The organism is Bacillus sp. AY18-3 (assembly GCF_008042305.1).
In the GTDB taxonomy this organism is placed as follows: domain Bacteria; phylum Bacillota; class Bacilli; order Bacillales; family Bacillaceae_G; genus Bacillus_A; species Bacillus_A wiedmannii.
On sequence record NZ_QKQR01000013.1, the window covers coordinates 172463 to 230133 of the forward strand.

A 57671-nucleotide genomic window follows, 5' to 3' on the forward strand; every position below is an offset into this window, starting at 1 on the left:
AACATACCAAATGTATTACTTGACGCACTCATTACTTCAGATGCTTCTGCTAATAGAGCCTCTTCCGCTTCAGATAATACGTGCGGGCGTTGACGTGTAATTTCTTCTAATGCATGTTCATATACACTTAAGTCTCTATTTTCTGTCAAGAATGTTTGCAGTGTATCTTCTGAAATCGATAAAATCTCAGGCACAATATATGCTGTGCTACTAGATACTTGTGAATATAAATTTGTTGCGCGGTCATTTAATGCTTGATACACAGAGTTTGTTGTATCTTGATCGTAACGCATATGCGCATATGTATATAGCTTACCTAATCGCATTGAAATTTCGTCTTCATATTGCAATGCTTCAAGTAAATTGTTCGCAGAGTCACCAAGTTTCCCTTTAAATTCAGTTAACTTCGGTAATAGCTCTTTAATGGCTTGGAATTCTTTTTCCCATTCTGCATCTGTTTGGAAAATATCTTCTAGTCGCCACGTACTTGATTCTTCAATCTCTTTGCGATCTGGTAATGTTTTTGCTGTGTTTTGTTCAGACATCCTTTAAGCCCTCCTTTAAATATCTCTACTTACATACAATTCGATTTTTCTTATGTAATTCCTTCACGATCAGTCTTTATTATATCCCCTTTTCCTTCTCTCATGTTGTACTTTGCCTCAAATAAAGATAAGGCATACGTTAAGCAAATTTCATCATATTTTATAACTTCCTCCTCTGTTTTTAACATAACTACTTCTCTTTTTTTCCGGTACTTATAAGTCCCTACTTTCTGCAATACACCTACATAACATAAAAATGTTATGTATTCAGCAACTGCTACTTTCCATATATGCCGTGAAAAGTACGGGAGCATGCGCCTTTTCGTATACGTTTTCACATAACTACATACATATTGAAGGGAAATACATTCCCCTACCGTAAGCTCACCTATACATTTTATATATAGAAAAGCTTGCCATATAAATGGATTTGTTTGAAAAGCAAATGAGGACGGGAGTGGCACACCGATTTCAGAAGGAAAATTTGCTGGGGTACATTTACATTGATATAAAAGGCGTAATAGTGACTTATGATTGTAATTCCAAATCGGCAGAGCATTTTGCCGAAAATAGCTCTTTCGCTTTTTCCATTCCTCACCTAATATTTCTTTTCGGAAAGAGACGGGAGAAAAGAGCATTTCAAAAGTAGTCGTTTCAGTTGGTAAATAGATAATATGTGAGAAAGAGACGCTTGTAGAAAATGAAGTGAGAAACGCGCATTTCATAAATGATTTTTGTTTCGAACAGAAGAAAATAAGAAATGGCTGAGGATAAGATTGTAAGGAGAAAGCCATAAGTGAGGAGAATTTCATCCAATATGCTGATTGCCTTTTCAATTGATTTCCACCAATGATCCAAATGACCTGTATACCCGCTCGCCAATACGAATAGGTTCGTTTGTACAGCTGCTCTATAGAGAGATTGGCGCATTGGTATTCAATCGCAATTGTTCTCCCTGCTCTCTCTATGAAAATATCTGGTCGTTGCTGAATTTCTGGAAGATAGTGCTCTATATACACAGGAAAGTTTTGACGTTTGAACCACCTATATAACAATTCTTTACCGTGCATATGATACATAGATTCTGCTTCATAAAAGGCAAGACACGCGTCCATTTTCTTATGAGCAAAATGCCAACTTTTTTGTTTCCCTAATTTCATTTGCACTTCCTTCCCGCAAGCTATGCAAAAGAAGCTTTCCTTTTTACGCATACGATGTAAAAGCTCTTCATCATGATGATAGAGTAGATGGATTTTTTCTCCGTTTTCTCTTTTGGCGATAAACATCGGAATCACACCCTTTCAGCTCCTTATATTCTACAATTTATTACAAATTCCTTTTAAAAAAGAGATGTCCCAATTTCGGACATCTCTTTTTATAATAAAGGTGATAATAATCGATACGTCGATTCAACAATTCGTCTATGAAGACGCCTTTTATGAAAACGATCGACATGAATTTCACTTGATTCTTCTATATCCTCTTTATAATCTTGAACAAGTTTTCGAATGCTGTCTGTATCATATAAAAAGGCATTTACTTCAAAGTTCAAATGAAAACTTCTCATATCCATATTAGCAGTCCCAATTGAAGCTAAATCAGAATCGACAATGACAACTTTACTATGAAGAAAGCCTTTTTCGTATTCATATATCTTTACCCCTGCATCTAAAAGCTCTGGGAAGTACGATCTCGATGCGTAAAAGACGGTGCGCTTATCAGGCTTACTCGGCATTAACAAACGGACATCAATACCAGCAAGTGCAGCTACCTTTAATGCGGATAAAATATCATCATCTGGAATGAAATACGGCGTCGCAATCCAAATTGATTTCCGTGCAGATGAAATCATGGCAAAGTATAAATGTTTAATTGTTTCCCATTTATTATCTGGTCCACCTGCAACGAGCTGTACGCCTCCCCAATGATCACCCTCAACTGCTTTCGCTTGTAAATATTCAGGGGCCAACACAGCCTCACCAGTCATATAAAACCAATCTTGAAGGAAAATAAGTTGCAAGCTTTGAACAGCTTCACCACGCAAATATAAATGCGTGTCTCGCCAAAAACCGAAATATTTATCCTTCCCTAAATATTCATCACCAATATTTAATCCACCGACAAATCCTTCATTTCCATCAATAATAACGATTTTCCGGTGGTTTCGATAATTAATCTTATCGTTTAAAATCGGAAAGCGCACAGGGAAAAACGGAATCATTTCTACTCCTGCATCATTCAATTCTTCAATATATGAATTCGATAATCTAAAACTTCCAACCGCATCATATAAAAAACGAACGACAACACCTTCTTTTGATTTCTGTATTAAAATATCTTTAATTTCTGTTCCAAGCTTATCATCACGCACAATGTAATATTCCATATGAATGTGGTGTTTCGCTCGTTTTAATCCATCTAAAATAGCCTGAAACGTTTCATCTCCATTTGTTAATGTTCTCGTTTCAGTTTGAAATGAAATATTTAAAGCGCCTAAGCGGTCCGCTAAACGAAATAACAGCTCTTGGTGCTTATGATTGCGCAAAATCCGTTCTTCGTAATCTTCATGCCCTTTATATTGTAAAAATGCTTGTTCATCGAGCAACGCCTTCTTTTGGAACATTCTCTTCCTCCGAAAGTTCTGTCCAAATAATAAATAAGCGAAGAATCCAAATACCGGAAAAATGCCTAACACAATGAGCCATGTAAGTGTTTTAGACGGATGACGGTTCTCTAAGAAAATAACGCAGCCAATTAAAAATGCAGATACCGTAAATAAAATACTAATAATACCTAAAATCGAAACATCTTTTATACCAATTACATCCGAATAAAATGCTACATCAATAAACATACGTAACGAAACAAATAACGCGAACAATAGTAAAACAAAGAAAATCAACTTTAACGTATTTTTCATCTCTTACCTCCTTACTAAGAAAGCTTTCCTATTCTTCATATAAAAAGCCGATTTCATACTACAGAAATCGGCCTACGTTTTAGCAGGAAAATTATTGCGAATTGTTTCAAGCGCATGCTCTTTCACAATTTGTTTCCCATACTCACTTACACGATGAATTGTTAAAGTTGATTCTTCTCCGTATTCTAAAACAATACTTAAAATACGATCAATTTCTTCTTCATCATGTAGCACTTCATCGAATTCCACATATACATAATAGCGGTTCTCAAATGAATACAGCTCATCTTTTATATCTTCAAAGATAAGACGGTGGCTTAATGAAATGACATCTTCAAAATCATTAAATTTAATTAAAAATCCAAACGTACCATCTTCGTTAAAGTTTGTTCCTGCTTGTTCCTCTACCTCTTCCACTAATTCTTGCTGGAATAATGATTCAATGCCTTCATCTAGAGGAATGTCTATAATTTTATCTACACCTATTGGTAGTTCTAGCTTTTGTCCATCCTTTGAAAGCTCTGCTTTCGTTACAAGTACTTCAATCCCTTTATCGACTGCTTGCACTTGAATCCATAACGGTCCATCAATAAAGAAATCATCATGATCACGAGCTTCGTCCATCATCTCCCAAAAGAGCTCTTCACTTCGTTCGCGGTCATACCAAATTTCTTCACGATTAAACCCTCTATCCTCTATATCAATGTACGTAATAAAAAATTTCATCGTATGGTCATTAATTCTTTCAATATCCAAAATACAACTCTCCCTTCCTGCTTAGAATTGTTATGAAGGGATTCCCCACTCATATGACAAATCAATAGATTCTTGTACTCTCATTTTATGATAAGATTCTCCAGAATGGAAATAAAATCGATTTATTTTACAAAAATAGTTATATGCCTATCTTTATTCGACCATCTACACAAATATATCATTATAGCGATTTCTCACTCATGAAAAATTTGGACATACATTTCCACCCTCCCCCGTACACTGTAATAAAGTGAAACTTTTATTAGAGAAGGTGATTTAGTCTCTCTCTTCACCACATACATACAGTTCGCTTATTAAAACATTATAAATGGAGGCAGACGAATGGACTTAGAGTTTTTAACATCTGTACTAATGATTGTCGGTATCGATGTTGTATTAGGTGGTGACAACGCAATCGTCATCGCACTAGCTAGCCGAAATTTACCTGAATCGAAACGAAATAAAGCCATTTTGATTGGTACTCTTTTAGCAATCGTTCTAAGAATTATCCTTACTATACTAGCTGTCTATTTACTCGACATTCCATTTCTACAACTTATCGGGGGCGTTTTACTTACATTAATTGCAGTAAATTTACTAACTGATAATAGCAACGATCTTTCTGCTATTCAGGGGAAAACAACTTTATTTCAAGCTGTGCGTACAATTGTATTCGCAGATCTCGTTATGGGGTTTGACAACGTTATTGCCATTGCAGGTGCAGCTCACGGAAGATTTTTACTCGTAATAATCGGCTTACTCATTTCTATCCCGATTATTATTTGGGGCAGCAAACTTATTTTAATACTTATGGAACGCTTTCCATTCCTCATTTATTGCGGAGCAGCGATTCTCGCCTATACAGCAGGAAAAATGGTTACACATGAAGACAGGCTTGCAACGTTCTTTCATAATAATCCAAATTTCACCACAAACATGCCTTTCTTATTCATTTTCACTGTTCTATGCATCGGTATTATCGTGCAACAAGTTCGATTACGAAATGTGAAACATTAAAAAAAACCTTCTACTATATAATAGGTAGAAGGTTTTCATATTATTATAATTAATTTACAAGACGCTGTGCTTCACGTAATTGAAACGTTCTTACTGTACGTGGTAAGAAACGGCGGATTTCGTCTTCATTGTAACCTACTTGAAGGCGCTTCTCGTCAATCATAATTGGACGACGTAAAATCCCTGGATAGTCACGAATCATCTTATATAAATCTTGAAGTGGTAAAGACTCTAAGTTTACATTTAATTCTTGGAAAACTTTCGAACGAGTAGAAATAATCTCATCCGTTCCGCTTTCTGTCATACGTAAAATCTCTTTAATTTCCTCAATCGTTAATGGATCTGAGAAAATATTACGTTCTGTATAAGGAATATGATTTTCCTCTAGCCATAATTTCGCCTTTCTACAAGACGTACAGCTTGGAGAACTATATAATGTTACCATACAAAGCTCACTCTCCTTAAAGAGTACAAATTCTGTACTAATTACAGTTTAAATTTCTAAATTCAGCAATTTTTTACGATACCTTGTCTTATAACAAAGTGCAAAAAATCTCATTTCATGTAAGCAACAACTTTGAGCAAACAACAATTACTTTTAATAAGTAACTTCTATAATCATTATACAATAGATTTTGCAAGAAATATACAGTAAATTTCCTTCTAATTGAGAAAACTCTTCCGTGTATTCCACTGCTATGTAACATGATCACACTCACTTCAGCTGTAATTTAACAATAACCTTCAACCCTCTTAATACTGGCTTGTCATAGATTTTTCATGTGATATACAGTTATTTCCCCATAATCTTCTCTATGAAAAAGAGAACGTTTTCTTACCTTTTCTTCATAAATCAATTAAGAAATGTAAGACTATACAAGTGAGAATCCAAAGGAACATTTGTTCTCATTTTAACAAACATCCTCATCCATGTCTATACGATTTCTAAAATAAATCAATAATTTTTCTGACATTTCTTTCTTTTTTATCTTTTATCTCATACAATAAACATACAGACAGGCAAAGGGGGAATTTGCAAATGATTGCTTTTTTTATTGATTTTGTCACTGTTGCTGCCCTCATCATCGGAATCACAGCATTGATTGGTGTCATTACAAATAGCATTGGTGAAAAACTCTTTGGCGGTAAAGAAAAGATGAAGTTTGTTAATAAAAGTTTGGATGTACAATCCGGCTGGAACCAAGTTGGCGGGAAAGGTATTTATAAGAAACGTACGTATTAAAAAAAAAGCAGGCAATCACCTGCTTTTTTCTTATTTCTCTACTGACGCCCATTTAAAGCTTAAATCACCGCCATATTTATGGTTGTACATATTTTTAATTGATTCTCTTTGTATATATGCTCTACCACGTTGATATACTGGAACAATCGCAGCGTCATCAAGTAACATTTTCTCTGCTTCTAGTAAGTTTTTCCAACGGGCATTTACATCACTTCCATCTTTCTTCGCTTTCATGATAATTTCATCATATTTCGGATTAGAGTATTTCATTTTATTTTGCGATCCGTCCGTCACAAACATATCAAGGTATGTAACTGGATCTGGGAAGTCTGCACTCCATCCAGAGAATGACATGACAAAATCGCCTGCATCTTCTAGTTTTAGTTTTTGCGCAAATGGTTGTTGTTTAATTTTCACTGTTAAACCTGGTAAATTCTTTTCTAACTCACCTTTTAAATATTCACCTGTTTTCTTCGATAATTCAACATCTTCATTTAATAGCTCTAATTCAATTTCATTTTTACCAAGCTCTTTTTTACCAGCTTCCCAATATTTCTTCGCTTCTTTCACGTTTGGTTTTACAATATCTCCATTTACAGCACGGAAGTCTTTTTTATCCGGCCCTTTAATGAAATTATCAGGAATTAATCCTGTCGCTGGCTTAGAACCGTTATTTAATAATGTATCAACGAACGGTTTACGTTCAAAAGCAAGTGAAATTGCTTTACGAATATTTTTATTTGCTAACGCTGGATCTTTTTGATTTAAACGAAGGAAGAATACAGATGTATCTTCTACTGTTTGGAAATCTGGTTTTCCTTTATATTTATCGATGAACTCCGCTAATAACGTCGCTCGATCGACTGCGTTTGTTTCATATAAATTAATTGGTGTAGACGTATCTTTAACAATATTAAAGTTTACTTCCTCAATCTTCACTTCTTTATTGTCCCAATATGACGCGCTCTTTGTCATTTTAAAGCTACGTTCATGTTGCCAATCACTTAATGTAAATGGTCCGTTATAAAGTGTTGTATTCGCTTCCAAACCAAACTTCGTACCTTGTTCTTTTACAAACTTTTCATTCACAGGATAGAAGATTGGATATACCATTAAATCTACAAGGTATGGAATTGAATTGTCTAATTCCACTTCTAATGTATGATCATCAATCGCTTTTACACCTAATTGATCCGGACTCATCTCTTTTTTATTAATTTTCTCTGCATTTTTTATATCATACATAATGTACGCTGATTTCGCAGCTGTATCTGGGTTAATTGCTCTTTGCCATGCGTATACGAAATCTTTCGCCGTCACAGGCTCACCATTTGACCATTTTGCGTCTTCACGTAATTTAAATGTATATTTTTTACCGTCTTCTGACTTTTGGAATTCCTTCGCTACACCAGGAACTAGCTTATCATCTTTTCCTAAACTGTATAAGCCTTCCATCGTATTAGTCATTACTCTTGAAGAAACCGCATCAGCTGATAACGCTGGATCCATCGTTGGAATTTCTTGCGTTTCAATTAGATTAATAACTTGCTTCGCACCGCTTTTCCCGCTATCCCCTTTTGCGTTCGCTTGCGGTTCATCTTTTTGGTAGCTACATGCCCCTAACATCATGCTCATCGCTACTGTTGATACTACAAAAACTGGCATCTTTTTTTTCATACTTCCACCCTCCACAAAAATGTTAGCCCTTTCATTTTCAAACAAAAAGAAATATATATATGTTCTAACAATTCATATTATACACACAAATATATTTTTTGTATATTTATATTTCTATTTTATTAAAATTTTCTGTTAAAAAATAAACCTTTGTAAACGTTTCATATTGCTGATTATCCTTACTAAAGTGTTGAAAATGAATGTTTTTATATTTTTCTAAATTATCAGAGAAAAATAATTTTTATATCCCATAATACTTTGTGCATAATTATCCTTCTCTTTTTATCATAAAATAGCGCTCCCTTCATAATAAAGATATGTAGGTTAAAATGAGTGCAAAGGATAAGAAAGTATGTTACGATACACCTTGCTAAAAATAGATATCGGTAAAGAGGGGACGGACATGGCAGCAATTCAGGCAAAAAACGGGCCGACAGAGAAATTAAGTTTATTCTTATTAACATGGCCTATTTTTCTAGAAGTTTTTCTATTTATGTTAATGGGGATCGCTGATACTTTCATGTTAAGTGCATTATCAGACGATGCTGTATCTGGGGTTGGTGCAGCGAATCAATATCTCCATATCGCTATTTTGGTACTAGAAGTCATCGGGAACGGCGCAGCTATCGTCGTATCTCAATACCTCGGTTCCAAACGTTTTATGGAAGCATCTAAAATATCAGCTTTAGCCGTCACATTAAATTTAGTGGTCGGACTCATTATAAGCGCTGGTTTTCTTTTATTTTCAAAACATATGATGATGGCAATGAACTTACAAGGCGATGTACTCATGTATGCGCAAAACTATTTATCCATCGTCGGAGGCGCTATTTTCCTTCAAGCTATTATTAATTCATTAGCCGCAATTATCCGCGTACACGGCTTCACAAAGCAAGCGATGTTTATTTCACTTGGAATGAATATTATTCATATCGCTGGAAACTACGTACTCATTTTCGGGAAATTTGGTTTCCCAGAACTCGGTGTACAAGGGGCTGCCATTTCTTCTGCTGTCAGCCGACTTATCGCACTTATCGTTTTCTTCTGGTTACTGTACCGCGTTATGGAATACCGTGTGAAATTACAATATTACTTCACCTTATCAAAGGAATACATCGGAAAAATTTTAAAAATCGGGATTCCATCTGCATTTGAGCAGGTTATGTATCAAGCTTGCCAAATTGTCTTCTTATACTATGCAACATTCTTAGGAACGGAATCATTAGCGGCTAGACAATACGCTACGAACATTTCTATGTTCACTTATTTATTCGCAATTGCGATCGGTATGGGAACAGCCATTATTATCGGACGCCTCGTTGGCGGTGGTGAAAAAGATGAAGCGTATGAACGCGTATGGAAAAGTGTAAAATGGGCAATTGGCGTCACTTTATGTATGGTCGCTCTCGTCGTTACATTCCGTACACAATTAATGGGACTATTTACAGATAATCCGCACATTATTACGTTAGGTGCGTCAGTTCTTTTACTAAGTGTGCTACTTGAAACGGGACGTACGATGAATATCGTCATTATCAATTCACTTCGCGCAGCTGGTGATGCAAAGTACCCAGTTTTGATCGGAGCATTCTCTATGGTGTTAATGAGTTTACCACTCGGTTACTTTTTCGCCTTCCATTTAGATATGGGGCTCGTTGGTATTTGGTTAGCGATTGCTATTGATGAATGGACACGTGCCATTATTATGTTCTTCCGCTGGAAAAGTAGGGCGTGGGAACGTTATGCACTCGTTAAACCTGAAGAACAAGAGGAAATTGTTTCTGTTCAAGCACAGTAACACTCGTTTAATTAAGGTGTAGTCATTCGTAAAGGAAACTTATATCTGCGATTCTTTAAATATATCGACTTACCGAGAAATGTTGACAAATCTATTATATAGTAGAAAAAAGCCAATCTTCTTAACGGAAGATTGGCTTTTTTATTATTGATAAATCTCTTTATATTTCTTATACTCTGCTTCAGAACATAATACGAAATGTCCTGGGCGAATTTCACGCATTGTTGGTGCTTCACTAGCATAATCATGCTGAGATGGATCGTATACGATACGTTTACGATTGCGCTCATAATCTGGATCTGGAAGCGGAATTGCTGATAATAGTGATTTCGTATATGGATGAATTGGATTCGCATATAACTCTTCACTTGTTGTTAGCTCAACGATTTGACCACGGTACATTACGCCGATGCGATCACTAATGTATTTTACCATCGATAAATCATGGGCAATGAATAAGTATGTTAAACCTTTTTCCTTTTGTAACTTTTTCAGTAAGTTTACAACTTGCGCCTGGATTGATACGTCAAGTGCTGAGATTGGCTCATCGGCAATGATAAATTCAGGCTCTACAGCAAGTGCGCGAGCGATACCGATACGTTGACGTTGTCCACCTGAGAATTCATGCGGGAAACGGTTTGCGTGCTCTTTATTTAAACCAACTGTGATTAATAATTCATGAACACGATCCATACGCTCTTTTTTGCCTTTTGCTAGTCCGTGAATATCAATACCTTCTGCAATAATATCCCCTACTGTCATACGAGGGTTTAATGATGCATATGGATCTTGGAAAATCATTTGCATTTTACGGTTGAATTTCTTCAGCTCTGCACGTGATTTTTTACCATGTACATTTTCACCATCGAACAACACTTCACCAGCAGTTGCATCATATAAACGAATAATCGTTCTTCCAGTTGTCGATTTACCACAACCTGATTCTCCTACAAGACCAAATGTTTCTCCGCGGTAAATATCAAATGAAATATCATTAACCGCTTTGACAACACCACCACTCACGTCGAAGTGCTGTTTTACATTTTTTACTTCAATTAATTTCTCACGTTGTTTAGTCATGTTGTTCACCTGCTTTCATTTGAAGAATGCGTTTTTCAACGACTGCCGGTGGTTTTACTTCTGGAGCTTGCTCGTGAAGTAACCAAGTTGCCGCATAGTGTGTATCACTTACTTTAAATAAAGGTGGGTCCATTTCAAAATCAATTTTCAATGCCTGTGGATTACGTGGTGCAAAAGCATCTCCCTTTGGCGGCTTTAATAAATCTGGAGGCGTTCCAGGGATTGCGTATAACTCTTCTTCTGAACCATCTAAACTTGGCATAGATGCGATTAAGCCCCAAGTGTATGGATGTTTTGGATTGTAGAAAATTTCATCAACCGTTCCAATTTCAACAACTTTACCTGCGTACATAACTGCTACGCGGTCCGCAACGTTTGCCACTACACCTAAGTCATGTGTAATGAAAATGATTGCCGCTTCTGTTTTTTGCTGAATGTCCTTCATAAGCTCTAAAATTTGCGCCTGAATTGTAACGTCTAGCGCTGTTGTCGGCTCATCGGCAATTAATAATTTCGGGTTACAAGCTAACGCCATCGCAATAACTACACGCTGTCTCATACCACCTGAGAATTGGTGAGGATATTGTTTTAAACGCGCTTCTGGATTCGGAATACCTACAAGGTCGATTAATTCTAACGCAACTTTACGTGCGTCTGCTTTACTCATCCCTTGGTGTTTAATAAGACCTTCCATAATTTGATTCCCAATTGTCATCGTTGGATTTAATGATGTCATTGGATCTTGGAAAATCATCGCGATATCTTTCCCGCGCACTTGCTGCATTTCTTTTTCTGTCAGTTTCGTTAAGTCACGACCTTCAAATACGATTTCACCGTTTTTAATACGCCCTGGAGGATTCGGAATTAATCCCATTAACGCTTTAGAAGTAACTGATTTACCAGAACCAGATTCTCCTACAATCGCTAATGTTTCTCCTTTTTTTAAATCAAAAGTAACACCGCGTACAGCTTGTACTTCACCTGCATGTGTATCAAAGGAGACTTGCAAATCTTTTACCTCTAGCAATGTTTTCATTTTTACTTCTCCCCTCTTTTACTTACGCATTTTTGGATCTAACGCGTCGCGTAATCCGTCTGCCATTAAGTTGAATGCTAAGATTAACATACTGATGACAACCGCTGGGATGAACATCATATGTGGATACGTTTGAATTGATTTATAACCGTCATTTACAAGAGAACCAAGTGATGCGAATGGTGGCTGAATACCTAAACCGATGAAGCTTAAGAACGCCTCACCAAACACTGCTGTTGGAATTGTAAACATTGTCATTACGATAATTGGTCCCATTACGTTCGGGATTAAGTGTTTTACAATTAATTGTGTATTTGTTGCACCTAATGTACGAGATGCTAATACATATTCTTGATTTTTTAATTTCAGGATTTGTCCACGAACGATACGTGACATCCCTATCCAACCTGTAATCGCCATTGCTAGTGTAATTGACCATATACCAGATCCCATAATGATTACCATTAAAATAACGATGATTAAGTATGGAATACCGTTAATAATCTCCATAACACGTTGCATAATATTATCTACTCTACCGCCATAGAACGCTGAAATACCTCCATAAGCAACCCCAATTACTAAGTCAATCGCCGCTGCTAAAAGAGCGATATATAATGATACACGCGTACCTTCCCATGTTCTTGTCCATAAATCGCGGCCAAGATCATCTGTACCAAACCAGAAATACTCTTTAATATCACGTTTTTCATATTGGTCAACACCATATTGATCCGTACCGTCAAATGGTAGCCAATGAACATTTTCAATAACAGGAATTTTCGGTGGTAATTTCGCACGACCTAAGTCTTGCTCTTTATACGAATGCTTACTTACCATCGGTCCTAAGATTGCTAGTAATATAATAAGCGCTAATAAAACAAAACCGAACATTGCTCCTTTATGTTGGAACAAACGTCTTCTTACATCTTGCCAAAACGTTAAGCTTGGACGGGCAATGACTTCATTATCAACATTATTTTGATTGGCTTGTTGAAATAAATCTGGAGATAATTTTTGTACATCTTTCATCATTTTTTCCCTCCCGCTAAACGAATACGAGGATCAATAATTCCGTATAAAATATCGACAATGAAAATAACTAAGATGAAAATCGCACTATAGAAAATTGTAGTTCCCATAATAACTGTATAGTCATTCACTGTAATAGATTTAACGAACTGTTCCCCTAGTCCTGGTACAGCATAAATTTGCTCAATAACTAATGTCCCTGTAATTAAACCTGCAACCATTGGTCCTAAAATTGTTACTACTGGAATTAACGCGTTACGAAGTGCGTGTTTAATAATGATAACGCCTTGGCTAATTCCTTTCGCTTTCGCTGTTAAAATGTAATCAGCTTGCATAACTTCAATTAACTCTGCACGAGCAAAACGTGCGATTGTTGCGATAACTGCCATCGATAAAGCGATTGTAGGCATTACGGTAAACTCCGGTCCTTTCCAGAATGCTACTGGGAACCACCCAAGTTTTACCCCTACGAAATATTGTAGTAATGCGGCGAATACGAACGATGGTACCGACATCCCGAGTACGGAAATAATTGTCGCCCCATAATCGACCCACGTATTGTTACGAAGTGCCGCAACGATTCCTAAAATTAAACCGATAAATGTTCCTAATATAATCGCTTGTAAACCAAGTTGTGCTGATGGTCCAATGCGATCCACAATCATATCTGTTACTGGACGGTTATCATATTGGAATGATACCCCTAAATCACCTTTTGCCAAGTTACCTAAGTAACGTGCATATTGAACTGGTACTGGATCATTTAAGCCATATTTTTCAAGAATGATTTCTTTTTGTGCCGGTGATAGTTTCTCCTGGTTTTTAAGCGGAGAACCCGGAAGTAATTTCATCAAAAAGAAAGTCAGTGTAGTAATTAAAAATAATGTCAAAGCCATGTACACGAAACGTTTTAATACATAACGTCCCATAGTCAAGCACCTCCCCGTTTTTCTCAAAAGCAATAAGATAGTTTAAAATATTCTTACTTTTATTTTTTTAAAATAAGAGCATACGCCCATCATAGGCATATACCCTTATTCATGATGGAAACCATTTTTAGTTTTTTAGTTCAACCCACTTATAGCTAAATTCTCCGCCATATTTATGTTCTAATAGGCCAGTAATTGAGCCACGTTGTAAATAAGCTTTTCCAGGTTGGTATACTGGAGCAATCGCTGCATCTTCAAGCAATTGTTTTTCTGCTTGTAATAATGCATCCCAGCGAGCTTGTACATCAACTTCTGTTTTTGCTTTTTTAATTAAATCATCATACGCTGCATTTGCATAATTTACTTTGTTTTGCGCATTACCTGTCGTATACATTTCAAGGAATGACATTGGATCCATATAATCTGGACTCCATCCCGCATATGACATTGCGTAATCTCCACTTGCTTCAAGTTTTAATTTTTGTGCAAATGGCTGCATTTTTGTTGAAACTGTTAAACCTGGTAAGTTCTTTTCAAATTGGCCTTTTAAATACTCTCCGATTTTTTTAGCATCATCAGTATCAAAGTTTAATAGCTCTAACTCTACTTTGTCTACACCAAGTTCTTTTTTACCAGCTTCCCAGTATTTTTGAGCTTCTTTAATATCCTCTTTTATAAGCTTTCCGTTTTCTTCACGGAAGTCTTTTCCATTCGGACCTTTTGCTAAGCCTTTCGGAACAAAACCATATATCCCCTCTGAACCATCGTTTAAGATAACTTTCCCGATATTTTCACGCTCAAAGGACATTGCAATTGCTTTTCGGATATTTTTATTTGCTAAAAATTTATTCTTTTCATTTAAGCGAATAAATTGTGTAGATGGTCTCTTAATCGTTTTAAAGTCAGCATCTGATTTGTATTTGTCTACAAACTCTGATGTTAAGACTACACGATCAATTGCTTTCGTTTCATATAAATTTATAGCAGTTGAACGATCCTTAACAATATTGAAGTTTATTTCCTCAAGTTTTACTTCTTTATTTTCCCAATACGTTGGATTTTTCTTAAGTTGGAAACTTTGTTCATGCTTCCATTCATTTAATACGAATGGACCATTATAAAGTGTCGTATTGGATTCTAATCCAAATTTTGCTCCTTGTTCTGTTACAAACTTCTCATTCAAAGGATACAATGTTGGATAGACTGTTAAACTTACAAAATAAGGAACAGGGTTATCTAATTCCACTTCAAGTGTATGATCATCAATTGCCTTTACACCAAGTTCTTCAACTGGTAATTCTTTTTTGTTAACTTTCTCCGCATTTTTAATATCAAATAGTATGTAAGCAAACTTGGCACCCGTGTTTGAATCTACAGCTCTTCGCCAAGAATAAACGAAGTCTTTCGCTGTTACAGGTTCACCATTAGACCATTTCGCATCTTCACGTAACTTAAATACATACTTTTTGCCATCTTCTGATTTCTCATAAGATTTAGCGACACCTGGAACAAGCTCATCGTCTTTCCCCAGACGATATAATCCTTCCATTGTGTTATTCATGATGTTAGAAGATGCTGCATCTGTTGATAACGTCGTATCCATAGTTGGGATTTCAGCTGTCTCGGTTAGATTTAACACTTGCTTGTTTGAGGATTTTTCTTTTGCGCCTGCTTTATTATCCTCTTTTTGGTAACTACAAGCTCCTAACATACTGACAGTCAACGTCGATGCAAGTAATAACGGTATCTTTTTCTTCATGTTGTGTTGCCTCCCCTAATTGCACTTCCTGTACCCTCACTTGTAAAAAAGTAGAATTGAAAGAATAATCTCCAAGTTTCTACAATTTTCATTATACATATAATATAACAATTGTGAATATAGTTTTTTGTTTTTTTGTTAAAATTTTTAATAAAATGTTTATTTTTTTATTTTTTTGTAAAGGGATACGTTAACATTGCTATCATCATCTTAAAATCAGACCTTTAATTGCGTATAATTTTCAAAAAATTAATTCTAGTACATATTATAGCTTTTATAGTATAATAATTCTAGTAATATTTTGACGGAGGGGAACATTTTGAATAAAGTTTTTTTTCATACTTGTATACTAATTTTCATAGCGATAATCGCTTCTAGTATTGGCGCATTCCTCGTTTCATCGCAATTTTTGTTGAATTTTGTCAATATATCGTTTTATGTCGCACTATTTTTTATTCTTATAGGCGGTTTTTTATTCATATTTCAAAATGGATTTTTTAACGTAACAATTTACGCCTTCCAAAGAGTATTTGGTACGAACAAAAAAATTGAGTCTTTAATTGAAGAAATAGAGGAACCTGTCGATAAGAAAGAACGTATTTATAAAACATATTCATTCAAATGGACGTATCCAATTTGTATTACCGGTATCGTTCTTGGGTTGTTCTCGACCCTCATTAGCTTTACTATTTTGATGTAGTTTGCAAACACTATCCCATATGATATAATAATCAGCAAAACATTTTGTTATAAAACTTTAGTTCTTTCATATTAAAAGAGCTTAGGTAACAATAAATAAATTTATATGTATGCGATGATAAAGAAGAGTACATATTGAGGCAATTTCAGAGAGCTTGTGGCTGGTGTGAACAAGTAATTGCGCAGTATGGAATGGGCTTTTGAGCACCAAACCGAACCGAAAGTAGTAGGCTTTGGCGTTATATCCAAACGTTATTATGGATTAGAGAGATTTCACAGTAGTGAAATAATTAGGGTGGTACCGCGGTCCATTCGTCCCTATAGTTTTTGGGATGAATGGGCTTTTTTGTTTGCCTTCTCTTCCCCATCACGCATTCAAATTTAGGAGGAATTACTTATGTCAGTTATCTTTTCTGGTATTCAGCCGAGTGGAACGATTACACTTGGAAACTATTTAGGAGCTATGAAGCAATTTACAGAGCTTCAAAATGAACACGACTGTTATTTCTGTATTGTAAACCAACATGCGATTACAGTACCTCAAGATCCCGTACAACTTCGTAAAAACATTCGCAGTCTTGCTGCACTTTATGTAGCATGCGGCATCGATCCTGAAAAAGCTACTTTATTTGTACAATCAGAAGTACCAGCACACGCTCAACTAGGATGGATTATGCAATCAGTTGCTTACGTTGGAGAATTAGAGCGTATGACGCAATATAAAGATAAATCTTCTGGTAGAGATTCAGTTCCAGCTGGATTACTAACGTATCCACCATTAATGGCTGCTGATATTTTACTTTACAACACTGAAATCGTACCTGTTGGTGATGATCAAAAACAACATATGGAATTAACACGCGACCTAGCAGAGCGTTTCAACAAACGCTTCCGTGAAGTGTTCACTGTTCCTGAAATTCGTATTCCAAAAGTAGGAGCTCGCGTTATGTCATTAACAGAACCTACGAAAAAAATGAGTAAATCTGATCCGAATCCAAAAGCAATGATCAGTATGCTTGATGAACCAAAAACAATTGAAAAGAAAATTAAAAGTGCTGTAACTGATTCTGAAGGTATCGTGAAATTTGATAAAGAAAACAAACCTGGAATCTCTAACTTATTAACAATCTACTCTTCATTCTCTGGAAAAACAGTTGAAGAAATAGAAGCAATGTACGAAGGAAAAGGATACGGAGACTTCAAAGGCGACCTAGCAGCAGTAGTCGTAGAAGCAATTCGTCCAATCCAAGACAAATATAACGAACTAATCAACTCACCAGAACTAGACGAAATTCTAGACAAAGGTGCAGAAAAAGCAAACCGCGTTGCATTCAAACAACTACGCAAAGTAGAAAACGCAATGGGACTAAGCAGAAAACGTAGGTAACATATAAAGCGGAGGCGACTGTTTAGCCCTGACGGCTAAGGTTCTTTCCCACAGAAGGTGCTTTTTACCTTCTCGTGGGGAAGGTTCTTAGACGCGAAGGGCTAGGAGCCGGAGCTAGATTTCTATAAAAGCGGAGGCGACTGTTTAGCCCTGACGGCTAAGGTTCTTTCCCACAGAAGGTGCTTTTTACCTTCTCGTGGGGAAGGTTCTTAGACGCGAAGAGCTAGGAGCCGGAGCTAAGTTACAACAAATTAAAAAAACCGCCAATTGGCGGTTTTTTTAATTTACCTTTTGCTCGTTTTCCATTTCCCATAACTTTTCAAAAAATGGCTGTCCTTTTACGAGACGCTCGCATAATTGTTCGTGCTTCTCAGACCAGCCTGTTTTCGCTTCATCATACAGTTTAGCCCAAATATCTTCAAATTCCATATGTTGAACCATTCCGTATGCTGATGGATCCCACTCTGTGAACCAATAGCGAATTTCTGCTGTGTTTTTCGTTGTATGTAATTGATCTAACGCCATAAATAATAATTGTTTAAGCTGTCTTTCTTTACGAGTTAAGCCATTCATAATGAAAGGTGATGGTGATAAAATATGATGTTCTTTTTCCATTTCTTCTACTTGGAACTCATACTTTTCTGCTTGTACGTTTTCTACCATCTCATATACCATCTGCTCTTGGCGCGGTATAAGTCTGCTTTTTCGAATTGGTACATTGTAACCAATTGTGTCAATCGCAATAATTCCTTTTCCATCTGTAACAACAAAGCAATACTCTTGCTGCAAACGTTCATGATTTTTACGAATATATGCCTTATGATGTACGTCTTCCAACAATTTTTGCGGAAGCTCTAACAATTCGTCCTCGATGTAATGATATAATGTGGCATCTACTTTTAATAATGGCACTTGATCTAATAGCTCAATCGTATCATCTTTCCGCCATTCGTAAAAATGACAAACGTTATACCCATTCTCTTCACCTTCAAACCAATTTACCCATACATCATGTAGATATAACATTCACTACCCCTCACTTCACTACTGTTTGTATCAATCATTATGTTCAATTTTTCTTAACTTTATTCCACCTAAGGAAATATATTCTAATTATTATTTTTTCTTCTATTAATACTAAAAAAAACAGGAAATAGAGCTCCTGTTTTTTATATATGAAATGTATTTGCTTTATTCAATATTTCTTTTGCATCTATAGATAATAAAGAAAGTGTATCTTCTCCTTCCAATGTTACACAATCTTTGACAATATGAAATCCAAGCGCATAGCCCAGCATCTTTGGATAAGAGTGAAATCCATTTAATAAGATGTCGTGCTCCCTTGTTCCTCGTTTTATACTTATTCTTTCATGTACAACATTTTTCCAATAATAAATAGCCTCTTCTTTTGAAAGATACATCGTCCACGGTGCATTGTTTTTTTCTGAATATCTTTCCGTTACCGCTTGCTCAGCTAGCCCTTCCATAATCATCGTATCAAGTAATGTATATTCTGTTTCTTTTGTCTCAATTTGATGTAACCTGCATATGTGATGATATTCATGCGCCAATAACACCTTTAATTCTTCCACCGAATTCCGTCCACATACGAATAAGAAAATAACGTGACGCATAGATAATCCCGCCCTACCGTTATACTCTTCTTGTACAGTTCGATTATAGGAATCTGATAATAAAATAAAGACAGGGACATCTGGACCTTGTAACCAGGTTTTCAGTTTCTCATACTCCGTACGTAACTCTTTCCAAACTTCCTTTTCCTCTAACTCTTTTACTTCTTGTTCTCCTCGTATAACTGGGCGGTACATACCTTTAGAAATTAAAAAGCGATACAACCTTTCTTTTGGCAGCGGGATATACTTCGTAAACTTTTCACACAGCTTTTCTGGCCGTCCATAATATAGATGTAACCACTCAGCAGTTTCAACAATCCCCATCTTTATCCCTCCTTTTTCTTATGTATATGCAAAAGGAGAAAAAGGCGTAAAAATAAATAAGGAGTTTTTTCGCAATATAGTGCGAAAAAACTCCTTATCTCATCTATTATTTATACGATTTAAATACTAATACTGCGTTATGACCACCGAATCCTAGTGAGTTACTTAATACTGCATTTACTTCTTGTTGTCTCGCTTTATTCGGTACGTAATCTAAGTCACATTCCGGATCTGGTGTTTCATAGTTAATTGTTGGAGGGATTACTCCGTCTGTAATTGATTTAATTGAGAAGATCGCTTCAACAGCACCAGCTGCTCCTAATAAGTGACCTGTCATTGATTTCGTTGAGCTAATTGCTACTTTGTACGCATGCTCACCGAACGTTTCTTTAATTGCCATCGTTTCATACTTTTCATTCGCATCCGTACTTGTACCGTGCGCATTAATGTAATCAATATCTTCTGGCTGTAGACCTGCATCTGCTAAAGCTTGACGCATTGCACGCACGCCGCCTTCACCGCCAGGAGCCGGCATTGTAATATGGAATGCATCACCAGTTGCACCGTAACCAGCGATTTCCGCATAAATGTGAGCACCACGAGCTAATGCGTGCTCTAATTCTTCGAGAATTAAAATACCTGAACCTTCACCCATTACGAAACCACTACGGTTTTTATCAAATGGACGGCAAGCTGTTGCTGGATCTTCATTAAATGTTAATGCTTTCGCTGAACTAAATCCTGCAAATGCCATACTTGTTAACGGCGCTTCTGCTCCGCCTGTTATCATTGCATCAGCATCACCGCGTTGAATTGCTTTAAATGCATCACCAATTGAGTTTGCACCAGATGCACAAGCCGTTACAGAACAAGTGTTAATTCCTTTTGCTCCTGTTGCGATCGATACTTGACCTGCTGCCATATCTGGGATCATCATTGGTACGAAAAATGGGCTCACGCGGCGCGGACCTTTCTCAGTAAAAATCTTAAATTGTTCTTCGTATGTTTCCATACCGCCAATACCAGAACCAATCCATACACCAATTCGAGGTCCGTTTTCTTCTGTAATTTCAAGCTTTGCATCTGCAACTGCCATTTTCGCTGCTGCTACTGCATATTGTGTAAAGCGATCCATACGGCGCGCTTCTTTTTTATCAATATATTTCTCGACTTCAAAGTCGTTAATTTCTGCTGCTACTTTTGCTGGAAACAGTTCCGGATCAATTCTTGTAAGTCGTCCGATTCCAGATACACCCTTTTTAATGTTTTCCCACGCTGTTTCAACATCTGTTCCGATCGGTGTAACAGCTCCTAGTCCTGTAATTACGACCCTCTTTTTCTCCATACAAAATACACTCCTTTTTTTCTCTCAGTCCTTATTTACCCCAACGAAGAGCAACTGCTCCCCATGTTAATCCGCCGCCGAAACCAACAAGTATAATTAAATCACCATCTTGAATACGTCCATTTTGCAATTCCTCTACCATTGCAATTGGAATTGAAGAAGCTGATGTATTACCAAACTTTTCAATTGTCATACTCATTTTTTCTTGTGGTAAATTTAATCTCTCTCTTGCAGATTCCATAATACGAATATTCGCTTGATGTGGTACTAAAAAATCCACATCCTCTTTCGTAAGTCCCGCTTTTTCTAACACGCGAAGACAGGAATCACCAAGTTGGCGAACAGCAAATTTAAAGACTTCTCTGCCGTTCATCATAACATACTCGTCTTGATAAAGATGCTTACCGCCGCTTCCGTCTGCTCCTAATTCGAAAGATAGAACGCCTCTTCCTTCTGAAACCGCCCCCATTACGATAGCACCGGCTCCGTCTCCAAATAGTACTGCTGTATTTCGATCATTCCAGTCTACAATTTTAGATAGTTTATCACTACCAACTACTAATACATTTTTATAAGTTCCCGTTTGAATAAATTGTTGCGCTGTAATCATTCCGTACATAAAACCAGCACACGCTGCACTTAAATCCATTGCGGCTGCGTGTTTTGCGCCAATGGCTTCTTGAATGACACAAGCTACTGCTGGGAATGCTCGATCTGGTGTTACTGTTGCCACTAAAATCAGGTCGATATCCTCTCCGCTAATCCCGGCATCTTCAAGTGCTTTTTTAGAAGCCTCTACCGCCATATATGAAGTATCTATTGTATCATCGGCAATGCGTCTTTCTGCAATTCCCGTTCTCGTACGAATCCATTCATCAGATGTATCTACGATTTTCTCTAAATCGTGATTTGTGACTACTTTTTCTGGCACATATCTTCCGATCCCTAAAATGCCCACGTTCACATCGCAGCCCTCCGTTTTATATCAATTATTATGACTTGGTACTAATTTTAAAACATAAATGTATTTTTGTCTAGAATATATTTCAGCTAAAACATAAATCCAGCATTATTCACTTTATTGTTTATTAAAAGAAACAGAAACATACCTTTCCTGTTTCTTTTGAAATATAAAAAGGCCCGAACCGCTTCTATCCACAGTTCGAGCCTCTCTTCCCTTCCAAAAAAGAAGGTTTTATTCTTTATCTGCTTTCCCAAGCTCATATGCTTCGTTCATAACTTTCATCAATAACTCTAATACTGGTTGTGCTTTCTCCATATCAAGCGCAATTCCATTCGAATCTAAGATGGCCTTTGCTTCTGGTAAATGCTTCATTGCGATTTGTAAAAATTGCATGCTTTTCTCATTCATATTATGTTCTTCCTCTCCATTAAAACTTTCACATACATAGTGTAACACGCTCGCTATCCTTCGTATAACTCTTTATATTTTTTCATATGTGCCAATTGTTTATTTAAACCGTATTCTAACGGGGTATTTCTTTTTATCGAAATAACCTCGACAGCATCATTTCGTTCTTCCTCATTCTTTTTATTCACTTTATCCACTGCACGTAAAAGGCTCATACCTTTTTTCCATAATGACTTTTTACCACTAAGTAAATTGTATATGCCGAGATGCTCCTCGTTCATTCCATTTTCCCATAAGTATTCACATACATCTTCCACGTACAATAGATCACTTCCATTTTCCTCGCTCGCATAATGGCACTCTTTCTCATCCAGTTCTGATAAAATGAGCTGATGATACATCATAAAAGATGGTTGCCATGGCCCATATAATGTAGGAACTCGAAATACACTATATGGTGCCTCTCCTTTTTTCAATCCTTCTTCCACTTTCAAAAATAAACGTTTATTTTCAGATTCATCTGCGTTTCCTACTTCAATAGAAGAAATTAGATTTAACTTCACTTTCTGCTCTGCACACAGTCTTATAATCCGCTTTAAATACTGTAATATAACTCTTTCATTCCGAAAACCACTTTGTTGATTTGGCTCATACAAGCAAAAGTAAACCGTATCGAACTTCTCTCCTTCTACTGATCTCCATCCATCTTCATCTCTTATCGAATAATACGTAAATAACGCATTTCGTCCAATCAACAATAACTTCTCTTCATTAATTTTTTTCATATTCTCGAATTCATCAAAATCAAGACCGTACACTTCTACTTCTTCTGCAATCATTTTATTCACAAGGTGATAACCTACAAACGTAAGTGCACCTATAATTAGCACGCGCTCCATACCACCAACCCTTTCTCCTTGAAACAAATAGCTCCTCATTTATGTATATGGGAGCTTCACAATTCTTCTTCATATTTTTTAAAGAAATCAGTCGTTTGCCTAACCATTTTATATTTCACATCTTGCAGATGGAATAAGACAGAAGTATCGCATTGATTGAATTGCCTCATTTTCTCATATTTACGTAACAACTGTTTTCTTCCTCTTTTTTCTTGTGTTGATACGAAAACTTTAACAGGTACACAAGACGGAAGAAGCGTAAATGATTTCTTATTTATTTTGGATTCTAATTCTTCTTCTTTGGAATCATACGCCAAACTTAATTCCTTCACTAATCTTTTGTAAAAAAACTTATGCTCTTTTTCAAACTCCACATATTCTGGTAAATCTAAACATGGATTTAACATAATGACAGAGCGTATACATTCAGGGTATTTGTTCATCATTTCAAGTGCTACAAGTGCACCCATACCATCTGCCATAATGTGCATTTTCGCATTTAATGTCTCTTTTCTCAAAACAACGTCATATAAACGTTTTGCTAGACGAACAGATTGGTCGTTTCCCCAATGTCTTCCGTATAAATTAGAGGAAAAGACCGTGTAGCCTTCCTCAATAAGGCCATGTAAAAAATAAGATCTACCTGCATGCTGTGTCCATAAACTTGTACCATTCTCAATAAAGTAGTTATAATCACCGAGAAGCATAACAGAAAATCCATTTGGCTTCTCCGGTAAATAAATGACACATGGTTCTTTTTCTAAATAAAAAAAACGTTCCGTAATACTCATTTTTCCCCCGCCTTATTTTCTAAACGTATAAAAGTACTCTTCTATAATGTATGAACGGAATGCAAATTTGCGTTGAAAAATCTACAAATATTTTTCTATATTCTTTTTTCAATTGTGTTACAATAAGGACAGATTGAACGAATAGAGGTGTAAAATATGCGTTTCATTTGGGCATTAATTTGGTCGTTCGCGCTTGTACATATGATGAGCTACGTAATCGGCTCTATGACTGGCGGTACATACGATTTTAACCAAACGTCTATTTTCTCAGTTGTTCTTGCGGTATTAGTACTAGCAATTTCAGCTACAATTCCAAACGAGCCAGTAGAACAACACTAAAAAAAGAGTCCGGATTTTATCCGAACTCTTTTTTATTTTACTTTACATGAACGACTAATTCGTTATTTTCTACATCAACAACTACGTGACTGTTATCAGTAATTGTTCCTGCAATTAATTCTCTCGCTAATTTCGTCTCAACTTGACGCTGTACATATCGTTTTAATGGACGAGCTCCGTACATCGGATCAAAGCCAGCTTCTACAATAAATTCTCTCGCTGCGTCTGTTAATTCTACTGTAATATGACGGTCAGCTAAACGACCTTGTAATTCTTTTACAATTTTATCAACAATACCTTTAATTTCATTCGTTGTAAGAGGTTTGAATAAAATAATTTCATCGACACGATTTAAAAACTCTGGTCGGAAATGTCCTCTTAATTGCCCCATTACAAGTTCTCTTGATTCCTCTTTAATTGAGCCATCTGCTTCTAATCCATCTAACAAATGAGCAGATCCAATATTTGAAGTCATAATAATAACCGTGTTTTTAAAGTCTACTGTACGTCCTTGAGAATCTGTAATGCGTCCATCATCTAACATTTGTAATAAAATGTTGAATACTTCTGGATGTGCTTTTTCGATTTCGTCTAACAAAATAACTGAATACGGTTTACGTCTTACCGCTTCTGTTAATTGACCGCCCTCTTCATATCCAACATATCCAGGAGGCGCACCTATTAAGCGTGACACAGCATGTTTCTCCATATACTCAGACATGTCGATACGAATCATTTGCTCTTCACTATCGAATAAAGACTGCGCTAACGTTTTTGCAAGTTCTGTTTTACCAACACCTGTCGGTCCTAAGAAGATGAAGGAACCAATTGGACGGTTCGGGTCTTTAATACCAGCGCGTGCACGAAGAACTGCGTCTGATACTAAGCTTACCGCTTCCTCTTGTCCGATGACACGCTCTGATAAAATTTGCTCTAAGCGTAGTAATTTCTCGCGTTCACCTTCAACGAGTTTTGCGACAGGAATACCAGTCCAGCGTGAAACAATATCAGCAATCTCTTCTTCACTTACTTCCTCACGTAATAAGCGATTCTCTTGTTTATTATGTGCACCTATTTCTTCTGCTTCTTTTAACTCTTTTTCAATTGCAGGAATTTTCCCGTGACGAAGTTCCGCTGCTTTATTTAAATCGTAATTACCTTCTGCTTCTTCTAATTCACGGCGCAGACGCTCTAAATGTTCACGTAAGTCACGCACTTTATGAATATCTTCTTTTTCTTTTTCCCATTTCGCTCTCATACCACTTGCAACTTCTTTTAAATCCGATAATTCACGTTGCAACGTTTTCAGGCGTTCTTGGCTACCAAAGTCCTTCTCTTTTCCAAGAGCCGCTTCTTCAATTTCCAGCTGCATAATGCGGCGCGTTACTTCATCTAATTCTGTTGGCATAGAATCAATCTCTGTTCGAATTGTTGCACACGCTTCGTCAACAAGATCGATCGCTTTATCTGGTAAGAAACGATCCGAAATATATCGATCTGATAAAACGGATGCTGCTACAATCGCGCGGTCATGAATATTTACACCATGATAAATTTCAAAACGCTCTTTTAAACCACGTAAAATGGAAATTGTATCTTCAACAGTTGGTTCTTCTGCTAATACTTGTTGGAAACGTCTTTCTAGTGCTGGATCTTTCTCAATATATTTACGATACTCATCTAACGTTGTCGCCCCAATACAATGCAGTTCACCACGCGCAAGCATCGGTTTTAACATATTTCCTGCGTCCATCGCACCTTCTGTTTTACCAGCGCCGACGATTGTGTGAAGTTCATCAATGAATAATAAAATGCGACCTTCACTCTTTTTAATTTCATTTAATACAGCTTGCAGACGCTCTTCAAACTCACCACGGAATTTCGCTCCAGCTACAAGCGCACTCATATCTAATGCGAAGATTGTTCTATCTTTTAATCCTTCTGGTACATCCTTCTTCACAATACGCTGTGCTAATCCTTCAACGATTGCTGTTTTACCAACACCGGGTTCACCAATTAAAACCGGGTTGTTTTTCGTTTTACGTGAAAGAATGCGGATTACACGTCGAATTTCACTATCGCGACCGATAACAGGATCAATTTTCCCTGCTCTCACTTCCGCCACTAAATCACGACCATATTTTTCTAACGCTTCATAAGTTGCTTCTGGATTTTGACTAGTCACTCTTTGATTCCCCCGAACTGTCATTAAAGACTGTAATAAGTTATCTTTTGTAATGTGAAATCTTGTAAGTAATTGATTTATATCGCCTTTTTCTTCTGAAAAAGCAAGCAATACATGTTCAACTGAAATGTAGTCATCTTGCAATTTCTCTGCTTCTTTTCCTGCTCTTACAAGTAGTTGTTGCAGAGCACCTGTTATATATAATTTTCCTACTTCTGCACCGCTTCCCGTTACAGAAGGTTTTTTCTTAATTAAACTTTCGGCGCCTTGCTTTAACGCTTCTATATCGACATTCATTTTTTGAAAAATACGCACTGCTAATCCATCTTGCTCTTCTAATAATGTAAACAAGAGATGAACAGTATCTACTTCTTGATGATGATGAGATACCGCTAAAGATTGGGCACTCATAATCGCCTCTTGTGTTTTTGTTGTCATTTGATTTAAGTCCATCTTTACAGTCCTCCAAACGTTTGACTTTCTTTGACCTTTGATTTGATTATACGCCAACTGACTTTTTCATACAATAATTTTGCTTATGTATTTTCAAACTTATTATTGGAAAAAGAAAAAGGGAACATTCATTATACAACTGAAAAAATATACGCAATGCGTAACGACAAAAAAGCCGCAATAATGATTGCGGCTCCTGTTACGGTTTTCTTTTATATGTCCACTGACGGTTATGATTCGCGTTATCTGGAAATTTTTCACCCGCAGTTAATTTCACCATTTGCGGATCTTTTACCATACTTCCTGTTTCACCAATTTCTACGTAAATACCATCGTTTGGCGCTTTTTGTCCAGAACGAAACCTGCGATTTTGTCCCATTTCCATTCTCCTTCCATGACGTCTTTGCCTCATTAGTATATCCATTTTAAAAGAAAGCTTTTCTGTCATGTTTAGGAAACAAGTACTACATTTCGTTCTTGTACATATACATGAATGACACAAGCTTAGGAAGGGATTTCTTTCCTATTTATAGAAAAAAAAGAAACCAACCTACTATAGGCTAGCTTCAAAGGAGAGTCAAACATATACGAGAAGATTACATGTTCATTATAAGCCTCATCATACGAGCAATGTAACCCTTTTCACAATTTGTACATAATGAAAGAAACATTGTTTGAACTTTCTAAAAAGACGTTGACTTTTCTTAATTTCCAGCGAGAAATAGTAGACACCGCAGCACTTTGCGACGTAAGATGGATATATAGTGAACTTTCCATCTTTGGTGTTCTCACCCAGTTTAACCTCTTATTTCTGCATATTAAAAACGGAAATACAGATAGAAACAAAAAAATATTATAAGAGGTGAAATTATGAATAAACAGCATTTAATCGCATTAGACTTAGACGGCACTTTATTAACAGACAACAAAATAATTTCCACTCGAACAAAACATACAATTGCAAAAGCAAAGGAGCAAGGACATATTGTCGTTATTTCAACGGGACGTCCATTCCGTGCTAGTTTTGATTACTACAAAGAACTCGGTCTTAATACACCAATCGTAAACTTTAATGGTGCTTACGTACATCATCCTCTTGATTCAAAGTGGGGAACACATCACTCTCCTCTTGAGCTAGCAACAGCCCAAGAAATTGTCCGAGCTTGCTTTGATTTTGGTGTAAAAAATATATATGCTGAAGTAATGGACGATGTGTATGTTCGTGAAATTGATGAAGATAAAAAACATATTTTCGAATTTGGTTCTCCAAAGATTTTTACAGGAGACTTATTAAATATTTTAAACGATCATCCAACCTGCTTATTAATTGACGCACATGACGAGCATTCCAGTGCAATTCGTCAACATTTAACTGATATGCATGCTGAAGTAATCGACCATAGAAAATGGGGCGCACCTTGGCCGATTATTGAAATCGTGAAAAGTGGGTTAAATAAAGCTGTCGGATTACAAAAAATTTCTAGTCATTACAACATTCCACAAGAGCGAATTATCGCTTTCGGTGATGAAGATAACGACTTTGAAATGATTGAATTTGCTGGTCACGGCATCGCAATGGGTAATGCAATTCCTGAATTAAAATCACTCGCAAATCATACGACATTAACGAATGAAGAAGATGGTATTGCGCTATATTTAGAAGAGGTTCTTGGATTATAATCTAAAAATTCCCTGCTTATAGTTTCTCGCCAAACGCTCATACTATTATTAGACGCAAAAGTCAGCGCGTCGATTGTTTTCAGCTAAATAAAGGGGGTTTTTCGAATGGGTAAAAAGAACAAATCAAAACGTTTTATCCAACAAGGAGCCGATGCTGTTATGAAGCATGATGCAAGATTCCCGTACCGTGGTACATTAGCTGAGGCAGAAAAAGCGAGAAGTAGCTCTTCTTTTGGAGGGGTTTAAATGGGGAACTTACTATTCCAACAAGCTAGAGATGCCGTTGCAAATGCCGTCACTTGTTCAAGCGGTACTGAGCAACAAGATCTCGTATATAGAGCAAAAAACGCTTTGCACTCTGCTTATGCAAACTCTTCAACAGCTGAAAAAGTTCAGCTACGTGAAATGCAGGAGCAGTTGCAAAATATTACGAATTTACATTAAAAAAGAGGACCAGCTTTGGTCCTCTTTAATCTTTTCGAAACAAACCAAACACTCCGACCGTCTGTAATACGTTTGTAAATGCACCTGGGTCCACTTGCCTAATAACCCTTTCTAATTCATATAACTCATAACGCGTAATAACAATCATTAACATTTCCTTATTTTCATTTGTATAAGCGCCTGTTGCTGGTATAGTTGTAATCCCCCTCACTAAGCGTGAATGAATCGCCTTTCGTACATCTGTCCCATTCTTCGTAACAATTAGTGCTGTAATTTTTACATGACGTGTATGAATCGCATCAATAATTCGCGTTGACACATACAAAGTCACCAAAGTATATAATGCTTTTTCCCATCCATACACATAGCCAGCCGCAATAATGATAAGTGCATTAAAGAAGAAAAAATACGTACCGACAGGCTTATCTTTAATCTTTGATAAAATCATGGCGATAATATCTAAACCACCTGTAGAAGCCCCCCACTTCAACGCAATCCCTACCCCAATCGCTGAAATAATCCCACCAAAAATCGCATTTAATATAATATCGTTCGAAACCGCTCTAACCGGGATAATTTCTAGAAACAAAGTCATAAATATCACGCAAAGAAAACTAAAGAAAGTAAAGGCCTTTCCAACCTTTTTCCATGCTAAAATAACGACGGGAATATTAAACAAACTAAACAATACCCCCGTTGATATGTGAATAGATAAAAAGTCCCCTAATATTTGTGATAACAATTGAGACAATCCAGCAAAGCCACTCGCGTACACTTTCGCTGGCGTTAAAAATAAATTCATTCCAATCGCGTTTAACAAGCCTGCGACAATTACAACGATTAACTTCTTTATAAGTTCGGTATAATTCAACTTCAAATCCATTTCTAATCCACCTTTATTATTCATGAATGCACTGCTATACATAGTCTTTACGAAAAAGGAAATGATAAACGTACAACGGTTAGAAATGGAGTTGATACATATGCCACATACGAGTGATAACGACAAAAAAGCACGCGATAATAATGCAAAGCGTACACAAAAAAATGAGCAAGAACAAAAAAATATTCAGCAAGGTAAGCGTGCCTATTCTAAAAAGACTGATCACCTTTGATCCCATCGTACATCAACAATATTGTTGATGTACTTTTTTTACATTTTACAGGGAAAAACATTAAAAATTCACTTCATGTTCACTTCTATATTCTACAATAGCGATAACATATTCGGATGAGGTGTTGGCATGAGAGGGAAACACATTTTCATTATTACTGCACTAATAAGTATATTAATGCTAGCTGCTTGTGGACAAAAAAACAGCTCAGCTACAGTCGCTACAGCAACAGATTCAACCATTAAGAAGAGCGACTTCGAAAAACAGTTGAAAGATCGTTACGGAAAAGACATGCTATACGAAATGATGGCACAAGACGTTATCACGAAAAAATATAAAGTATCTGACGATGATGTAGATAAAGAAGTACAAAAAGCGAAAAATCAATATGGAGATCAATTCACAGCAGTACTCGAAAACAATCGTTTAAAAGATGAAGCTGATTTCAAAAATCAAATTAAGTTCAAACTTGCTATGAATGAAGCAATTAAGAAAAGTGTTACAGAAAAAGACGTGAAAGACCACTATAAACCAGAAATTAAAGCGAGTCATATTTTAGTAAGTGACGAAAATGAAGCGAAAGAAATAAAGAAAAAATTAGATGCTGGCGCTTCATTTGAAGAATTAGCAAAACAAGAATCGCAAGATCTACTATCAAAAGATAAAGGTGGAGACCTTGGATACTTCAATTCAGGCAGAATGGCGCCTGAATTTGAAACAGCTGCCTATAAACTAAAAGTCGGACAAATTAGCAATCCCGTTAAATCACCAAACGGTTATCATATTATTAAATTAACTGATAAAAAAGATTTACAACCTTACGATGAAGTGAAAGACTCCATCCGTAAAAACTTAGAAGCAGAACGTATTGCCGACCCTACATTCAGTCATAAGTTAATACAAAAGGAATTAAAAAAGGCAAATATTAAAATAAATGATAGTGACTTGGAAGATACGTTTACTCTTGCGCATGAGCAAGGGAATTAAAAAAGCACCGCCTTATTTTTACAGCAAAATAAGGCAGTGCTTTTTATTTAATTTACTTCTTAAAATACGTCCAACCTTCTTCTTGGTAAATCTTTTCTTCTTTCATCAACTTACCAAGCGCACGCTTAAACGCAGCTTTACTCATGTTGAAACGTTCTTTAATATCTTCTGGGTGGCTCTTATCCCAAAACGGCATTGCTCCGCCTCGTTCTTCCATATATGCATAAATTACAGTAGCATCATCTTCCATTCCTTCTTCTTTACGAGGAAGAAGTGAAATGTTAATTGTACCGTCATCTTTCACGTCAATAATACGGCCCGTTACACGTTCACCGATGCGGACTTGTTCTTTTCTTTCAGTATGGTGTAAGAAAGCACGGAAATGCTCATCAGTTAGTATGAATGAACCAACTTGAAGTGAACGATACACACGTCCATTTACGTTTTTATTACGCATAGATGGCGTCGCATCTACGATAATTTCTTGCATATCACTGTCTCTTGCCGGAAGAGCGATAAGGCGATCACGATTCGTTAATTTTAACGTACAATATAATTCGTCGCCAACTTCAGGCCATACTGGCATATAAATCGGAAACTCATCAGCTGGGATTAGTATATCTTTTGATACACCAATATTAACAAACACACCTAAACTAGGAATAACTTCTACAACCTTTACCCAGTTCCAATCAAAAGTTGTAATAAGCGGCTCCTTCATTGTTGCTGAAATACGATTTTGGTGATCAAGGTATAAGAATACATCAATCGTATCGCCTTCTGCAATTTCTCCAACTAATTCGTTTTTATGTAAGAAGATTTCTTCTTCTTCAGTCCCAACCATATAGCCGATTTCCGTTTCGCGTAAAACAGTTACCTGTTCAATCGATCCTAATTGTAAATACATATTTTTTAATTCCCTTCTATATATATAAAATTAACTTTTTTATATTTTTTATCATTCCAAACAAAAGTTAATTATAACACGATTTTTCCTTTATTTGTCCAACTGCCCAAAATTCACTATAATAAAATGAGGTTACATAAATATAAGTATGAAAACACTTAAGTCTAGGCTCGTTTTCAGCTATACTTTAGTATGTACAGTACATAAAAAGATTAGAAATTTATTTGGAGGTGCTAACTATGGCAAAAGATAGTTCTTTTGACATCGTTTCGAAAGTAGAATTACCTGAAGTAACAAACGCAATTAACATCGCATTAAAAGAAATCCAAAACCGATATGACTTTAAAGGAAGTAAAAGTGATATTAAATTAGAAAAAGAAGTACTTGTTTTAACTTCTGATGATGAGTTCAAATTAGACCAAGTAAAAGACGTTCTAATTTCTAAACTTGTAAAACGTAACGTTCCAATTAAAAACTTGGATTACGGAAAAGTTGAAGCTGCGACTGGTAACACCGTTCGCCAACGCGCAACACTTCAACAAGGTATCGATAAAGATAACGCGAAAAAAATTAACAACATCATTAAAGAAATGAAATTAAAAGTAAAAACACAAGTACAAGATGACCAAGTACGTGTTACAGCGAAAAGCCGTGATGACTTACAAGCAGTTATCGCAGCAGTTCGCAGTGCTGACTTACCGATTGACGTACAATTTATTAACTACCGCTAAAAAGAAAAACACCCTCTGTGTAGAGGGTGTTTTTCTTTTTAGCGTGTAGAGAAAATATTACAAAGTCTAAGATTACGAGCAATCGGATAGTTAGAATAAGTATTTAATTATTATGCATAAATGAAGAAGGTCCTTTTAATAATCGGCGCAAAACCTCCCTCCCTACTCAAATGTAACAAATTATGAGTATAAGAATATTTTCCACCCTTTCATGTAATGTAAAATTAGTAAGGAATTTATTTTATGAAAAAATGTTAATTAAACAAGAGTTAGAAGTGGTTATTTGAAGAAATTAATACTATGTTTTTTATTAACTACATTCTGTCTATATATTGCAGGGTGTTCTAATAATATAACTACACCCGAGGATACACCTAAAGCTTCAACACCTGCGAAGTGTAAATACATCAACAAAGCTTGGTATAAGAAACCTATAAAATGTAATAATTGATGATATAAGTTATAAAAAAGACACCGTAAGGTGCCTTTTTTTATAGAAATTAATAAGATATTCATCAGAAATTATGAATCATTTTTTATTTTGTTTTTCAAAATATTTTTCTTTAACCATTTTTATTAGATTTTCTTTTTCTGTTAGTTCAAAGATAAATAATGCTTTTTTCATGTTGTCAGCCACATCTTCTTCATTATATTGTTCTAACTTTAGCAAGTTCCAAGCTTTTCCATAATATAATTCGCCTAATAAATATAAAGTATTTAGATTAATAGCTAATTTAATCCCCATATCATTGTATTTTATTGCCTCTTCATGTTGATTTGCAAGACCTAAAATTTTCGCCAAATTAAAAATGATTTTTAATTTAATCTCTTTATCTCTAGGAAAATCTAACTTATTAAAATTAGTTAAACACCTTCTTAATATAGTAATACTCTTTTCATACTCTTTATTTGCCCAATGAAATATAGCCATCGACTGCATAATATCTATTTCTCTTTCTGATAAAAAATCAACATTCGTTACAGTTAGTTTTAGTGCACTATTTAAAAGATTTAAAGCAGCTTTTATTGATTTATTTACATGAAATATAGCAATGGCTTCATGCCATATTAGAAATTGTTTATCTTCTTTTAACTGGAAATTATTTTCGTTTTTCTCTTGTTTCACTATTTCGTAAAGTTCATTATATTGTTTTTGCTTTGTATAATCTCTCATTACATATTTTACATTTTCTACATATTTTAGTTTTTTATTTTGCGTTAGTGCGAAAATATTATTTGGATCAATACCAAGTCTTTCAGATAATTGATATAACAATATGCTAGATGGATAAATCATACCTTTTTCTATTTTGCTAATTTGACTTTGCGAACATATTCCATGACACAATTCAGATTGTGATATATTCTTTTTCATTCTAAGTTCTTTAATGGTAATACCCAAATCGTAAAATTCCATTTTTCCTCCTCAAATATAGCCCTCAATGAGTAACAGAATATTTTTCACCCTTTAATGTAATGTAAAATCAATATAGTTGCAATTATTGTTTTTCTAAAGGTCTTTTCATTTCTTTTCTCAGCTGCATTTCGAAGCGAGAGTCTTACTTCACAGAAAAACAGACTAGGGAGAAAGTTTTCTCCTTAGCCTGTCCCACCGAGATTTCGCATTTATTAAGAGCAACACCATATTGCTTTATCAAATGATTTTTTAGGTATGTATACTTTATCATTTTCGATTTTGTATTTTATATCGTTTCTTTTCAGAACTGCCGTATCAACAGAATGAACACTATCGCCCCACCGAACAAATTCCCCTTCATCACGCTTTTCCCAAAAATAAAAACTTACGAATACGATAAAAACACATAAGCATAGAGCGAACCACTTCTTTTTCCGCAAATACCTCACCACCTTAAACTGAAGAACTACTAAAAAAACGCTACTCATTTCCGTCTCTTTTTAACCGCAATTAAAAAAGCAATAAACAATACGTTCACACCGACGATTAAAGAGATAAATAGCCAATTCACACCTGTTTCCCCGTTAACTTTATATACATTTGATTCTTCACGCTTTAAAACAAGATAAAACTTTCCGTTTTCTTCTCTTATAATTTCATCTTCTAACAATCCTCTTAACTCTTGTTTTTCGCCAATTGCACTTACAGGTAAAGCAACTTTTTGTGTTTCTTTCGTATTATTAATCGCTACTAATGTTACTTCATCTTTATACTTTCGTTTCAGTACACTCATTCCATCTTTATCGCATAAAAGCTCAAACGTTCCATGGCGTAAAGATGGTCTCGCTTGTCTAAGCTCACCGAGTTTCGTTATGTGCTGCACAAATTTTTCATCTGATTTGAAATCCATTAATCGTCTATTATCCGGGGTATCCCCTCCATCTAATGCAATTTCAGTCCCGTAATAAAAATTCGGAATACCTGGTGATGTTAATAAATATGTAAGGGCTAGTTTCAAACGAGATGGTGGATAATTCATATTCTCTTTTGCAATACGGGCAAACCTTTTTGTATCTTGATTATCTAAAAATGTAACGAATTCCCCTTCTTTTTTACTCACATCATATAAAGGTTTCACCGATACATCCACTTTAGAAAACGATTCTACTATTTTTTCGTTATATTCACTATCTTCCTTTGTCATAATACGAAAATCTTTCTTTATCACTTGCATATCTTTTTGCACGTCATCCCAGAAAGAACGCGACTTTTTTTCACTATGTATCACATAACTTCCATCTAAATCGACTTCTTTGATCCACCATTTCATCGCGTCTATAACTTGTTGTTCGTTTTCTCCAAGCGGAAATTGGAATATAACTTTCATCCCTTTTGCATGCGCTTCTTGTACAAGTTCTTTCACATCATTTTCTGTTCCGAAATGTTCATTTACCTTTTGAAAATTTTGCACATCTAACCCATCGTACTTTCCACTTTCAAAAAACGGTGAAAGCATAACAGTGGTAAAACCCATTTCTTTTATGTAATCCAGTCTTTTTATAATCCCTCTTATATCTCCACCCTGATATCCTTCTAAATTTCCAACTTCTAACTGTTTGTCATTTTTCGGTTCTCCATTATTGAAGCGATCAATCATAATGGAATATACGACTTCGTCTCGCCACTCTCTTTTTTCATCTGCAAACGTATGTATTGGCACAAACAAAACGACAGCTAAACAAAAACAAATAAATAATTTCCTAGTCCGTATTTTCCTCACACGCATCCCCCATGTTTTTTAATTGTAAGAATATTATACCAATTTTCAGGATGAATCACATACGTTGATTTCATTCCCCCAAAAATACTTCATGTTAGATTTCCTAACATGAAGTATAAAGTTTTCTGAATTTTTAGTTGATTTTTCATTTCATTTCGAATATGATATGAAACATAACAAATCGATGTTATTTTTTCTAACACCATAGGAGGAGAGAGAATGAATACAGGAGATACGGTTTTTATGTTTGTAACGACAGTAATGGTCATGTTAATGACACCAGGATTGGCACTTTTTTATGGGGGCATGGTTCGCAGTAAAAACGTACTCAGTACGACAATGCATAGTTATAGTGCAATGGCTATCGTTTCGATTCAGTGGATTGTGATCGGCTATTCTTTATCATTCGGACCAGATTGGCACGGACTTATCGGTACACTCGATTGGTTCGGTTTAAACGGAGTTACCTACGCACCAAATCCAGACTACTCATCTACTATTCCTCACAATTTATTTATGATGTTCCAACTCATGTTCGCCATTTTAACTCCCGCTTTAATTTCAGGTGCATTCGCCGAAAGAATGCGATTTTCTGCTTTCCTTATTTTCATCCTTCTATGGACAACAATCGTTTACAATCCTGTCGCTCATTGGGTATGGGGCGTTGGCGGATGGCTAAGAGAACTCGGCGCATTAGACTTCGCTGGTGGTAACGTCGTTCATATTACATCTGGCGTGGCTGGCCTTGTATTAGCTATTTTCCTCGGAAAACGAAAAAACATAAACGGTACTTCTCCTCACCATTTACCATTTACAATGTTAGGCGCAGGCTTACTATGGTTCGGCTGGTTCGGTTTTAACGTCGGAAGTGCATTATCTTTAAACGACGTAGCTTTAACCGCATTTATTAATACAAATATAGCAGCAGCTGCATCCGCATTAACTTGGATGCTTTCAGAATGGTTCTTCCAATCAAAACCGACTGCGATGGGAGCTGCTTGCGGTGTAGTTTCCGGTTTAGTCGCTATTACACCAGCTTGCGGGTTCGTTACACCTTTCTCCGCTCTTCTTATCGGAGCAATTGGCGGTGTATTATGCTTCGGAGCAGTCTTTTTCTTAAAAACAAAATTCGGATACGACGATACACTCGATGCATTCGGGTGCCACGGTATCGGCGGAACTTGGGGCGGTATTGCAACAGGACTCTTTGCAACTACTACTGTAAATGCTGATGGCGCTAACGGATTATTTTACGGAAACGCTGCTTTACTGTTTAAACAACTGGTAGCAATTGGCGCAACATATGCATTCACAATCATAATGACGTACGCCATTATTAAAGCAATTAACTTCTTTCTCCCTGTTCGGGTAGATGAACACGAAGAACATATGGGACTTGATATTTCGATGCACGGAGAGAAAGCTTATGAGTATACAGAGCGAGTGAACTAAAAAAAGAGATGCAATCTATTGGTAGTAGATTGCATCTCTTTTTATTGTACTTGTCGGCGCAGTATACCCCACCTAGTATTCCGGTGAATATATCAGCGATTATTTCAATATATCGACGTTTCGACACGATATATCCATTTACCAACAAATTCCGACATGACGAAACTGAAAAATACCCCGGCGTAACTTTACATACATACAAAAAAGACGACCGTTTAACAGTCGTCTTTTCCTACTTATTTCGGAGAATTCCCCACATATTGCGTAATATCAACATTTAGCGCTTGTGCTAAACGCATACCGTACTCTTGATCTGCACGGAAGAAGTTACAAACAGCTAGTAATTTCGTGCGCTCATTTACGTCTTTTAAGTCATTTGTTAAGTTTGCAATTAAGTTGTCTTGCTCTTCTTTAGAGAATGAACGGTAACGCTCACCTGCTTGTTTGAAATCATTTGGTTTGTCAATTTTTTCACGAGATACGTAGCCTTCTACTTTCATAGTTGAATCGCGGTAAGTTGGGTCTTCAACTGGATTTTCAGCATGACGGCTCGGTTCGTAGTTAATTGTAGATGGGTTTTGATTGATTTGCATCGCACCATCACGTTGTTGGTTGTGAACAGCTGCGTATGGGCAGTTTACAGGAATTTGTAAGTAGTTTGCACCAAGACGGTAACGCTGTGTATCTGGATAAGAGAATAAACGACCTTGTAATAATTTATCTTCAGATGGTTCAATACCATTTACAGTTGCACTTGGAGAGAACGCCACTTGCTCTACTTCCGCAAAGAAATTTTTCGGATTACGATTTAACGTCATCGTCCCCACTTCAATTAATGGGAAGCGATCTTCTGGCCATACTTTCGTCGGATCTAATGGATCGAAATCTAAAGAATCCGTTTCATCTAGTTGCATCACTTGTACGTGTAAATCCCACTTCGGATAATTTCCTTTTTCGATTGCATCGAACAAGTCACGAGTTGCATGGTTGAAGTCTTTTCCTTGTACTTCTTGCACCTCTTTTGCACTTAAGTTACGTACACTTTGCTGTGGTTTCCAGTGATATTTAATGTAGATGATTTTACCTTCTGCATTAATCCATTTAAATGAGTGAACACCGAAACCTTCCATTTCACGATAGCTTGCTGGTGTACCGTAATCAGAAAATACCCACGTCATCATATGTGTAGATTCCGGGCTTAACGTCATGAAATCCCAGTAACGATCTGGCGTTTGAATGTTTGTATCAGGTGCTGGTTTTAAAGAATGCACCATATCAGGAAATTTAATTGCATCACGAATGAAGAAGACCGGTAAATGGTTACCTACGATATCGTAATTTCCTTCTTCTGTATAAAATTTAACAGCGAACCCACGTGGGTCACGAGCTGTTTCCGGAGAACCTTGACCATGAATAACCGTTGAGAAACGAACAAATACAGGCGTTTCAGTTCCTTCATTTTGTAAAAATGCTGCCTTCGTATATTGCTTCATGCTGTTTTTCGTTACGAATACACCATGAGCACCTGCGCCACGTGCATGCACAACACGCTCTGGAATACGTTCACGATCAAAGTGAGCTAGTTTTTCTACTAAATGATAGTCTTCTAATAATACCGGTCCACGGCGACCAGCTGTACGAGAATTTTGGTTATCTCCAACCGGAGCACCTTGGTTTGTTGTTAAGCGATTATTTGGATTCATCTAGGGGATCCTCCTCTTTCTCTTTTAGTAATAATTATTTATTTAAAATTATTATAAACTAATTATTATTTAAAACTAGATTCTTGTCAACTATTTCCTTCATTTTTTTGGAAACAATTTCAGCTAAGCAATCAATAAATACAGATTGTGAATTTGGCATATTCGGTCTAAAATATGCCACGTTTAATTCATCAGTTACAACTTTACATTCGTAATCATTGTCATATAAAACTTCTAAATGCTCTGCCACAAACCCAACCGGACAGTATACGAAAGATTCATAGCCATGCTTTTCAAATAAATCTCTCGTTAAATCTTGCACATCCGGACCAATCCATGGGTCAGGCGTATTTCCAGCACTTTGCCAACCCGTTGTATAGTTTGGAATATCGGCAGCCTCCGCAATTAAATCCGCTGTATGTTGCAATTGCTCCACATAAGGGTCTCCTGCTGCAATAATTTTCTCTGGTAAACTATGTGCTGAAAAAATCACGACAGCTTTCTCTTTATCTTCAATCTTTGTAAATGTTTCTTTTAGTTGCTCTGTCCAATACGAAATAAATTTCGGTTCATCGTACCATTGTTCAATCGGTTCAATAACAGGACCACCAATTTCTTCCGAAAGACGAATAGCACGGTCATTATATGCTTTAATGCTAAATGTAGAATAATGCGGTGCTAATACGATACTAATCGCCTGCTCAATTCCATCTTTCTTCATCTCTTCTACTGCATCCTCTATAAATGGAGCTATATGTTTTAATCCTAAGTAACAAGTAAATTCATACTCTTTAAATATTTTATTCATTGAATCTGTTAATTTATGCGCTTGCTCTTTCGTAATTTTTGCAAGTGGTGAAATTCCGCCAATCGCTTTATAGCGTCTGATTAAGTCTTGGAGTGCTTCTTCTGAAGGTTTATGCCCGTGGCGAATATGTGTATAGTATGTTTCTACATCATCTAATGATTCTGGCGTTCCATACGCCATTACGAGTAAACCTATTTTTTTCTTTGTCATCTATATAACACCTCAATTTTATAAATGAGAATCTTTTTCAAGAACATTTGTTTCCAATTATAACAACTAATAATAAGTACGTCAAAATAATTATTCTAAATAAGTATTATTTCTAATATGATTTTGAATTTTATATGACAATTTATTTAATAGAAAAGCGACTTACTTTTATGCAAGTCGCTTTTCTTCTATTCTTTAATATTTACCCCATACTCTTTAAACCAAACATGAATTTGCGCTAAATGAGCTAAAAGCTGCGGACCAGTCATTAATTGACCGAACCAAGGGGATTGAAATGCACTGCCACCTGACTCAATTAATCCACTCAGCTGTTCTTTATCAAATAGTTCATGCAAAATTGAGCCTTTATCTGTTAATAAATCTTGTAGCCATACTGTTACCGCTTTTGTATAATGCGGATTATGGGTTTTCGGATACGGGCTCTTCTTTCTATATAAGATATCATTTGGAAGTAATCCTTCTAACGCCTTACGCAATAGACCTTTTTCGCGGTTTTTATACATTTTCATTTCCCAAGGAATATTCCACGCATATTCGACAAGTCGGTGATCCGCAAATGGAACACGTACTTCTAAGCTTGCCCCCATACTCATACGGTCTTTTCTGTCTAATAATGTTGTCATAAACCATACCATGTTCAAGTAAAATAATTGTCGTCTCTTTGCTTCAATTGGGCTTTCTCCCTCTAAAACAGGAACTTCTTGAATGGATTCTTCATAACGCTGCTGTACATATTGTTGTAAGTTTAATTTATTTCTCCATTCTTTCTTTAGCAGTTGTTCACGTGCTTCTGTAGAGCGCATCCACGGAAATGCACTCGATTGCAAATCATCTTCTCTATAAAACCACGGATAACCACCAAATATTTCGTCTGCACATTCCCCAGATAAACCGACGACAAAATCTTGTTTAATTTCACGGCAAAACCATAATAATGACGAATCAATATCTGCCATACCAGGCAAATCACGAACGAGTACCGCTTCTGTTAAATACTGTGCTAATTGTTCATTTGAAATGACGCAGCGATGATGGATTGTTTGAAACGTCTCAGTCATCAAATGAATAAATGGCGCATCTGAATTCGGCTGAAACGCATTCGCTTTAAAGTATTTTTCATTATCTTCATAATCAACAGAGTATGTGTGTAATTGCCCTTTTCCTGACCTTGCGTATTCTTTCGCAGCAATCGCTGTAATGGCGCTCGAATCTACACCACCTGATAGAAAAGTACATAGTGGTACATCAGAAACGAGCTGCCTTGTAATCGCATCTTGTAATAAAAAGCGTGTTTTCTCTACTGTTTCTTCAAAGGAGTCTTCATGTTTTTTGCTTTCCACATTCCAATATCTCCATATACATAAACCGTTCTTTGAAAATGTCATCGCATGCCCTGGACGTAATTCTTTTATACCAGCATAAATGCCATGACCAGGTGTTCTAGATGGTCCAAGACCCAATATTTCGGATAACCCTTCTAACGTTACTTCCGCCTTCACATCTGGATGCGCTAATATCGCTTTTAACTCTGAACCAAATAGTAATCGCCCACTATCATATTTATAAAATAGCGGTTTTACACCTAGTCGATCTCGCGCAATAAATACTTGTTCTTTCTGTTCATCCCATACAGCAAACGCATATATACCGTTTAAATGATCGACACATTCTTCTTTCCATTCAATATACGACGCTAATAGCACCTCCGTATCAGAATGACCTTTGAACGTATATCCTCTTCTTAATAATTCCTTTCGAATATCTTCTGTATTATACAATTCACCGTTATAGCAAATTGCATAATTCGTTTCATCTTTTAAACAAGTCATCGGTTGTTTACCACCCTCAGGATCAACAACGATTAACCGTTTATGCCCAAATGCGACATTGCCTTTAATCCAAACTTTATTATCATCCGGGCCACGCTTTGCTAACGTCTCAGCCATCTTCGTAACGACGTCCCGTTCTCCTTCTAATGAGCGTTTATAATCCACCCATCCTGTAATCCCGCACATACGAATCATCCTTCCATCTTATTTCTTTTCCTAAACAAGCAGTAATCCACACCTTAGAGGTGCGGATCAAAAAAATGACAAACTTGACGATAATCTACTATCCACATACGGAATAGCTTTTTCACTCAGTAAAACGTGTTTTATTGTATGCCCACCTATGTCTAGATGTGTCTAGTTATAAAGAATGCACGAACTGTCTATAACAGAAATAACTACTTTTTATAAAGGAGAAATCGTGTATGATACAACGTAACCATATTTTATATAACCAGCCTCGCGCTCATACAGTCGGTAATGTAGAATATATAAACAATGAATGGGTATTCTTTGATGATGAAAATGATGAAGCATTTTTATTAGAAGATATTGCCGAAGATGGCTTTGAGATTTTATATAACAACAACTGGCTACCAGCTCGTTTCTATGAACAAGATGTATTACAAATCGCCAACGAACAGCACCATTTACAAAACGGAGAAATGATACGAATTCGAAAAAAATTACTTCTTAGCTATACGGAATGGCTCGAGGAATTACCTGACTCTGTCTTTACATTATTAACCGAATCATTGCAATCCCTTCATTACTCTTTATATGATTGCATGTATTGTCATAATTATTTATCTTTCTTACCGAAAGAGGAAGCATGCGAAGGAGTAAATATTCTTTTGTTTGATAACGAAGAAATGATTTGTACACTACAGCACCATTTCGTTCGTCACGCTACGTCAAATAAAAACATGTTTCGTTTTACGAAAGTAAACGGAGAAGAGTTGCATATCGATGCAACATAAAGTAAAAAAAAACCACCTTATCTCCCAAGTCTTTGAGATTATAAGGTGGTTTTATTTTTTATTAGAATACTTGCCAGCCAATCGGTAATTTCAGTCCAAGGTAAAATACCGCTACAAGCGCGATAACAAATAATCCCCAAAATGCCCCTGTTGCCTTGTTCTTGCTCATTTTCACAAGAACCATTTCCATTCCAGCGATAACTAAAATACCAGCTACCATTTTTAAACCATACCACATGTGCACGTTACTTGTTGCAGTCTTCATAATACCCATGTACAACATGAAACCTGTCACAATAATGATAATGTACATAAGACGAAGCCCCATATGTACACCTTTACCTTTTCTTCCTGCTGAATAAAGTGAATACGCAACGAAGAATAAAATTAAACCTAACGCCCATGCTGTAATATGCATATGTACCATCGTATCCCCTACCTCCTCTTTTCACACTTTTTCACTCTATATGATAGCATGTTCATTTATTTTCAGGAAATGTTTCGCTTTTTTACATTTAAATGATATAATATTTAGAGTATTTACAAACTTCTTGTAATAACAAAAGGGGGAACAATCATGATTCAAACTAAGGATATTATCGAACTTACAGACACATACGGGGCAAATAACTATCACCCACTTCCGATCGTTATCTCTAAAGCAGAAGGCGTTTGGGTAGAAGATCCTGAAGGAAATCGCTATATGGACTTATTAAGTGCATATTCTGCAGTAAACCAAGGTCATCGTCACCCAAAAATTATTAACGCTTTAATTGACCAAGCTAATCGTGTTACGTTAACTTCTCGTGCTTTCCATAGCGATCAATTAGGTCCTTGGTACGAAAAAGTTGCGAAACTAACTAATAAAGAAATGGTACTTCCAATGAATACAGGTGCAGAAGCTGTTGAAACTGCAATTAAAACAGCTCGCCGCTGGGCTTATGATGTGAAGAAAGTAGAAGCAAACCGTGCTGAAATTATCGTTTGTGAAGATAACTTCCACGGCCGTACAATGGGTGCTGTTTCTATGTCTTCAAACGAAGAGTACAAGCGTGGATTCGGTCCAATGCTTCCTGGCATTATCGTAATTCCTTACGGTGATTTAGAAGCGTTAAAAGCTGCTATTACACCAAACACAGCTGCATTCATTTTAGAGCCTATCCAAGGTGAGGCAGGAATTAACATCCCACCAGCTGGTTTCTTAAAAGAAGCTCTTGAAGTATGTAAAAAAGAAAACGTTTTATTCGTAGCAGATGAAATCCAAACTGGCTTAGGCCGTACTGGTAAAGTATTTGCTTGTGACTGGGACGGTGTAACTCCTGACATGTACATACTTGGTAAAGCACTTGGCGGCGGCGTATTCCCAATCTCTTGCGTAGCAGCAAACCGCGACATTTTAGGCGTATTCGAGCCAGGTTCTCACGGTTCTACATTCGGTGGTAACCCACTTGCATGTGCTGTTTCTATCGCGGCTCTTGAAGTGTTAGAAGAAGAAAAATTAACAGAGCGTTCTCTTCAATTAGGCGAAAAATTAGTTGGGCAATTAAAAGAAATTGATAACCCAATGATTACTGACATTCGTGGTAAAGGCTTATTCATCGGTATCGAATTAAACGAGCCAGCTCGTCCTTACTGCGAACAATTAAAAGCAGCTGGTCTATTATGTAAAGAAACACACGAAAATGTAATTCGTATCGCACCACCGTTAGTAATCTCTGAAGAAGATTTAGAGTGGGCGTTCCAAAAAATTAAAGCGGTATTATCATAATAATAAAGAGGTTATCCTACATGTTGGGACAACCTCTTTATTTTTTTAGTAGTTTACTGTAAAATAAGATTGAATATTCAGTTTATTTTACAGGGGGTAATTGTATGCTTTTGAAATACGGCAAACATATTAACTATTTAGCTACTATTCTCATTTCCATTACATTCATCGGATTCCTATTATCTATAACGTTACTCAGGTACTACTCAACACCTCATACATTCATGCTACTTAAAATCTCATTTTGGGCTGCTGTTTTCCTTACAGCTATCGGTTTTGGCCGCGAAAGAAGTTCTCTTGCCGTTATGCTAATCGGGATTTGTACGTTAATACTCATCGGATTATATATTTTTGCTATTTTAGATTTTTTCAATAACCCATGGCCATAAAAAAGAGCTATCTATTAATAAGATAGCCCTTTTCTTCATTTCACTACATTTCGCAAAGTACCAATTCCTTCTACTGTAATGACCACTTCATCACCCGCATGCAAAAACTTCGGTGGTGTGAAACCTTTTCCGACACCAGCCGGCGTTCCTGTTGCGATAATATCGCCTGGCTCTAACGTCATTCCTTTACTTATCGTTGAAATGATTTCTTCTATTGAAAAAATCATTTTATTTGTATTTGAAGTTTGTCTTACTTCCCCATTTACTATTGTTTCAATGTGTAACGCATTTGGCGTTTCAACCATTGATTTATGAATTAGATACGGTCCCATCGGACAAAATGTATCGAAACTTTTTCCAAGAAAAAATTGTTTATGCTTCCTTTGAATGTCGCGAGCAGTTATATCATTTATAATGGTATAACCAAAAACATGCTCAAGCGCTTTTTCTTTTTTTATTTGTTTCCCTCGCTTACCAATGATGATAGCTAGTTCTCCTTCATAGTCTAGTTCATTCGTTGCGTGGGGATGACTATTAATTTTTTCATTCATTCCAATGACTGTCGTTGGCGCTTTCGTAAAGATCATTATATTTTCCGGAATTGACTCTACTCCGCCCATTTCTATCGCATGCTCACGATAGTTCTTTCCAACGCAAAGAATATTCTTCCTTGGCCTTGGAATTGGTGCTAATATTTTCACCTCAGTTAACGGATAATACGCCGCCCCTTCATTTTCCTTCGCCCAATTTACAATATCACATATTTTTTCAAAGCATTCGGTTCCTCTTTCAATACACTCTAACATTGTAATCGGAATCGTAACCTTTTCCCCTTTTTGTCTTTGCGCTTCTCTTACATGCAATACCTTTTCTTCCTCTTCATCCACAATACCTACAAATACCTTTTCATCTTTTTTCGCCGTTACCAAACGCAATATTTCCACTCTCCATCCTAAAACTCATGACCTTTAATTGTATTCGCATCCGTCAGAAAAAAACCTTCTCATGCACGCTAATTTTTACAATATTCTTCTCATATTCTATTCGTTACTCCTTTATATTTGGCATAAAATGTAGAAATTTTACTTTTTTTAGCGAAGGTGTTTCTTTTTTATTGGTTTTTTGTATAATATGTACTACATATATACTAAAAATTTCATTTAGAGATGGAGCCGATTTCAATGTTTGAGCAAGCGATTGAAAAAAAACGTGAAAAAATGATTTATTTTGCTGAACGCTACGGAATGACTTCTCAAAAAACAGTGGATTGTAGCCAAGAACTGGACAGGCTCTTAAATGTAATTTGGCATGTACATACGGATTTTTACCCTAATCAAACACTCAATACACACACGCAATAACGTGTGTGTTTCTTTTATAAAAAAAAACACATTTTATTGAAAACGCCCATACAATAGTAGAAAAGAAAATTTAAAAAACGAAAGGTGTTTTGTATGCCAGCTATGGTCGGACATATTCGTATCGTCAATATTGGATCAAGTGGTATTTTTCATATTGGAGATGTATTTGCGATTAGGCCTATTAGTTATTCACGCGCTTTTGCTGGGGCCGGCTCTTTTAATGTTGGAGATAACGTTTCTGTCTACAATTATCAAAGCGCAACGACTGTCAATGATTCAGATGTAATTGATCAAGCGATAATTGGTTCAACTTAGAGGAGGCGATTGCATTGAATTTTTATGTAAACCAAAGCATCATCATTAATAGCATTAGAATTGATAGCATTACAACCTCTTCTGTATTCCAAATTGGTACTGCAGGAAGTATTAAAGCTCTATCTAAATTCTCAAATAGCGGTGGATTTACAGAGCCCCTTCGCCCATTGCAGGCGAAAGGACAAATTATTTCTATCAAACCATCAACTAGTTCTTCTTAAGACATCCTTGTCATAAATATATAGCAGGAATATTTTTACCCTCCCTACTGAAAAGGAGGTTTCACAAAATGAATCAAGATATATATACTTACTTACACCAACTTCAACAAGCTCTTCAAACACAACAAGCAACCATCCTTAACCTAGAAGATCAAGTTCGCCAACTCCAAGAAGAGCTTAACGAATTAAAAAATCGCCCCTCCTCTTCTGTAGGAAAAGTGGAATACAAATTCGATCAATTAAAAGTAGAAAATTTAAATGGTACTTTAAATATCGGTTTAAATCCGTTTTCAGCAAAAGGACAGCAAATTGAAGATTTCCAAGTGGATACAGAAACATTAAAAGTAAATCCTGAAACAGATACAAACCCAGATTTTTACCAAGGCATCCTTCAAGAAATGCATCGTTACTTAGATGAAGAAGCATATAATCGAATTCTCCATTTTGAACAAGAAGAGAGAACGCCGCTCGATGAAATGTATCGACAAATGATGGTTGATGACATAAAAAAACAGATGGAGCATAGACTTCCTTATTATTTATCACAAACGCAATCCTATCAAGGGATTTCAACAGATCCAGATTATTTACGAGATATCATTATTCAAGCAATGAAACATGATATCGACAAAGCTTTCCTCTCTTTTATTCAACACATACCGGGCAATTTCCGAAAGGAGTAAGTATGTATGAATCTTAACGTTGTAAATCGCGAATTAAAAGTCGGCCAAATTAAAATGAACGGTGTATCGTCGTCCGCACTCTTTTTAATTGGGGATGCAAATTTCCTCATACTATCTTCTATTCTTGATACACCATTTGAAACTGTTACAGAGGGTCCATTTGTACCATTAGTCACAGATGTCCCTCCTACTCCAGGTTAAGGAGACTGAGAAACTATGTTACATCATGTGTCTGTTGTCCAAAATGTTTCTATTATTTCTTTAGGGATTAGTGCCGTATTTCAAGTTGGAGATGCCAATCAAATGGAATTAAAAAGTAGAGCTCTTGCCGTCCATAGGGAAATTCCTTGTTATATAAAAGACGAAGGCCGCTTAGACGCATTTGAAATCTTTACAGATGAACACATCACAATCCCAAAACGAACGACAGATGTAAAATTAAACATTGTAAATGAATGCCCTTTTATTGAAGTAAACAATGTTGAATTGCGAACACTTTTAAATTCTGGTTGCTTTCAAATTGGAAATGTTGATTATGTTTTTAATAACTCTCGTATTATGCAAATCCGCCAATATATTACGGATGAACCTTCCGCACAATAATTCATATAGTAATTAAAAAGCTTAGTAAAGTAGGTGGATGGTATGCCTTCTGTTGTTGGAAATCTCGTCGTTCAAAACAGTAATGGTTCTTTTAATTTAGGGGATTTTTATAACGTGTCTCCGAAAGAAAATACGAAAGCTTATAATGGTTCCGGAGCTTCCAATGTTGGATTTGTCGTGAATACGTTTAACGGTGTTAGTGCAACAAATACGTTTGATTCTGATGTGGCTGATCAAGATCAAATTGGAACAGCGTAAAAAAAGTAGGAGAATATCTCCTACTTTTTTCTTTTACCTCATTCAATATTATCAAAAACTCCACTGTTTACTGTTTCATTTTATTTAAATGATAATCCCTTCTCCTTCAAAGCATTTCTAAGCTTCGGCATAGACGCAGGTCCCATACCATGTAGTTTTAAAATTTCTTTTTCACTATACTTTGAGAGTTCTTCTATCGTGTGAATTCCATGGTGCTCTAGCGCATTTCGTGCTGGTGATGAAAGAAGTGAAAGAAATCCTGTTTTTGGTTTCTTTTCTTTCTCACAGGTTGGGCAAGTTGGACAATCGCTACTTTTATAATATTCATGTCCTTTTTCACATGTTCTTAACGTTTTTTCCGTTGTCATTTTCAAGCCTCTCTATTCTTCAATTTTTACAACATGGTTGCCATCAAAGAAGTATAAGCATTTCTCTTTCACAGGATGTTGCAAGCTTTTTTCAAGTGCCTTTGCATATAAAGAAAGCTGCACTTTATATCGATCTTCTAAAATTGGTTTCGCTTGATCGAATCCGCCTGGGAACTTCCCTTCAATCGTATCCGTTTTAAAGTCGATTAGCGTGATACCATCTTCCTCTTCAATCATGCAGTCAATAACCCCTTGGACAAGAATTGATTCCCCGCTCTTCCCTTGCCAATCTTGATATGCTTCTTCTGCTGCAAGCATCATCGTAAATGGCACTTCACGCTCAACGCTTTTCGCCGCTAATACCCTTTTACCTAAGTCACTGTCAAAGAATGAAATGACTTTTTCAATCGCTATTTCCTCTGCTTGCTCGAATGTTAATAATTCTTTATTAACCATGCCACTAATTTGCTCTCGAATCACTTCTTCTGTAATCGGCTTCTTCAAATCAACATGCTGCATGACAGCGTGAACTGCCGTACCTCTTTCAGCGTACGTTAATCCTTTTTTCTCCATAAAACGAGGGCGTGTTTTAATTGGTGCACGTAGTTTTTTAATAAAGGCATTATCGCTACCTTCTTCAGATTGATAATTTCTCTTTATTTCTGTAACAGACTGTTTCGCACGATGAGATGTCGCTTCCTCATATCCGTACTTCCACATTAATCTGTCGTACACTTCTTCTTTCCGTTCACTTTGCAGGGGAACAGCTTTTTTCTCACGAAGTGCTTCTAACAATTCTTGTTTCTCTTCTTGAACCGGTTCCGGTGCAAGTAACGTTTTGCCGTCAACAACTTCTACTTTCCAGCTCGTGTCATATCCATAGATTTCACCCGGAATGCTTCCTTGTCCTAATTCAAGAAGCATTTCACTATCACGATGTCTATATAATGAAGGTGCAATCCAGTCTAAATAACAAGACGCTCCGGCACGTATATGGTCTGGTAATAACCATTCACTATGCTCCCTTGCATCGAGCCATTTTTCCATTTCTTTATTGGCATCTTTAACCGTTCCAATTAAAATTAACTTCTCTTTCGCACGCGTTAACGCTACGTATAACACGCGCATTTCTTCCGCGATTAATTCCATTTTCATTTTACGCTTAATTGCTAGTTGCGATAATGTCGTATATTTAATGCGTTTACGAGGATCGATAAATTGTGAACCGAAACCAAAGTCTTTATGCAGTAAGAAACGTTTCATTAAATCTTGTGTATTAAAACGACGACCTAGTCCCGCTACAAATACGACTGGGAACTCAAGTCCTTTACTTTTATGAATCGTCATAATACGAACGACATCTTCTTGTTCACCTAAAGCTCTCGCCGTTCCCATATCATCACCGCGTTCTAAAATACGCTCAATAAAGCGTAAGAAGCGGAATAATCCTCTAAACGATGTTGCTTCATATTGTCTTGCACGGTCATAAAGTACACGCAGGTTTGCTTGCCTTTGCTTTCCGGCTGGTAAACCGCCAACAAAGTCGTAATAACCTGTCTCACCGTACACTTTCCAAATTAAATCAGAAAGTGACTGTTGACGCGCGAATTCACGCCATCCTTGCAGTAAGTTATAGAACCACTCTAATTTATCATGTAGTTCTTGTTCTTCTTCAAGCGGTGCCCCTTTTAAGAATGAGCTCATTACTTCATAAAACGAACCTTTCTTTCCGTGAGCACGCAATGTTGCAAGTTCTTCATCATTTAGTCCAACTATTGGTGAACGAAGTACGGCGGCAAGCGGAATATCTTGCATCGGATTATCGATCACTCGGAATACGTTCATCATAATATTTACTTCTGTCGCTTCAAAGTAACCAGTCGCAAGATCAGCGTATACTGGAATTCCTTGCAGCTTTAACTCTTCCATAATTTGCGGCGCCCATGGCATAGAGCGAAGTAAAATAACGAAGTCGCGGTATTGTACAGGGCGCATACTATCCGTTTTACGATCATACACTTCATAACCTGAATCAACCATCGCTTTAATACGCTGCGCCATAAGGCGAGCTTCAAGTTGCGCTTTTTCTACTTCCGCACCTTCTTCACCGTCTAGCACTTCTTCTTCTGTTTGCTGAATACATAGTAGTTCAGCTGTTACATCTTCACCTTCTGGATAGCTAGCACCTAACTTTAATTCAGCGTCAGCATCATAGTCGATTTCTCCGACTTCTTCGCCCATAATTTGTTTGAAAATAAAGTTCGTACCTGCTAACACTTCATGACGGCTACGGAAGTTTTTCGCTAAATCGATTTTCATTCCGCCGTCTAATCCTTCTTGCGTAAAGCGTTTATACTTTCCTAGGAACAGGCCTGGTTCTGCTAGTCGGAAACGATAGATCGACTGCTTCACGTCACCTACCATGAACAAGTTCCCTTCACTCTCAGAATCTTTCGTTACGAATTTAATAATGGATTCCTGCACAAAGTTCGTATCTTGATATTCATCGACTAGTACTTCAGCAAATTTATTACGATATTGAAGCGCTACTGCTGACGGCTTCATTTCACCGTTTTCACTTTGTTCACTTAAAATTTGTAGACAGAAATGCTCTAAATCTGTGAAATCAACCATCCCTTTATCACGCTTCATCGCTTGGAAACGCTCTGTAAATACTTTTACAAGCTGTACGAGTTTTTCTAATACAGGATGCATATCTTGAAAATCTCGTAAGAAACTTTCAGGTCTGCGGCTAAATAACTCTTCTTGTAATTTCTTCACTTCATCTTTCGCTTTATTACGAAGAGAGTCTACTTGTTTTACAACATCCTCGTTGTAATCACTTTTCTTAATACGCTTTAACGTTTGCCACGATACATTTTGCATCGCTTCATACACATTTGTCCATGACTCACAAGCAGCTGATGACAACGTTCCAAGTAAAACTGCATCTGCTTGCAGGGTTTCAACGCGGGGCGCCGGACCGTCAGGAAGCATCGCGAGTTCAGTCGCTTTACGAATATGTGTCTCTGCTGTTTCAAGCTGGAATTTCACATCTTCTAATAAGTAAGAAGCGTACACTAAATCTTCAATTGTCTTTCCTTCCACGTCGTATGCTTCTACTAATTTATCGAGCCATTTTTCCGGATTTGGATGCGCTCTTGATTCTGTATGAAGCGCTAAAATCATACGCTGTAAGTCATCATCACTACGGTCACTCGTATAACGGTCAACGAGTTCAAAGAAAATACTATTATCTTCAATTCCATACTCTTCTTCTAATATGTCATCTAACACTTCTTCTTTTAATAATTCGTTTTCTGTTTGATTCGCAATGCGGAAACGAGGATCAACATCAAGCATGTAGTAGTATCCTCTAATTACTTGTAAACAAAATGAATGGATCGTTGAAATAGAAGCTTTATTTAATAAGCTAAGCTGCTTTCTTACGTGCTGCGATCCTGGCTCATCAATTAATACCTTTTCTAACGCTTCCCCAATTCTGTTTTTCATCTCTTGCGCCGCTGCATTCGTAAATGTTACAACGAGCAGGCGGTCGACATCGACTGGATTTTCTTCATTTATAATTTTTTTAATAATACGTTCAACTAATACTGCTGTTTTCCCTGATCCAGCTGCTGCCGCGACTAATATATCACGTCCGTTCGCTACAACCGCTTTCCACTGGTCATCCGTCCACTGACTACCTTCTGGTTTTTCAGGCCAATTTTCAATCATTCTCCGCCAACCTCCTCTCTAATTTTCTCCATCGCTTCGCTATCTTTCATATCTTTTAGCGTACGGAACTGGTTATCTTCGAGTGATTCATCGAACTGACAAACAGATTTGAAGTTACAGAACGTACACGCCGCTTTATTCCCCTTCTTATAAGGAGCAATATCAATAACGCCTTCTGTAATGTCTTTTCCAATATTTTCAAACGTATGGTGTACGTATTTTTGAAGTACGTTAAACTCTTGTTCACTTGCAATACTCGAACGCGCACTAAAACTGCCGTCTTTTTTCAAACCAGCAGAAATAATATCAGAGCTTCCTGTCGAAAGTTTGTTATCCATTAAACGAACAACATCAGCATCTCCTAGTACAAGTCCTTTCATTTTAAATTTCTTTAAAATCTCTTTCTCAATTTCTGCTTCAGATGCGTCACCCTTCATCTCAACGATCGGGTTATGGATATGGAAGTACAGTACACCAGCCGGTGATGCAGTACCTCCCTTTTTCATCCACGTATGTGCATTCGAAGTAACAACATCTAAATACGTTAACATTTGAAGTGCTAATCCGTAATACACTTCCGTTAAGTCTAACGCTTTTGAGCTTGATTTATAATCAATAATACGTAGGAACGTCCCATTTTCATCTTCCGCCTTATCAACACGGTCAATACGACCAACTACTTCCATCTTTACACCATTTGGTAATGAGAATTCCATCGGCGGAAGCGATCCTGTACCGCCCATACCGAATGGCACTTCTAAATCAACTGGTACGAAACCGCTTGACTTCGCATGTTCACGAAGAATGATTGATGTACGGAAAATGATTTGTTGTAGTTTTTGTTTTAAATAGAAATGACGATTTGAACTTAATAAAATTTGTCTTTGTAATAACGGTGCAATCTCTTCTATTACTACAGCAGAAAGATGCTCACACTCTTTTATTGATAAATCCGCCCAAGTACGGTTTTCGCGTAATAGCCTGTCCGCAATTCTCTTCAGCGCTGCATGGAATAGTTCCCCGATATCGGGTGCATCCAGTTTGAAAATGTCACGCTCTCTTAACGATAAACCGTGCTGCGCGAAATGAGCATATGCGCAACGGTTAAATAGTTCCATACGAGATACGCTTCCTTTTATTTTATCTCCATATAAATCTCTACTTACAACTGTACTTAGCTTTTGCGCACGATTTCGGTAGAATAAACTTGATAATACGCGGCTACTTTTTTGTTTCCATTCATCTGAAGTTACGTAGAAGTTATATACATCCCACCAAAAATCTAAATTCCCTTCAAATCCATATCGCTTCCACGTTTGAAGTTGCTGCATAACATATGACAACGTTACTTCTGGCGTTGCTACGTATGAAATTTGTTCCGAACGTGATAAATCATTCACGTCATTCGTAATAAATGTATCTTTCACATCAGGGAACATTCTTTTTATTTTCTTAATAAAGCTAGACGCAAGTAACGTCTTCCCTTCCTCATCTGCAAGCGGGCATGAAATATATAATTTCTCAGTTGCTCTCGTTACCATTTGGTACATAACGAACTGTTCTTCTAATAAGGTTTGTCTCGTCGTTGGTGCTAATTCGATACCTGCAACGCTAAGAACATCTCTTTCCTCATCAGAAAGCATCCCTTCATCCATCGGTGCTGCCGGAATAACTCCTTCATTCACGCCAATGACAAATGTTGCTTTCACATTTGATAATCTTGAACGATCAATATTAGCAATTAACACTTGGTCTAATGACGGCGGAATGTTTGCGAATTGAAGCGCCTCAAGACCTGTCGACATAACGTCTGTGAACATAGAAAGTGACATTTTCTCTTCACCAAGCATCTCAACGAACGTATCAAGAAGACTCATTACTTCTTCCCATACTTGCTCATGATCTGTCGCAAATAAGAAATCTCCGCTCTCTTCTGCACGAATACGTAATGCTTCTAGTTTTTTCGGAACGTCTAGCTCTTCTAAAAATAAATAAACAGCTTCGCACATTTGCATCACTGTTCCCGCTCGCTTCAGTCTTTTTTGCATACGAATAACAGGCGTTCTTACAACGTCGCGCAGTCGATTTATTCTCTCTTCCATTTCACGTTCACTGTCTGTAATCATCTCGTCCGTATCGTCAAGAGAACGATAGCGGCGATACATCCACGGATCCTCAGAAGTCCATCTCTTCCCTTGTACACCGTACGCTAAACAGTAGTTTTCAAACTCATCCATCTCTTCGCGCATCGTTTCTTTTCTTACGTCTAATGGATATAAAAGCTCTGTTTTCACGCAGCGGAACACTGCATCATAACGCCAATTTCCACTAATAATCTCGAGTGCAGAACGAATGCATTCTACTAGCGGATGATGTGACATCGGGCGTTTTTCATCGATGAAATGCGGGATATTATAATCTGTAAATAGCGTTCGCATCACATCGTAATAACTTTCTCCGTTACGAAGAAGGACTGCAATATCTCGGTAACGATAGTCTTCATCCGCCACAAGTCTACGAATTTCACGCGCAACACCTTCTACTTCAGCTCGTAAATTCGCTGCTGTACTAATCGTTACACTTGCTTCTCCGTGAAACTTTTCATTTGGACGTGCTTCGTAATGCGTTTCTAAATGCGCTAATGCTTGCGAATGAAAACGCGGTTGTTCCATAAGTGGAATCGTTTTTTCAATTTCTATCTTCTCTTCACGCGCCACTTGCTTTATTTTTTCATACGTTAATGTCGTTTCATAAAATAAATCTAGTTCATTTACCGGCTGCGCTAACGTTTTTTCATCTATCGTTAACGTGATCGTAACTCTCGCACCGCAAATCATAAGCTGTCTTACAATTTCTAGTTCTTGCGGTGAAAATGAATGAAATCCATCTATATAAATTTCAGCCCCATTTACATATTCAGAATGTGGAAGCTTTTCGACTAGCAATTGTAGGTAGTCTTCTGAATCCAAATATTTTCCGATTAAAGCACGTTCAAAATCATCATATAATAGTTGTAAATCATACACTTTATTCGCTAATAGCTTTTGTTCTGCACTGCTACTATGTGCGTCTAATTGTTGCCACATTTCATATACGTTAGATGGCGTCACATTGTAACGTTTAAACTCCGCAATCATACTACCAAGATGTTCAAAGAAACCGTTTTGCTCCGCTGCTTTTTGGAACACCGATAATCCATCTTTACGAGACTCTACAATTTTACGAAGTAACATATGTACGCCCGCTTCATCAATGTGAAGGCGACTCGCTCCACCAACTTCTTGCAGTACCTTCCACGCTAATCGTGAAAAACTAAAAACTTGTGCCCGAATAGAACCTCTTACATCCTCACTACCAATTAACGCCTGCTGCGTTTGGAATGTCATCTGTTCTGGCACAAGATATAATATTGTTTCCCCTCTTGGACGCTGCTTTAACTCTTCTTGCACTTCGTGTAAACAAAGTGTACTTTTTCCACTTCCCGCTCTACCAATCACAAATCGAAGTGACATGTAACCCCACCTTTCACTTACATAACGAACGTTAGTTTGCTACTATAATTGTATTATAGGACACGAAAAAAGACAAACATGTATAATGACGATACCCCATCTCAAAACATAAAAATACAACCGCTAAAGTATTTAATTATATAGAAAAAGCTGCTCATATAAGCAGCTTTTTCTATGTAATATTTCTTACTCCACTTTAGACAATATCTTTTGTTGAAAAGCTCTTTCTTCCTCATCTTTATATCCACTTGATATAACTTCTTGAATATCGTCATGGTTAAATAAATAAGTAAAATCAGGACTAATATAGCCCTCTGGGTAAAAACATCCCATATAGTCAAATTTTTTCACTTTATCTGTTTCTACTTGTTGTTTACGCCCATAAATCATGAGTTTCTTGGTTCCTTCTTTTAAGATTACGATAGAGCCTATAGGTAGAAGATGTGAATTCATTTCCTTCTCCTTTCCTTTCTTGTAAGATTAGATTTTTGTTGAACCTGTTTCATTTTTGAATGCCCTGTAATAAGATGTTTTTTAAAATCAAAATAAAAATACACATGGACACTCGCAAACAAGAAAATAACCGAGAAAAATGACAGTAAGATAATTAGCAAAATCGCTAGAGAATCTTGACTTAAAATTCCTATACTAATTTGACCAACAATGTAGCCTACACCTGAAAAAACACCGACTTTTGAAAATTTCACCTTCTGATCATTTATACCCATTAAACGAGCTGTAAAATATTTAATCCACAATTGTCCGGATTTATAAACAACCAAACAGTATACTATAAATGATAGAATAAAAAATAAAGGTGATGCCAATCCTATTAACTCGTAAGCTATTTTTTGAACACCTATAAAACTACAAAATGAAATGCTAGTTCCAACAAATCCAGAATATAGTAAATGTTGTAATTGAGGCTGCTTAGGTTTGTTAATAAAAATCCAAATTCCCCACAAGTTACATACTATAAAAAATGGAAGCGCCAAGTAAAAATACACATTATATATTGGTGGAAATACAAAAATTATAATCAATAACAAAAAATTCATAATAAACCATACAAAGGCTCCGACAATATTTCTTATATCAAATGGTAGTAATATTCGTATGCCATCATCTATATTTTTAAAGTTATATTTATCCATTATGCACCTCATAGAAA

58 protein-coding genes and 1 other annotated feature (1 of these 59 cut by a window edge) are annotated in these 57671 nt (G+C 36.6%); of the genes, 23 read left to right on the forward strand and 35 right to left on the reverse strand.

Annotated features, from left to right (window positions below; all coding sequences use genetic code 11):
• The 4 genes from pepF to mecA form a co-directional block, all read right to left on the reverse strand.
• Window positions 1–545 carry the beginning of an oligoendopeptidase F gene (pepF, locus tag DM800_RS12450; RefSeq protein ID WP_087984733.1) on the reverse strand. The gene continues 1282 nt to the left of window position 1, outside the view, so only the first 545 of its 1827 coding nucleotides appear in the window; its start codon is at window positions 543–545; its stop codon lies beyond the left edge, outside the window.
• A gap of 50 nt (window positions 546–595) precedes the next feature.
• Window positions 596–1840, reverse strand: a complete 1245-nt coding sequence (locus DM800_RS12455) for a competence protein CoiA (protein WP_147786916.1) — start codon at window positions 1838–1840, stop codon at window positions 596–598.
• 80 nt (window positions 1841–1920) lie between these two features.
• The gene (locus DM800_RS12460; protein ID WP_000799209.1) at window positions 1921–3465 is read right to left on the reverse strand and encodes a cardiolipin synthase; all 1545 of its coding nucleotides are present in this window, start codon (window positions 3463–3465) and stop codon (window positions 1921–1923) included.
• 72 nt (window positions 3466–3537) lie between these two features.
• A complete protein-coding gene (mecA, locus tag DM800_RS12465; protein ID WP_000350711.1) occupies window positions 3538–4221 on the reverse strand; it encodes an adaptor protein MecA in 684 nt (227 codons plus the stop codon).
• 342 nt (window positions 4222–4563) lie between these two features.
• Here mecA and DM800_RS12470 point away from each other — a divergent pair, with 342 nt between their 5' ends.
• Window positions 4564–5238 carry a TerC family protein gene (locus DM800_RS12470; protein ID WP_060489329.1) on the forward strand — a complete coding sequence of 225 codons (675 nt, stop codon included), beginning with the start codon at window positions 4564–4566 and terminating at the stop codon, window positions 5236–5238.
• A 49-nt stretch (window positions 5239–5287) separates the two neighbouring features.
• On the opposite strand, the gene spx is transcribed toward DM800_RS12470, so the two are convergent.
• Complete coding sequence (gene spx, locus DM800_RS12475) at window positions 5288–5683, reverse strand: transcriptional regulator Spx (protein ID WP_000258267.1); 396 nt, start codon at window positions 5681–5683, stop codon at window positions 5288–5290.
• Window positions 5684–6277: 594 nt separating this feature from the next.
• Here spx and DM800_RS12480 point away from each other — a divergent pair.
• The gene (locus DM800_RS12480; RefSeq protein WP_000559978.1) at window positions 6278–6481 is read left to right on the forward strand and encodes a hypothetical protein; all 204 of its coding nucleotides are present in this window, start codon (window positions 6278–6280) and stop codon (window positions 6479–6481) included.
• A gap of 30 nt (window positions 6482–6511) precedes the next feature.
• On the opposite strand, the gene DM800_RS12485 is transcribed toward DM800_RS12480, so the two are convergent.
• Window positions 6512–8158: a peptide ABC transporter substrate-binding protein gene (locus DM800_RS12485; RefSeq protein ID WP_088062468.1), complete on the reverse strand. Its 1647-nt coding sequence runs from the start codon at window positions 8156–8158 to the stop codon at window positions 6512–6514.
• 352 nt (window positions 8159–8510) lie between these two features.
• On the opposite strand from DM800_RS12485, the gene DM800_RS12490 reads away from it, so the two are divergent.
• Window positions 8511–9956 carry an MATE family efflux transporter gene (locus DM800_RS12490; protein WP_147786917.1) on the forward strand — a complete coding sequence of 482 codons (1446 nt, stop codon included), beginning with the start codon at window positions 8511–8513 and terminating at the stop codon, window positions 9954–9956.
• Between the two features lie 144 nt (window positions 9957–10100).
• Here the strand turns inward: DM800_RS12490 and DM800_RS12495 are convergent, their stop codons facing one another.
• From DM800_RS12495 to DM800_RS12515, 5 genes are all read right to left on the reverse strand, one after another.
• The gene (locus DM800_RS12495; RefSeq protein WP_000166340.1) at window positions 10101–11036 is read right to left on the reverse strand and encodes an ABC transporter ATP-binding protein; all 936 of its coding nucleotides are present in this window, start codon (window positions 11034–11036) and stop codon (window positions 10101–10103) included.
• Entirely contained in the window at window positions 11029–12072 is a 1044-nt protein-coding gene (locus DM800_RS12500) for an ABC transporter ATP-binding protein (RefSeq protein ID WP_000854346.1), read from the reverse strand. Before DM800_RS12500 ends, DM800_RS12495 begins: the two co-directional genes overlap by 8 nt.
• 18 nt (window positions 12073–12090) lie before the next feature.
• Window positions 12091–13107, reverse strand: a complete 1017-nt coding sequence (gene opp3C / locus DM800_RS12505) for an oligopeptide ABC transporter permease (RefSeq protein ID WP_000974096.1) — start codon at window positions 13105–13107, stop codon at window positions 12091–12093.
• Window positions 13104–14033, reverse strand: coding sequence for an oligopeptide ABC transporter permease (gene opp3b, locus DM800_RS12510; protein ID WP_000534165.1), 930 nt, complete (start codon window positions 14031–14033; stop codon window positions 13104–13106). Before opp3b ends, opp3C begins: the two co-directional genes overlap by 4 nt.
• Before the next feature lie 127 nt (window positions 14034–14160).
• Window positions 14161–15792: a peptide ABC transporter substrate-binding protein gene (locus DM800_RS12515; RefSeq protein ID WP_147786918.1), complete on the reverse strand. Its 1632-nt coding sequence runs from the start codon at window positions 15790–15792 to the stop codon at window positions 14161–14163.
• A 319-nt stretch (window positions 15793–16111) separates the two neighbouring features.
• Between DM800_RS12515 and DM800_RS12525 the strand changes: the two genes are divergently transcribed.
• Together DM800_RS12525 and trpS are read left to right on the forward strand one after the other, a co-directional pair.
• A complete protein-coding gene (locus DM800_RS12525) occupies window positions 16112–16492 on the forward strand; it encodes a DUF3899 domain-containing protein (RefSeq protein ID WP_147786919.1) in 381 nt (126 codons plus the stop codon).
• A gap of 105 nt (window positions 16493–16597) precedes the next feature.
• Window positions 16598–16814, forward strand: a binding site (T-box leader).
• Window positions 16815–16888: 74 nt separating this feature from the next.
• On the forward strand, window positions 16889–17878 hold the full coding sequence (gene trpS, locus DM800_RS12530; protein ID WP_000110998.1) for a tryptophan--tRNA ligase: 990 nt from the start codon (window positions 16889–16891) through the stop codon (window positions 17876–17878).
• Between the two features lie 279 nt (window positions 17879–18157).
• Here the strand turns inward: trpS and DM800_RS12535 are convergent, their stop codons facing one another.
• From DM800_RS12535 to DM800_RS12565, 7 genes are all read right to left on the reverse strand, one after another.
• Window positions 18158–18904 (reverse strand): YjbA family protein, encoded by a 747-nt coding sequence (locus DM800_RS12535; protein WP_000966116.1) that lies wholly within the window; start codon window positions 18902–18904, stop codon window positions 18158–18160.
• 143 nt (window positions 18905–19047) lie between these two features.
• Entirely contained in the window at window positions 19048–19836 is a 789-nt protein-coding gene (locus DM800_RS12540; RefSeq protein WP_097906727.1) for a DUF2268 domain-containing putative Zn-dependent protease, read from the reverse strand.
• Window positions 19837–19942: 106 nt separating this feature from the next.
• Window positions 19943–21181, reverse strand: a complete 1239-nt coding sequence (gene fabF, locus DM800_RS12545) for a beta-ketoacyl-ACP synthase II (protein ID WP_000412643.1) — start codon at window positions 21179–21181, stop codon at window positions 19943–19945.
• 31 nt (window positions 21182–21212) lie between these two features.
• Window positions 21213–22145, reverse strand: coding sequence for a beta-ketoacyl-ACP synthase III (gene fabH, locus DM800_RS12550; protein WP_001100551.1), 933 nt, complete (start codon window positions 22143–22145; stop codon window positions 21213–21215).
• Window positions 22146–22376: 231 nt separating this feature from the next.
• The gene (locus DM800_RS12555) at window positions 22377–22553 is read right to left on the reverse strand and encodes a ComZ family protein (protein WP_001003337.1); all 177 of its coding nucleotides are present in this window, start codon (window positions 22551–22553) and stop codon (window positions 22377–22379) included.
• A 53-nt stretch (window positions 22554–22606) separates the two neighbouring features.
• Complete coding sequence (locus DM800_RS12560) at window positions 22607–23479, reverse strand: NAD-dependent epimerase/dehydratase family protein (protein WP_147786920.1); 873 nt, start codon at window positions 23477–23479, stop codon at window positions 22607–22609.
• 29 nt (window positions 23480–23508) lie between these two features.
• A complete protein-coding gene (locus tag DM800_RS12565; RefSeq protein WP_048545174.1) occupies window positions 23509–24243 on the reverse strand; it encodes a lipase family protein in 735 nt (244 codons plus the stop codon).
• 156 nt (window positions 24244–24399) lie between these two features.
• On the opposite strand from DM800_RS12565, the gene DM800_RS12570 reads away from it, so the two are divergent.
• Window positions 24400–24582 (forward strand): YjzD family protein, encoded by a 183-nt coding sequence (locus tag DM800_RS12570; RefSeq protein WP_147786921.1) that lies wholly within the window; start codon window positions 24400–24402, stop codon window positions 24580–24582.
• A 37-nt stretch (window positions 24583–24619) separates the two neighbouring features.
• Here the strand turns inward: DM800_RS12570 and clpB are convergent, their stop codons facing one another.
• Together clpB and DM800_RS12580 are read right to left on the reverse strand one after the other, a co-directional pair.
• Window positions 24620–27220 carry an ATP-dependent chaperone ClpB gene (gene clpB / locus DM800_RS12575; protein WP_147786922.1) on the reverse strand — a complete coding sequence of 867 codons (2601 nt, stop codon included), beginning with the start codon at window positions 27218–27220 and terminating at the stop codon, window positions 24620–24622.
• Between the two features lie 199 nt (window positions 27221–27419).
• Window positions 27420–27599, reverse strand: coding sequence for a YjzC family protein (locus tag DM800_RS12580; protein WP_000531420.1), 180 nt, complete (start codon window positions 27597–27599; stop codon window positions 27420–27422).
• 491 nt (window positions 27600–28090) lie between these two features.
• Here DM800_RS12580 and DM800_RS12585 point away from each other — a divergent pair, with 491 nt between their 5' ends.
• The 3 genes from DM800_RS12585 to DM800_RS12595 all read left to right on the forward strand — a co-directional run bounded on the left by DM800_RS12585 (window position 28091) and on the right by DM800_RS12595 (window position 29344).
• Window positions 28091–28900 carry a Cof-type HAD-IIB family hydrolase gene (locus DM800_RS12585; protein WP_048545178.1) on the forward strand — a complete coding sequence of 270 codons (810 nt, stop codon included), beginning with the start codon at window positions 28091–28093 and terminating at the stop codon, window positions 28898–28900.
• A gap of 105 nt (window positions 28901–29005) precedes the next feature.
• Window positions 29006–29146, forward strand: coding sequence for a competence protein (locus tag DM800_RS12590; RefSeq protein WP_147786923.1), 141 nt, complete (start codon window positions 29006–29008; stop codon window positions 29144–29146).
• Window positions 29147–29344: a DUF3813 domain-containing protein gene (locus tag DM800_RS12595; protein WP_046957006.1), complete on the forward strand. Its 198-nt coding sequence runs from the start codon at window positions 29147–29149 to the stop codon at window positions 29342–29344.
• Between the two features lie 25 nt (window positions 29345–29369).
• On the opposite strand, the gene DM800_RS12600 is transcribed toward DM800_RS12595, so the two are convergent.
• Window positions 29370–30227, reverse strand: a complete 858-nt coding sequence (locus tag DM800_RS12600; protein ID WP_060489317.1) for a YitT family protein — start codon at window positions 30225–30227, stop codon at window positions 29370–29372.
• Window positions 30228–30327: 100 nt separating this feature from the next.
• Here DM800_RS12600 and DM800_RS12605 point away from each other — a divergent pair, with 100 nt between their 5' ends.
• Together DM800_RS12605 and prsA are read left to right on the forward strand one after the other, a co-directional pair.
• Complete coding sequence (locus DM800_RS12605) at window positions 30328–30459, forward strand: DUF3941 domain-containing protein (RefSeq protein ID WP_001120851.1); 132 nt, start codon at window positions 30328–30330, stop codon at window positions 30457–30459.
• Between the two features lie 129 nt (window positions 30460–30588).
• The gene (gene prsA / locus DM800_RS12610; protein WP_060489315.1) at window positions 30589–31446 is read left to right on the forward strand and encodes a peptidylprolyl isomerase PrsA; all 858 of its coding nucleotides are present in this window, start codon (window positions 30589–30591) and stop codon (window positions 31444–31446) included.
• A gap of 52 nt (window positions 31447–31498) precedes the next feature.
• Here the strand turns inward: prsA and DM800_RS12615 are convergent, their stop codons facing one another.
• On the reverse strand, window positions 31499–32353 hold the full coding sequence (locus DM800_RS12615; RefSeq protein ID WP_088062457.1) for a CvfB family protein: 855 nt from the start codon (window positions 32351–32353) through the stop codon (window positions 31499–31501).
• Between the two features lie 239 nt (window positions 32354–32592).
• On the opposite strand from DM800_RS12615, the gene DM800_RS12620 reads away from it, so the two are divergent.
• Window positions 32593–33084, forward strand: coding sequence for a YajQ family cyclic di-GMP-binding protein (locus tag DM800_RS12620; protein ID WP_001040146.1), 492 nt, complete (start codon window positions 32593–32595; stop codon window positions 33082–33084).
• Between the two features lie 529 nt (window positions 33085–33613).
• Here the strand turns inward: DM800_RS12620 and DM800_RS12625 are convergent.
• From DM800_RS12625 to DM800_RS12635, 3 genes are all read right to left on the reverse strand, one after another.
• Window positions 33614–34501, reverse strand: coding sequence for a helix-turn-helix domain-containing protein (locus tag DM800_RS12625; RefSeq protein ID WP_088062455.1), 888 nt, complete (start codon window positions 34499–34501; stop codon window positions 33614–33616).
• A gap of 212 nt (window positions 34502–34713) precedes the next feature.
• Window positions 34714–34941, reverse strand: coding sequence for a hypothetical protein (locus tag DM800_RS12630; protein ID WP_060490094.1), 228 nt, complete (start codon window positions 34939–34941; stop codon window positions 34714–34716).
• 44 nt (window positions 34942–34985) lie between these two features.
• Window positions 34986–36287 (reverse strand): alpha-amylase family glycosyl hydrolase, encoded by a 1302-nt coding sequence (locus DM800_RS12635; protein WP_255446981.1) that lies wholly within the window; start codon window positions 36285–36287, stop codon window positions 34986–34988.
• 213 nt (window positions 36288–36500) lie between these two features.
• Here DM800_RS12635 and DM800_RS12645 point away from each other — a divergent pair, with 213 nt between their 5' ends.
• Complete coding sequence (locus tag DM800_RS12645) at window positions 36501–37733, forward strand: ammonium transporter (protein ID WP_046957003.1); 1233 nt, start codon at window positions 36501–36503, stop codon at window positions 37731–37733.
• Window positions 37734–37969: 236 nt separating this feature from the next.
• Here the strand turns inward: DM800_RS12645 and katB are convergent, their stop codons facing one another.
• The 3 genes from katB to asnB all read right to left on the reverse strand — a co-directional run bounded on the left by katB (window position 37970) and on the right by asnB (window position 42490).
• Window positions 37970–39436: a catalase KatB gene (gene katB, locus DM800_RS12650; RefSeq protein ID WP_147786925.1), complete on the reverse strand. Its 1467-nt coding sequence runs from the start codon at window positions 39434–39436 to the stop codon at window positions 37970–37972.
• Window positions 39437–39494: 58 nt separating this feature from the next.
• Window positions 39495–40454, reverse strand: coding sequence for a ferrochelatase (gene hemH / locus DM800_RS12655; RefSeq protein ID WP_147786926.1), 960 nt, complete (start codon window positions 40452–40454; stop codon window positions 39495–39497).
• A 188-nt stretch (window positions 40455–40642) separates the two neighbouring features.
• Entirely contained in the window at window positions 40643–42490 is a 1848-nt protein-coding gene (gene asnB / locus DM800_RS12660; RefSeq protein ID WP_147786927.1) for an asparagine synthase (glutamine-hydrolyzing), read from the reverse strand.
• A gap of 239 nt (window positions 42491–42729) precedes the next feature.
• Here asnB and DM800_RS12665 point away from each other — a divergent pair, with 239 nt between their 5' ends.
• Window positions 42730–43284 (forward strand): DUF2777 domain-containing protein, encoded by a 555-nt coding sequence (locus DM800_RS12665; RefSeq protein ID WP_048559584.1) that lies wholly within the window; start codon window positions 42730–42732, stop codon window positions 43282–43284.
• 61 nt (window positions 43285–43345) lie between these two features.
• Here the strand turns inward: DM800_RS12665 and DM800_RS12670 are convergent, their stop codons facing one another.
• Window positions 43346–43711 (reverse strand): YisL family protein, encoded by a 366-nt coding sequence (locus tag DM800_RS12670; protein ID WP_087984725.1) that lies wholly within the window; start codon window positions 43709–43711, stop codon window positions 43346–43348.
• Between the two features lie 150 nt (window positions 43712–43861).
• On the opposite strand from DM800_RS12670, the gene rocD reads away from it, so the two are divergent.
• Both rocD and DM800_RS12680 read left to right on the forward strand, forming a co-directional pair.
• On the forward strand, window positions 43862–45052 hold the full coding sequence (rocD, locus tag DM800_RS12675) for an ornithine aminotransferase (protein WP_087984724.1): 1191 nt from the start codon (window positions 43862–43864) through the stop codon (window positions 45050–45052).
• 104 nt (window positions 45053–45156) lie between these two features.
• The gene (locus DM800_RS12680) at window positions 45157–45441 is read left to right on the forward strand and encodes a hypothetical protein (RefSeq protein ID WP_046958323.1); all 285 of its coding nucleotides are present in this window, start codon (window positions 45157–45159) and stop codon (window positions 45439–45441) included.
• 35 nt (window positions 45442–45476) lie between these two features.
• On the opposite strand, the gene DM800_RS12685 is transcribed toward DM800_RS12680, so the two are convergent.
• Window positions 45477–46376, reverse strand: a complete 900-nt coding sequence (locus tag DM800_RS12685) for a fumarylacetoacetate hydrolase family protein (protein ID WP_001241717.1) — start codon at window positions 46374–46376, stop codon at window positions 45477–45479.
• Window positions 46377–46622: 246 nt separating this feature from the next.
• On the opposite strand from DM800_RS12685, the gene DM800_RS12690 reads away from it, so the two are divergent.
• From DM800_RS12690 to gerPF, 7 genes are all read left to right on the forward strand, one after another.
• Entirely contained in the window at window positions 46623–46802 is a 180-nt protein-coding gene (locus DM800_RS12690; protein WP_046958324.1) for an aspartyl-phosphate phosphatase Spo0E family protein, read from the forward strand.
• Between the two features lie 93 nt (window positions 46803–46895).
• Complete coding sequence (gerPA, locus tag DM800_RS12695) at window positions 46896–47117, forward strand: spore germination protein GerPA (protein ID WP_001111187.1); 222 nt, start codon at window positions 46896–46898, stop codon at window positions 47115–47117.
• Window positions 47118–47131: 14 nt separating this feature from the next.
• Entirely contained in the window at window positions 47132–47338 is a 207-nt protein-coding gene (gene gerPB / locus DM800_RS12700) for a spore germination protein GerPB (protein ID WP_001012513.1), read from the forward strand.
• Between the two features lie 68 nt (window positions 47339–47406).
• Window positions 47407–48021, forward strand: coding sequence for a spore germination protein GerPC (gene gerPC / locus DM800_RS12705; RefSeq protein ID WP_147786928.1), 615 nt, complete (start codon window positions 47407–47409; stop codon window positions 48019–48021).
• A gap of 6 nt (window positions 48022–48027) precedes the next feature.
• Entirely contained in the window at window positions 48028–48222 is a 195-nt protein-coding gene (gene gerPD / locus DM800_RS12710; RefSeq protein WP_001052804.1) for a spore germination protein GerPD, read from the forward strand.
• Window positions 48223–48237: 15 nt separating this feature from the next.
• The gene (locus DM800_RS12715) at window positions 48238–48624 is read left to right on the forward strand and encodes a spore germination protein GerPE (protein WP_000902337.1); all 387 of its coding nucleotides are present in this window, start codon (window positions 48238–48240) and stop codon (window positions 48622–48624) included.
• Window positions 48625–48666: 42 nt separating this feature from the next.
• Window positions 48667–48882 (forward strand): spore germination protein GerPF, encoded by a 216-nt coding sequence (gene gerPF / locus DM800_RS12720; protein WP_001141566.1) that lies wholly within the window; start codon window positions 48667–48669, stop codon window positions 48880–48882.
• A gap of 80 nt (window positions 48883–48962) precedes the next feature.
• On the opposite strand, the gene DM800_RS12725 is transcribed toward gerPF, so the two are convergent.
• The 5 genes from DM800_RS12725 to DM800_RS12745 form a co-directional block, all read right to left on the reverse strand.
• Entirely contained in the window at window positions 48963–49250 is a 288-nt protein-coding gene (locus tag DM800_RS12725) for an RNA polymerase alpha subunit C-terminal domain-containing protein (protein ID WP_147786929.1), read from the reverse strand.
• 12 nt (window positions 49251–49262) lie between these two features.
• Entirely contained in the window at window positions 49263–52988 is a 3726-nt protein-coding gene (addA, locus tag DM800_RS12730) for a helicase-exonuclease AddAB subunit AddA (RefSeq protein WP_147786930.1), read from the reverse strand.
• On the reverse strand, window positions 52985–56500 hold the full coding sequence (gene addB, locus DM800_RS12735) for a helicase-exonuclease AddAB subunit AddB (protein ID WP_097906732.1): 3516 nt from the start codon (window positions 56498–56500) through the stop codon (window positions 52985–52987). Before addB ends, addA begins: the two co-directional genes overlap by 4 nt.
• A 186-nt stretch (window positions 56501–56686) precedes the next feature.
• The gene (locus DM800_RS12740; protein ID WP_097890481.1) at window positions 56687–56953 is read right to left on the reverse strand and encodes a DUF4176 domain-containing protein; all 267 of its coding nucleotides are present in this window, start codon (window positions 56951–56953) and stop codon (window positions 56687–56689) included.
• On the reverse strand, window positions 56950–57654 hold the full coding sequence (locus DM800_RS12745; protein ID WP_087984718.1) for a hypothetical protein: 705 nt from the start codon (window positions 57652–57654) through the stop codon (window positions 56950–56952). Before DM800_RS12745 ends, DM800_RS12740 begins: the two co-directional genes overlap by 4 nt.
• Window positions 57655–57671: the final 17 nt, after the last annotated feature.

Coding starts and splice junctions, on each gene's coding strand:
- DM800_RS12460 (WP_000799209.1), bottom strand. CDS start 3,465: ATGAAAAATACGTTAAAGTTGATTTTCTTTGTTTTACTATTGTTCGCG.
- DM800_RS12470 (WP_060489329.1), top strand. CDS start 4,564: ATGGACTTAGAGTTTTTAACATCTGTACTAATGATTGTCGGTATCGAT.
- spx (WP_000258267.1), bottom strand. CDS start 5,683: ATGGTAACATTATATAGTTCTCCAAGCTGTACGTCTTGTAGAAAGGCG.
- DM800_RS12480 (WP_000559978.1), top strand. CDS start 6,278: ATGATTGCTTTTTTTATTGATTTTGTCACTGTTGCTGCCCTCATCATC.
- DM800_RS12485 (WP_088062468.1), bottom strand. CDS start 8,158: ATGAAAAAAAAGATGCCAGTTTTTGTAGTATCAACAGTAGCGATGAGC.
- DM800_RS12490 (WP_147786917.1), top strand. CDS start 8,511: ATGTTACGATACACCTTGCTAAAAATAGATATCGGTAAAGAGGGGACG.
- DM800_RS12495 (WP_000166340.1), bottom strand. CDS start 11,036: ATGACTAAACAACGTGAGAAATTAATTGAAGTAAAAAATGTAAAACAG.
- DM800_RS12500 (WP_000854346.1), bottom strand. CDS start 12,072: ATGAAAACATTGCTAGAGGTAAAAGATTTGCAAGTCTCCTTTGATACA.
- opp3C (WP_000974096.1), bottom strand. CDS start 13,107: ATGATGAAAGATGTACAAAAATTATCTCCAGATTTATTTCAACAAGCC.
- opp3b (WP_000534165.1), bottom strand. CDS start 14,033: ATGGGACGTTATGTATTAAAACGTTTCGTGTACATGGCTTTGACATTA.
- DM800_RS12515 (WP_147786918.1), bottom strand. CDS start 15,792: ATGAAGAAAAAGATACCGTTATTACTTGCATCGACGTTGACTGTCAGT.
- trpS (WP_000110998.1), top strand. CDS start 16,889: ATGTCAGTTATCTTTTCTGGTATTCAGCCGAGTGGAACGATTACACTT.
- DM800_RS12535 (WP_000966116.1), bottom strand. CDS start 18,904: ATGTTATATCTACATGATGTATGGGTAAATTGGTTTGAAGGTGAAGAG.
- DM800_RS12540 (WP_097906727.1), bottom strand. CDS start 19,836: ATGGGGATTGTTGAAACTGCTGAGTGGTTACATCTATATTATGGACGG.
- fabF (WP_000412643.1), bottom strand. CDS start 21,181: ATGGAGAAAAAGAGGGTCGTAATTACAGGACTAGGAGCTGTTACACCG.
- DM800_RS12555 (WP_001003337.1), bottom strand. CDS start 22,553: ATGAATGAGAAAAGCATGCAATTTTTACAAATCGCAATGAAGCATTTA.
- DM800_RS12565 (WP_048545174.1), bottom strand. CDS start 24,243: ATGAGTATTACGGAACGTTTTTTTTATTTAGAAAAAGAACCATGTGTC.
- DM800_RS12570 (WP_147786921.1), top strand. CDS start 24,400: ATGCGTTTCATTTGGGCATTAATTTGGTCGTTCGCGCTTGTACATATG.
- clpB (WP_147786922.1), bottom strand. CDS start 27,220: ATGGACTTAAATCAAATGACAACAAAAACACAAGAGGCGATTATGAGT.
- DM800_RS12580 (WP_000531420.1), bottom strand. CDS start 27,599: ATGGGACAAAATCGCAGGTTTCGTTCTGGACAAAAAGCGCCAAACGAT.
- DM800_RS12585 (WP_048545178.1), top strand. CDS start 28,091: ATGAATAAACAGCATTTAATCGCATTAGACTTAGACGGCACTTTATTA.
- DM800_RS12590 (WP_147786923.1), top strand. CDS start 29,006: ATGGGTAAAAAGAACAAATCAAAACGTTTTATCCAACAAGGAGCCGAT.
- DM800_RS12595 (WP_046957006.1), top strand. CDS start 29,147: ATGGGGAACTTACTATTCCAACAAGCTAGAGATGCCGTTGCAAATGCC.
- DM800_RS12600 (WP_060489317.1), bottom strand. CDS start 30,227: ATGGATTTGAAGTTGAATTATACCGAACTTATAAAGAAGTTAATCGTT.
- DM800_RS12605 (WP_001120851.1), top strand. CDS start 30,328: ATGCCACATACGAGTGATAACGACAAAAAAGCACGCGATAATAATGCA.
- prsA (WP_060489315.1), top strand. CDS start 30,589: ATGAGAGGGAAACACATTTTCATTATTACTGCACTAATAAGTATATTA.
- DM800_RS12615 (WP_088062457.1), bottom strand. CDS start 32,353: ATGTATTTACAATTAGGATCGATTGAACAGGTAACTGTTTTACGCGAA.
- DM800_RS12620 (WP_001040146.1), top strand. CDS start 32,593: ATGGCAAAAGATAGTTCTTTTGACATCGTTTCGAAAGTAGAATTACCT.
- DM800_RS12625 (WP_088062455.1), bottom strand. CDS start 34,501: ATGGAATTTTACGATTTGGGTATTACCATTAAAGAACTTAGAATGAAA.
- DM800_RS12635 (WP_255446981.1), bottom strand. CDS start 36,287: ATGCGTGTGAGGAAAATACGGACTAGGAAATTATTTATTTGTTTTTGT.
- DM800_RS12645 (WP_046957003.1), top strand. CDS start 36,501: ATGAATACAGGAGATACGGTTTTTATGTTTGTAACGACAGTAATGGTC.
- katB (WP_147786925.1), bottom strand. CDS start 39,436: ATGAATCCAAATAATCGCTTAACAACAAACCAAGGTGCTCCGGTTGGA.
- hemH (WP_147786926.1), bottom strand. CDS start 40,454: ATGACAAAGAAAAAAATAGGTTTACTCGTAATGGCGTATGGAACGCCA.
- asnB (WP_147786927.1), bottom strand. CDS start 42,490: ATGTGCGGGATTACAGGATGGGTGGATTATAAACGCTCATTAGAAGGA.
- DM800_RS12665 (WP_048559584.1), top strand. CDS start 42,730: ATGATACAACGTAACCATATTTTATATAACCAGCCTCGCGCTCATACA.
- DM800_RS12670 (WP_087984725.1), bottom strand. CDS start 43,711: ATGGTACATATGCATATTACAGCATGGGCGTTAGGTTTAATTTTATTC.
- rocD (WP_087984724.1), top strand. CDS start 43,862: ATGATTCAAACTAAGGATATTATCGAACTTACAGACACATACGGGGCA.
- DM800_RS12680 (WP_046958323.1), top strand. CDS start 45,157: ATGCTTTTGAAATACGGCAAACATATTAACTATTTAGCTACTATTCTC.
- DM800_RS12690 (WP_046958324.1), top strand. CDS start 46,623: ATGTTTGAGCAAGCGATTGAAAAAAAACGTGAAAAAATGATTTATTTT.
- gerPA (WP_001111187.1), top strand. CDS start 46,896: ATGCCAGCTATGGTCGGACATATTCGTATCGTCAATATTGGATCAAGT.
- gerPC (WP_147786928.1), top strand. CDS start 47,407: ATGAATCAAGATATATATACTTACTTACACCAACTTCAACAAGCTCTT.
- gerPD (WP_001052804.1), top strand. CDS start 48,028: ATGAATCTTAACGTTGTAAATCGCGAATTAAAAGTCGGCCAAATTAAA.
- DM800_RS12715 (WP_000902337.1), top strand. CDS start 48,238: ATGTTACATCATGTGTCTGTTGTCCAAAATGTTTCTATTATTTCTTTA.
- gerPF (WP_001141566.1), top strand. CDS start 48,667: ATGCCTTCTGTTGTTGGAAATCTCGTCGTTCAAAACAGTAATGGTTCT.
- DM800_RS12725 (WP_147786929.1), bottom strand. CDS start 49,250: ATGACAACGGAAAAAACGTTAAGAACATGTGAAAAAGGACATGAATAT.
- addA (WP_147786930.1), bottom strand. CDS start 52,988: ATGATTGAAAATTGGCCTGAAAAACCAGAAGGTAGTCAGTGGACGGAT.
- addB (WP_097906732.1), bottom strand. CDS start 56,500: ATGTCACTTCGATTTGTGATTGGTAGAGCGGGAAGTGGAAAAAGTACA.
- DM800_RS12740 (WP_097890481.1), bottom strand. CDS start 56,953: ATGAATTCACATCTTCTACCTATAGGCTCTATCGTAATCTTAAAAGAA.
- DM800_RS12745 (WP_087984718.1), bottom strand. CDS start 57,654: ATGGATAAATATAACTTTAAAAATATAGATGATGGCATACGAATATTA.